This window comes from Albidovulum salinarum (assembly GCF_025673475.1).
GTDB lineage: Bacteria > Pseudomonadota > Alphaproteobacteria > Rhodobacterales > Rhodobacteraceae > Albidovulum > Albidovulum salinarum.
Map to the genome: position 1 here is coordinate 56,358 of NZ_JAOVQO010000016.1, position 56,577 is coordinate 112,934.

At 67.5% G+C, this 56,577-nt stretch carries 50 protein-coding genes and 1 tRNA gene (2 of these 51 running past the window's edge); 36 read left to right on the forward strand and 15 right to left on the reverse strand.

The annotated features are described in order from the left end of the window. The 5 genes from OEZ60_RS16370 to OEZ60_RS16390 form a co-directional block, all read left to right on the forward strand. Positions 1-1,570 carry the 3' portion of a hypothetical protein gene (locus tag OEZ60_RS16370; RefSeq protein ID WP_263338442.1) on the forward strand. The gene continues 110 nt to the left of window position 1, outside the view, so only the last 1,570 of its 1,680 coding nucleotides appear in the window; the start codon falls outside the window, past its left edge; it ends in the stop codon at positions 1,568-1,570. Further along, positions 1,567-2,250 carry a DUF3726 domain-containing protein gene (locus tag OEZ60_RS16375; RefSeq protein ID WP_263338444.1) on the forward strand — a complete coding sequence of 228 codons (684 nt, stop codon included), beginning with the start codon at positions 1,567-1,569 and terminating at the stop codon, positions 2,248-2,250. The genes OEZ60_RS16370 and OEZ60_RS16375 overlap by 4 nt, the downstream gene beginning before the upstream one ends. Positions 2,251-2,324: 74 nt before the next feature. Beyond that, positions 2,325-3,092, forward strand: coding sequence for a 5-oxoprolinase subunit B family protein (locus OEZ60_RS16380; protein WP_263338446.1), 768 nt, complete (start codon positions 2,325-2,327; stop codon positions 3,090-3,092). Next, positions 3,089-4,117 (forward strand): 5-oxoprolinase subunit C family protein, encoded by a 1,029-nt coding sequence (locus OEZ60_RS16385; protein WP_263338448.1) that lies wholly within the window; start codon positions 3,089-3,091, stop codon positions 4,115-4,117. The genes OEZ60_RS16380 and OEZ60_RS16385 overlap by 4 nt, the downstream gene beginning before the upstream one ends. Continuing rightward, positions 4,114-4,872 (forward strand): LamB/YcsF family protein, encoded by a 759-nt coding sequence (locus OEZ60_RS16390; protein ID WP_263338451.1) that lies wholly within the window; start codon positions 4,114-4,116, stop codon positions 4,870-4,872. The genes OEZ60_RS16385 and OEZ60_RS16390 overlap by 4 nt, the downstream gene beginning before the upstream one ends. Before the next feature lie 12 nt (positions 4,873-4,884). Here the strand turns inward: OEZ60_RS16390 and rfbA are convergent, their stop codons facing one another. The 5 genes from rfbA to rfbC are packed head-to-tail and all read right to left on the reverse strand — an operon-like array spanning position 4,885 to position 8,746. Then, on the reverse strand, positions 4,885-5,790 hold the full coding sequence (gene rfbA, locus OEZ60_RS16395) for a glucose-1-phosphate thymidylyltransferase RfbA (RefSeq protein WP_263338454.1): 906 nt from the start codon (positions 5,788-5,790) through the stop codon (positions 4,885-4,887). After that, positions 5,787-6,671: a dTDP-4-dehydrorhamnose reductase gene (rfbD, locus tag OEZ60_RS16400; protein WP_263338456.1), complete on the reverse strand. Its 885-nt coding sequence runs from the start codon at positions 6,669-6,671 to the stop codon at positions 5,787-5,789. The genes rfbA and rfbD overlap by 4 nt, the downstream gene beginning before the upstream one ends. Next, positions 6,668-7,135 carry a metal-dependent hydrolase gene (locus OEZ60_RS16405; RefSeq protein ID WP_263338460.1) on the reverse strand — a complete coding sequence of 156 codons (468 nt, stop codon included), beginning with the start codon at positions 7,133-7,135 and terminating at the stop codon, positions 6,668-6,670. The genes rfbD and OEZ60_RS16405 overlap by 4 nt, the downstream gene beginning before the upstream one ends. A 4-nt stretch (positions 7,136-7,139) precedes the next feature. Next, positions 7,140-8,180, reverse strand: coding sequence for a dTDP-glucose 4,6-dehydratase (gene rfbB, locus OEZ60_RS16410; RefSeq protein ID WP_263338463.1), 1,041 nt, complete (start codon positions 8,178-8,180; stop codon positions 7,140-7,142). A gap of 2 nt (positions 8,181-8,182) precedes the next feature. Next, on the reverse strand, positions 8,183-8,746 hold the full coding sequence (rfbC, locus tag OEZ60_RS16415; protein WP_263338466.1) for a dTDP-4-dehydrorhamnose 3,5-epimerase: 564 nt from the start codon (positions 8,744-8,746) through the stop codon (positions 8,183-8,185). Positions 8,747-9,476: 730 nt separating this feature from the next. On the opposite strand from rfbC, the gene OEZ60_RS16420 reads away from it, so the two are divergent. Genes OEZ60_RS16420 through OEZ60_RS16460 form a run of 9 tightly spaced genes read left to right on the forward strand, consistent with a single transcriptional unit; the run spans position 9,477 to position 19,953 of the window. Then, complete coding sequence (locus tag OEZ60_RS16420) at positions 9,477-10,454, forward strand: UDP-glucuronic acid decarboxylase family protein (RefSeq protein WP_263338468.1); 978 nt, start codon at positions 9,477-9,479, stop codon at positions 10,452-10,454. Further along, positions 10,451-11,983, forward strand: coding sequence for a hypothetical protein (locus OEZ60_RS16425; protein WP_263338470.1), 1,533 nt, complete (start codon positions 10,451-10,453; stop codon positions 11,981-11,983). Before OEZ60_RS16420 ends, OEZ60_RS16425 begins: the two co-directional genes overlap by 4 nt. Then, on the forward strand, positions 11,980-12,999 hold the full coding sequence (locus OEZ60_RS16430; protein ID WP_263338472.1) for a glycosyltransferase family 2 protein: 1,020 nt from the start codon (positions 11,980-11,982) through the stop codon (positions 12,997-12,999). The genes OEZ60_RS16425 and OEZ60_RS16430 overlap by 4 nt, the downstream gene beginning before the upstream one ends. 55 nt (positions 13,000-13,054) lie before the next feature. Beyond that, on the forward strand, positions 13,055-13,966 hold the full coding sequence (locus OEZ60_RS16435) for a glycosyltransferase family 2 protein (protein ID WP_263338474.1): 912 nt from the start codon (positions 13,055-13,057) through the stop codon (positions 13,964-13,966). 1 nt (position 13,967) lies between these two features. After that, positions 13,968-14,936 (forward strand): lysylphosphatidylglycerol synthase transmembrane domain-containing protein, encoded by a 969-nt coding sequence (locus OEZ60_RS16440; RefSeq protein WP_263338476.1) that lies wholly within the window; start codon positions 13,968-13,970, stop codon positions 14,934-14,936. Next, a complete protein-coding gene (locus OEZ60_RS16445; protein WP_263338479.1) occupies positions 14,933-16,381 on the forward strand; it encodes a protoporphyrinogen/coproporphyrinogen oxidase in 1,449 nt (482 codons plus the stop codon). Before OEZ60_RS16440 ends, OEZ60_RS16445 begins: the two co-directional genes overlap by 4 nt. A 2-nt stretch (positions 16,382-16,383) precedes the next feature. Further along, on the forward strand, positions 16,384-17,151 hold the full coding sequence (locus tag OEZ60_RS16450) for a polysaccharide deacetylase family protein (RefSeq protein WP_263338482.1): 768 nt from the start codon (positions 16,384-16,386) through the stop codon (positions 17,149-17,151). A 46-nt stretch (positions 17,152-17,197) separates the two neighbouring features. Then, positions 17,198-18,676 (forward strand): lipopolysaccharide biosynthesis protein, encoded by a 1,479-nt coding sequence (locus OEZ60_RS16455; protein ID WP_263338485.1) that lies wholly within the window; start codon positions 17,198-17,200, stop codon positions 18,674-18,676. After that, positions 18,673-19,953 carry a glycosyltransferase family 4 protein gene (locus OEZ60_RS16460; RefSeq protein WP_263338490.1) on the forward strand — a complete coding sequence of 427 codons (1,281 nt, stop codon included), beginning with the start codon at positions 18,673-18,675 and terminating at the stop codon, positions 19,951-19,953. The genes OEZ60_RS16455 and OEZ60_RS16460 overlap by 4 nt, the downstream gene beginning before the upstream one ends. Here the strand turns inward: OEZ60_RS16460 and OEZ60_RS16465 are convergent. The 4 genes from OEZ60_RS16465 to OEZ60_RS16480 all read right to left on the reverse strand — a co-directional run bounded on the left by OEZ60_RS16465 (position 19,950) and on the right by OEZ60_RS16480 (position 25,040). After that, positions 19,950-21,497 carry a GMC oxidoreductase gene (locus OEZ60_RS16465; protein WP_263338493.1) on the reverse strand — a complete coding sequence of 516 codons (1,548 nt, stop codon included), beginning with the start codon at positions 21,495-21,497 and terminating at the stop codon, positions 19,950-19,952. The two genes, OEZ60_RS16460 and OEZ60_RS16465, sit on opposite strands and share 4 nt — an antisense overlap. A 42-nt stretch (positions 21,498-21,539) precedes the next feature. Further along, on the reverse strand, positions 21,540-22,496 hold the full coding sequence (locus OEZ60_RS16470; protein ID WP_263338495.1) for a hypothetical protein: 957 nt from the start codon (positions 22,494-22,496) through the stop codon (positions 21,540-21,542). A gap of 28 nt (positions 22,497-22,524) precedes the next feature. Then, positions 22,525-23,997: a glycosyltransferase family 39 protein gene (locus tag OEZ60_RS16475; protein WP_263338498.1), complete on the reverse strand. Its 1,473-nt coding sequence runs from the start codon at positions 23,995-23,997 to the stop codon at positions 22,525-22,527. 71 nt (positions 23,998-24,068) lie between these two features. Next, positions 24,069-25,040, reverse strand: a complete 972-nt coding sequence (locus OEZ60_RS16480; protein ID WP_263338502.1) for an NAD-dependent epimerase/dehydratase family protein — start codon at positions 25,038-25,040, stop codon at positions 24,069-24,071. Between the two features lie 383 nt (positions 25,041-25,423). Here OEZ60_RS16480 and OEZ60_RS16485 point away from each other — a divergent pair, with 383 nt between their 5' ends. From OEZ60_RS16485 to OEZ60_RS16510, 6 genes are all read left to right on the forward strand, one after another. Beyond that, the gene (locus tag OEZ60_RS16485; protein WP_263338504.1) at positions 25,424-26,740 is read left to right on the forward strand and encodes a nucleotide sugar dehydrogenase; all 1,317 of its coding nucleotides are present in this window, start codon (positions 25,424-25,426) and stop codon (positions 26,738-26,740) included. 352 nt (positions 26,741-27,092) lie between these two features. Continuing rightward, complete coding sequence (locus tag OEZ60_RS16490) at positions 27,093-28,547, forward strand: NAD(P)/FAD-dependent oxidoreductase (protein WP_411709809.1); 1,455 nt, start codon at positions 27,093-27,095, stop codon at positions 28,545-28,547. A 96-nt stretch (positions 28,548-28,643) separates the two neighbouring features. Continuing rightward, positions 28,644-29,405: a TIGR01458 family HAD-type hydrolase gene (locus OEZ60_RS16495; RefSeq protein WP_263338510.1), complete on the forward strand. Its 762-nt coding sequence runs from the start codon at positions 28,644-28,646 to the stop codon at positions 29,403-29,405. Between the two features lie 92 nt (positions 29,406-29,497). Then, positions 29,498-29,884: an acyl-CoA thioesterase gene (locus OEZ60_RS16500; protein ID WP_263338513.1), complete on the forward strand. Its 387-nt coding sequence runs from the start codon at positions 29,498-29,500 to the stop codon at positions 29,882-29,884. Between the two features lie 181 nt (positions 29,885-30,065). Beyond that, entirely contained in the window at positions 30,066-30,356 is a 291-nt protein-coding gene (locus OEZ60_RS16505; protein WP_263338516.1) for a hypothetical protein, read from the forward strand. A 190-nt stretch (positions 30,357-30,546) separates the two neighbouring features. After that, on the forward strand, positions 30,547-30,960 hold the full coding sequence (locus OEZ60_RS16510; protein WP_263338519.1) for a universal stress protein: 414 nt from the start codon (positions 30,547-30,549) through the stop codon (positions 30,958-30,960). Between the two features lie 274 nt (positions 30,961-31,234). On the opposite strand, the gene OEZ60_RS16515 is transcribed toward OEZ60_RS16510, so the two are convergent. The 4 genes from OEZ60_RS16515 to OEZ60_RS16530 form a co-directional block, all read right to left on the reverse strand. Then, positions 31,235-31,309 (reverse strand) — tRNA-Gly (locus OEZ60_RS16515). Positions 31,310-31,807: 498 nt separating this feature from the next. Further along, the gene (locus tag OEZ60_RS16520; RefSeq protein WP_263338522.1) at positions 31,808-32,224 is read right to left on the reverse strand and encodes a hypothetical protein; all 417 of its coding nucleotides are present in this window, start codon (positions 32,222-32,224) and stop codon (positions 31,808-31,810) included. A gap of 80 nt (positions 32,225-32,304) precedes the next feature. After that, the gene (locus tag OEZ60_RS16525) at positions 32,305-35,748 is read right to left on the reverse strand and encodes a pyruvate carboxylase (protein ID WP_263338524.1); all 3,444 of its coding nucleotides are present in this window, start codon (positions 35,746-35,748) and stop codon (positions 32,305-32,307) included. A 161-nt stretch (positions 35,749-35,909) separates the two neighbouring features. Then, entirely contained in the window at positions 35,910-37,046 is a 1,137-nt protein-coding gene (locus tag OEZ60_RS16530; protein ID WP_263338526.1) for an alpha-hydroxy acid oxidase, read from the reverse strand. Positions 37,047-37,149: 103 nt separating this feature from the next. Here OEZ60_RS16530 and OEZ60_RS16535 point away from each other — a divergent pair, with 103 nt between their 5' ends. After that, a complete protein-coding gene (locus tag OEZ60_RS16535; RefSeq protein WP_263338530.1) occupies positions 37,150-39,654 on the forward strand; it encodes an ATP-dependent helicase in 2,505 nt (834 codons plus the stop codon). A gap of 475 nt (positions 39,655-40,129) precedes the next feature. Here the strand turns inward: OEZ60_RS16535 and OEZ60_RS16540 are convergent, their stop codons facing one another. Beyond that, positions 40,130-40,345 (reverse strand): DUF1127 domain-containing protein, encoded by a 216-nt coding sequence (locus OEZ60_RS16540; RefSeq protein WP_263338532.1) that lies wholly within the window; start codon positions 40,343-40,345, stop codon positions 40,130-40,132. A 243-nt stretch (positions 40,346-40,588) separates the two neighbouring features. On the opposite strand from OEZ60_RS16540, the gene OEZ60_RS16545 reads away from it, so the two are divergent. The 8 genes from OEZ60_RS16545 to mraY all read left to right on the forward strand — a co-directional run bounded on the left by OEZ60_RS16545 (position 40,589) and on the right by mraY (position 49,991). Next, positions 40,589-41,656, forward strand: coding sequence for an Mrp/NBP35 family ATP-binding protein (locus tag OEZ60_RS16545; protein WP_263338535.1), 1,068 nt, complete (start codon positions 40,589-40,591; stop codon positions 41,654-41,656). Between the two features lie 664 nt (positions 41,657-42,320). Beyond that, positions 42,321-42,824, forward strand: coding sequence for a division/cell wall cluster transcriptional repressor MraZ (gene mraZ / locus OEZ60_RS16550; RefSeq protein WP_263338538.1), 504 nt, complete (start codon positions 42,321-42,323; stop codon positions 42,822-42,824). 2 nt (positions 42,825-42,826) lie between these two features. Continuing rightward, entirely contained in the window at positions 42,827-43,822 is a 996-nt protein-coding gene (gene rsmH / locus OEZ60_RS16555; protein ID WP_263338541.1) for a 16S rRNA (cytosine(1402)-N(4))-methyltransferase RsmH, read from the forward strand. After that, a complete protein-coding gene (gene ftsL / locus OEZ60_RS16560; RefSeq protein ID WP_263338543.1) occupies positions 43,822-44,169 on the forward strand; it encodes a cell division protein FtsL in 348 nt (115 codons plus the stop codon). Before rsmH ends, ftsL begins: the two co-directional genes overlap by 1 nt. After that, entirely contained in the window at positions 44,166-45,950 is a 1,785-nt protein-coding gene (locus OEZ60_RS16565) for a peptidoglycan D,D-transpeptidase FtsI family protein (RefSeq protein ID WP_263338546.1), read from the forward strand. Before ftsL ends, OEZ60_RS16565 begins: the two co-directional genes overlap by 4 nt. Positions 45,951-45,978: 28 nt before the next feature. Next, entirely contained in the window at positions 45,979-47,460 is a 1,482-nt protein-coding gene (locus OEZ60_RS16570) for a UDP-N-acetylmuramoyl-L-alanyl-D-glutamate--2,6-diaminopimelate ligase (RefSeq protein ID WP_263338549.1), read from the forward strand. Further along, the gene (locus OEZ60_RS16575) at positions 47,460-48,908 is read left to right on the forward strand and encodes a UDP-N-acetylmuramoyl-tripeptide--D-alanyl-D-alanine ligase (protein ID WP_263338552.1); all 1,449 of its coding nucleotides are present in this window, start codon (positions 47,460-47,462) and stop codon (positions 48,906-48,908) included. Before OEZ60_RS16570 ends, OEZ60_RS16575 begins: the two co-directional genes overlap by 1 nt. Next, complete coding sequence (mraY, locus tag OEZ60_RS16580; RefSeq protein WP_263338555.1) at positions 48,909-49,991, forward strand: phospho-N-acetylmuramoyl-pentapeptide-transferase; 1,083 nt, start codon at positions 48,909-48,911, stop codon at positions 49,989-49,991. It begins immediately after the preceding gene. Positions 49,992-50,001: 10 nt separating this feature from the next. Here the strand turns inward: mraY and OEZ60_RS16585 are convergent, their stop codons facing one another. After that, complete coding sequence (locus OEZ60_RS16585; protein WP_263338558.1) at positions 50,002-50,424, reverse strand: hypothetical protein; 423 nt, start codon at positions 50,422-50,424, stop codon at positions 50,002-50,004. Between the two features lie 148 nt (positions 50,425-50,572). On the opposite strand from OEZ60_RS16585, the gene murD reads away from it, so the two are divergent. The 7 genes from murD to OEZ60_RS16620 form a co-directional block, all read left to right on the forward strand. Next, on the forward strand, positions 50,573-51,976 hold the full coding sequence (gene murD, locus OEZ60_RS16590) for a UDP-N-acetylmuramoyl-L-alanine--D-glutamate ligase (protein ID WP_263338560.1): 1,404 nt from the start codon (positions 50,573-50,575) through the stop codon (positions 51,974-51,976). A 9-nt stretch (positions 51,977-51,985) separates the two neighbouring features. Next, entirely contained in the window at positions 51,986-52,444 is a 459-nt protein-coding gene (locus OEZ60_RS16595) for a GFA family protein (RefSeq protein WP_263338563.1), read from the forward strand. Between the two features lie 129 nt (positions 52,445-52,573). Next, positions 52,574-53,740, forward strand: a complete 1,167-nt coding sequence (locus OEZ60_RS16600; protein WP_263338566.1) for a peptidoglycan glycosyltransferase FtsW — start codon at positions 52,574-52,576, stop codon at positions 53,738-53,740. Further along, the gene (locus OEZ60_RS16605; RefSeq protein WP_263338569.1) at positions 53,740-54,843 is read left to right on the forward strand and encodes a UDP-N-acetylglucosamine--N-acetylmuramyl-(pentapeptide) pyrophosphoryl-undecaprenol N-acetylglucosamine transferase; all 1,104 of its coding nucleotides are present in this window, start codon (positions 53,740-53,742) and stop codon (positions 54,841-54,843) included. Before OEZ60_RS16600 ends, OEZ60_RS16605 begins: the two co-directional genes overlap by 1 nt. After that, entirely contained in the window at positions 54,840-56,261 is a 1,422-nt protein-coding gene (murC, locus tag OEZ60_RS16610) for a UDP-N-acetylmuramate--L-alanine ligase (protein WP_263338571.1), read from the forward strand. Before OEZ60_RS16605 ends, murC begins: the two co-directional genes overlap by 4 nt. A gap of 45 nt (positions 56,262-56,306) precedes the next feature. Then, positions 56,307-56,573 carry a DUF2484 family protein gene (locus OEZ60_RS16615; RefSeq protein ID WP_263338572.1) on the forward strand — a complete coding sequence of 89 codons (267 nt, stop codon included), beginning with the start codon at positions 56,307-56,309 and terminating at the stop codon, positions 56,571-56,573. Beyond that, positions 56,570-56,577: the start of a DUF2484 family protein gene (locus OEZ60_RS16620; protein WP_263338574.1), read on the forward strand. 241 nt of this gene lie beyond the right edge of the window; the window shows 8 of its 249 coding nt (coding positions 1-8); the start codon lies at positions 56,570-56,572; its stop codon lies off the right edge, out of view. The genes OEZ60_RS16615 and OEZ60_RS16620 overlap by 4 nt, the downstream gene beginning before the upstream one ends.

A 56,577-nucleotide genomic window follows, 5' to 3' on the forward strand; every position in this document is an offset into this window, starting at 1 on the left:
GTTCCTGCGGGTTCTCCTCCGGCGCATGCGCGACGAAGGCTGGCGCTTCGACCGCCCGGTCTGGGAGATGGACGCCAAGGGCGTCGGCCGCGCCGTCTACCGCGCCATCGGGCCGGAGCGGACCTACTCGCTCGTCGCCTTCGCCCATGACCTGCCCGCGGACATGCGCTCCGACCGGGTGATCGCCACCGCCTGGGACGCGACCTTCGCGCTGTTCGACGGCACGCCCTCGACGGCCGATCTCGACCGGCTCCAGGCCAATGTGCCCCTGCAGGAAGCCGGGCGCATCGCCGAGAGCGAGCTGTCGCTCAGCCGCGCCAACCGGTCGGTCCGGCTCTTCGATCATATCGTTTCGCGGCTTGCCGAGGGCGAGCAGCCCGACGCGGCCGAGATCGACGCCGTCGGCTACCTGATGCGGACGACGGCGGTCTACGGCTCGGGCAAGTTCGGCGCGGCGGACCGCTCGGTCCTCGCCTGGCGGCCCGAGATGAAGGGACCGTTCCAGGCCGAGATGCTGTCGGTCTGGCTCACCCGCGCCTTCACCGTCGATCTCGTCGAACATCTTGCCGCCCAGAAGGGCGGCACGAAGGCGGTGCGGCTCGCGCCCGACCTGCGCCGCCGGCTCGGGGTCGGCAATTCGACCGGGCTCGGCATGGCGCCGTTCCTGATCCGTCACCCGATGCTTCTGAACAACTGGGTCGCGTCGCGCGAGGAGGCTCTGGCGCGGGTCCGCGCGCAGGAGAGCGCCGGCGCGGCCGAGGTCGCGGGCCTGCGCGCCGCGCTCGATGCGGCGCGTGCCAACCACGCTCATTGGCGCAGCGAACACCCGATCCAGATCGAGAAGCTCGCCGATCTCGGTGGCGACCTTGACCGGATCGGCGAATATCTGGAAACCTGGCCGGGCGCGGGCGCCCGCCCCTGGGACGCGCTCTGGCGCTGGGGTGCGGAGACGCTCACGCTCGAGGGCCAGGAGGCGCTGCTGGCGATGATGCTGGAGCCGCATGGCGCGCTCATCGACGGCCTTGCCGATTGCATGGACGCCGAGGAAGGCGCGATCCACCGCATCGACGGGTCGATGTCCGTCTCAGCGACGCGGGCGGCGCTGGCCGGGCATTACGGCTGGGCAATCGACACCGACTATGCCGACCGGAGCCAGATCGCGCGGTTCTGGTATGTCTCGGAGGAAAAGCTCGAACCCCGTCTCGGCGAGCGGTTCGAGGAGGACGGAGCCGAGCGCGAGCTTCCGCTCTGCATCGGCTGGCTCGCCGCCGACATGGCGCGTGCGCTTGATGGCTGGAAGGGCGAGGACAGTCTGGCGGCCTTCCTCCTTGCCCATCCCGAGCACCGCTTCATGGCGCGGCGGCTGCAGATGGCGATGCGGCACCCCTATGCCGAGGTCCGCGACAACCTGATCGCGTCCGACATGCTGCCGATCGACCTTCTGCGCTGCAAGCTCGCGTATTTTGGGGCCACCCATTTCGACCCGCGCTCGGACCGCTGGGTGCGGATCGCGCTCTGTCAGGGGATGCCTTATCCCGATGAGATGACGAAGGAAGGAGAGCGGGCATGAGCGAGATCGCGAACGATCCCACCCAGGCCGGTGTGGCGGTTCCCGAAAAGGGCGGTGCGCGGCTGACGCTGCCGGAGATCCAGAGCCTCTGCTTCAAGGCGGCGCGCGGCGCCGGCATGGAATGGGGGCTGGCCGAGGAGGCCGCCTTCGCCGCGCGCTGGCTCGCCGCGGCGGGGCTGCCGGGGCCGGAGCGGCTCGGCGCCCGTATACAGGCTGGGGTTGGCGCGGCACCGGAGATCGGCTCGGGCGTCTGGCGTGGCCGCGCCGGTGGCGCGCTTTGCCCGATCGCGGCAGGCGCGGCACTTTCCGACCGGGCCGGCGCCATCCCGCCGGAGCTGCGGCTTGAAGGTCTCGCCTGGCCGGTGCTGATCCTGCCGTTCCTGGCGCTGGTCGCGGAGGGCTGCGGCGCGTCCGTCGCGCTCACCTGGCCGGGCGGCCGGGTGACGGTCGGACCGGAAGGGCCGGGGGCGGGCGCCGATCTGGAGGCGCTGGCCGGGTTCGCCGAAGCGACGGTCGAGATCGCCGGTGCCGCGGGCGCGGCGCCGGTCGCGCGCCAGTCCGGGCGCTGGCTCTCGCATGACGACTGGGCGCTTCTCGACGGTTTCGCGCTCCGCACGACGGTGCCGGCCTCCGAGAAGTCGCGCGCGGGCGCCGGGGCAGGCAATCTCGACAACGACTGAGCGGCCCTTGCCGTCGGCGTCGGGTTGCGGTGAACTGAACCGGAACCAACCGATCCGGGAGCGCCGACTGCGCGATGCCTGACGCCGAAACCGAAATCCGGCCGGAAGACGCGGCCTATCCGCGGCTGGCCACGATGGGGCTGACGGGACTGCTGGTGAGCTTTGCCGGCCGTCTCGACGAGCGCGCGAACCGTGCGGCCGTCGCCTTTCGCTCGGCGGTCGAGGCCGAGGGCTGGGCCGATGTCGAGGAGACGGCGGCCTCGCTCGCCTCGGTCTTCTTGCGGTTCGACCCCTTCGAGACCGACCTTGCCGCGATCGAAACGCGGCTCCGGGCGCTGCTCGACAGCCGCGACTGGTATGCGGTGGGCCTGCCCACGGGACGGCGGCTCTGGCGGATCCCGACCGTCTTCGGTGGCGAGTACGGGCCGCAGCTTGCCGAGGCGGCGGCACTCGCCGGACGCACGTCCGAGGAGGCGGTCGCCGAACTGACCGCAGCGCCCGTCCGGGTGCTGACGATCGGCTTCGCGCCGGGCCTTCCCTACATGGGCACATTGCCCGCGCAGTGGGACATTCCGCGCCAGACCGGGGTCACGCCGCGCATCCCGGCAGGCGCCTTGGTCGTCGCGGTCCGCCAGCTCATCGTCTTTCCGACCGCGACGCCGACCGGCTGGCGGCATGTTGGCCAGACCGGCTTCCGCGGCTTCCGACCCGAGGCGGCGGAGCCGTTCCCGCTCCGCTCCGGCGACGAGGTCCGTTTCGTGCCCATCGCGGCCGAGGAGCTTGCCGACCTGCGGGCGGCGAATCCGGACAATGGCGGCGCGGTGGCGGAGCCGATCCCATGAGCGCGCTCCTTGTCCTTGCCGCCGGACCCGGCGTGACGGTGCAGGACCGGGGTCGGCCGGGCTGGCTCGCCCAAGGGTTGTCGCGCGGCGGCGCGGCCGATGTGCTGGCGCTTGCCGAGGGCGCAGCCTTGCTCGGCCAGACGGAGGATTGCGCCGCGGTCGAGATGGCGATGTCGGGCGGGACGTTCGAGGCGGAAGGCGACCTCATCATCGCGCTGACGGGTGCGTCGATGGCCGCGACGCTAGACGGCGTTCCCCTTGCCTGGAACGCGACGCACAGGCTGGGGCAGGGACAGCGGCTCGTGATCGGTGGCGCGAAGGCCGGGGTCTACGGCTATCTCCATGTCGCGGGCGGCATCGCGACGGCCCCGGTGATGGGCAGCCGCTCGGCGCATCTGACGGCCGGGCTTGGCGCGGCGGTCGGGTCGGGCGACCGGCTGCCGGTTGGCGAGGCGGGACCGACGCGGCCGGGCCTCGGGATCGCGGTCGCGGATCGCTTCAGCGGCGGCGCGGTAGGGGTCGTGCCCTCGGCCCAGACCGGGCTTTTCGCCCCGGCGGAGCGCGACCGCTTCGCAGCGGCGACCTTCACCCGCGATGCGCGCGGAAACCGGCAGGGGGTGCGGCTCGTCCATGACGGCGCCCCCTTCGCGGCGACCGAGGGGCAGTTGTCCATCGCCTCGGAGATCATCGTGCCGGGCGACATCCAGATGACCGGTGACGGCACGCCCTATGTACTCCTGCCCGAATGCCAGACGATGGGGGGCTATCCACGGATCGGCACCGTGGTGCCGCAGGACCTGCCCATCGTGGCGCAGGCGGCGCCGGGAACGCGGCTCCGCTTCCGCTTCGTCACCCGCGAGGAGGCTCTGGCCGACCTCCACCGGCAGGGGCGCGGCGCGGCACGCTTCAGCGGGGCGATCCGGCCGCTTCTGCGCGATCCCGGCGACATCGCCGATCTTTTGGCCTATCAACTGATCGGAGGCGTCACAGCGGGTGCCGATCTGGACGGGGAGGACGGGGCATGACGGCGACGGTCGATCTCAATTCCGACATGGGCGAGGGCTACGGGCGCTGGAGCCTCGGCGACGACGCCGCACTTCTCGACATTGTCACCTCGGCCAATATTGCCTGCGGCTTTCATGCCGGCGACCCGGACGTGATGGCGCAAACCATGCGCCTCGCGGTCGAAAAGGGCGTGGGAATCGGCGCGCATCCGGGCTTTCCCGATCTTCAGGGATTCGGCCGCCGGCGGATGCATCTGCCGGGCGAGAGCCTCGCCAACGCGATCCGCTACCAGGTCGGCGCGGCGAGCGCGATGGCGCGGGCCGCGGGCGGGCGGCTCCGGCATCTGAAGCTTCATGGGGCGCTGTCGAACATGGCCTCGGAAGACGCGGCCCTCGCGCGGCTCTGCTACGCGGCGGCCCTGGAGGTGGAGCCCGATCTCGTGATCATGGTGCTCGCCGCGACGGCGATGGAGGTGGTCGTGCGCGAGATGGGCTGTCCCTACGCGGCCGAGATCTTCGCCGACCGCGCCTACGAGGACGACGCGACCCTCGTCGACCGCGCGAAAGCGGGCGCGGTGATCCACGATCCCGCCCACGCGGCGGCGCGGATGGTCGAGATGGTCCGGGCCGGCGCGATCATCGCCGACAGCGGCAAGCGCATTCCGACCCGGATCGACACGATCTGCCTGCATGGCGATACGCCGGAGGCGGTGGCGATCGCGCGAGAGGTGCGAAGCGCGCTTGAGGGCGCCGGGATCACCGTCACGCGGTTCTGACGGCCGGGAGCGTCACTCGGCGGCGCGGGCGAGGTCCGGGTCGGCGGCGATGCGGGCGAGATACTTGCCGTACTGCGTCTTGAAGTAGGGCTTGGCGAGCGCGGTGAGCGTCTCGGCGTCGATCCAGCCGTTGAGGAAGGCGATCTCTTCCGGGCAGCCCACCTTCAGGTTCTGGCGGTCCTCGATCGTGCGGATGAACTCGGCCGCCTCCAGAAGGCTCTCGTGCGTGCCGGTGTCGAGCCAGGCGAAACCGCGACCCAAGGTCTCGACCTTGAGGCTGCCGTCGCGGTGGTAGCCGTTGAGAAGATCGGTGATCTCCAGCTCGCCGCGGGGCGAAGGCGCGATCGTCCTGGCGCGCGCGGGGGCTTCCGCGTCGAGGAAGTATATCCCGGTCACCGCGTAGGAACTCTTCGGGATCTCGGGCTTCTCGACGATCGAGAGGACGTGGCCATCACGGTCGAACTCGACGACACCGTAGCGTTCGGGATCGGAGACGCGGTAGCCGAAGACGGTGCCGCCGGAGGTCCGCTCGTCAGCGGCGCGGAGCTTGGCCGACAGCCCCTCGCCGAAGAAAACGTTGTCGCCGAGCACCATTGCCGAGGGGCTGCCGGCGAGGAAATCCTCGGCCAGGAGATAGGCCTGGGCGAGCCCGTCGGGCGAAGGCTGGACGATGTATTCGAAGCGCATCCCCCAGGCCGAGCCGTCGCCGAGAAGCGCCTGGAACTGCGGCAGGTCGCGCGGAGTGGAGATGATCGCCACCTCGCGGATATGGGCGAGCATCAGCGCCGACAAGGGATAGTAGATCATCGGCTTGTCGTAGAGGGGCAGCATCTGCTTCGACACCGCATGGGTGATCGGGTAAAGCCGCGTGCCCGATCCGCCGGCCAGAATAATGCCCTTGCGTCCGGTTTCGCTCATGATCCCGCCTCCACTTCCTTTATCACTTGCGACAATGTCTTGCGCCAATCCGGTTGCTCTATGCCATAGGTTTCGCGGATGCGCGAGCAGTCGAGTGCAGAATTCTCGGGGCGCCGTGCCGGGGTCGGATAGGCCGCGCTGGGGATGCGGTTCACGACCGGTTTGCGGGTCAGCGACGAGGCCGCGAAGATCGCCTCGGCGAAGTCGGCCCAGCTGACGGTGGGGGCGCCGGCGAAGTGAAAGATGCCGCTTTGTCCCCTGCCATCTCGGAAGGCGCCGGCAATGGCCCAGAGCGCATCCGCGATATCGGCGGCACCGGTCGGGCCGCCGCGCTGGTCGGCGACGACCGAGAGTGCTTCACGCTCCGCGCCGAGCCGCAGCATGGTCTTGACGAAGTTCTTGCCGTGGGCCGAGAACACCCAGGCGGTGCGCAGGATGACATGCGCCCCGCCAGCCGCCGCGATCCGGCGCTCGCCGTCAAGCTTGGTGGCGCCGTAAACGCCGAGCGGCGCCGTCGCATCATCCTCGCGCCAGGGACGGCTGCCCGATCCGTCGAAGACATAGTCGGTCGAGACATGGAGGAACGGCAGGCCCCGCGTCGCGCAAGCCGCCGCCATCGCGCCCGGTGCCTCCGCATTGACCGCCTCGGCGGTGTCGCGGTCGGTCTCGGCCTGGTCGACGGCGGTGTAGGCGGCGGCGTTGATGACGATGTCGGCATCGGCTGCCGCGATGGCATCGGCGCAGGCGGCGGGGTTGGTGAGGTCGGCGGCGTCGCGGCCGAGGGCGGTCAGGGTCACGCCCCCGGGCGCGCGGCGGGCAAGTTCGATGGCAAGCTGGCCGGTGGTGCCGAAGACGAGAACCTTGAATGCGGGGGCTTTCATGTCCGACGGCCTTTCAGGAAGAGCGCGATGGCCGTGCCCCAGATGCCAAGCTCCAGAAGGAAGGTCCAGTGCAGGACGAAAGACGCGACCCAGTGGCTTCGGGTCGCGGGCACGGTGACGAGTTCGACCATGCGGTCGGAGAAGGGCGCGAGCCAGAGGATGCCGCCGCCGATCGTGTCGAGCGCGAGGTGCAGGAAGATCGCGGCGAGGAAGGCGAGGGCGGCCGGAAGGTAGCGGCTGCGGCGGAGGAGCGGCAGGACGATGGCGGCGACGGCGAGCCAGAAGGCCGGGACATGAACCCAGTAGCGGTGGTGGTGGATGGCGCGGTCGTCGACGAGGTAGAAGAAGACGAGGTCGGTATCCGGCAAGACCGATGCGACGAGCGCCGCCGGCACGATGCCTGGCGCGGCTCGGGGCCAGCGTCGCGCCAGCACATAGCCGGCCGGGAGATGCGCGGTCAGCATCGGCTCAGCCGCCCGTCCCGAGCCTTTTGCCTACGCCGTCGCGGTCCTGGAGCGCGCGCCACCAGGCCTCATTGTCGAGGAACCACTGGACAGTCTTCTCGAGCCCCTCGTCGAGCGTCACCGACGGGCGCCAGCCGAGTTCCTCGCGGATCCGGGCCGGGTCGATCGCGTAACGCTGGTCGTGGCCGGGGCGGTCGGTGACGAAGGTGATCTGGTCTGCGTAGGGCTTGTTGCCGGGGCGCTTGGCGTCGAGGATCGCGCAGATCTTCGTCACCAGTTCGAGGTTCGTCGCCTCGTTCTCGCCGCCGACATTGTAGCTGCGGCCCAGTTCACCCTTCTCGACGACGAGGAGCAGCGCCTCGGCATGGTCCTCGACGTAAAGCCAGTCGCGGATGTTGTCGCCTCGCCCGTAGATCGGGATCGGCGCGCCGGAGAGCGCTTTCAGGATCACCACCGGGATGAGCTTTTCCGGGAAGTGGTAGGGGCCGTAGTTGTTCGAGCAATTGGTCAGCACCACCGGCAGACCGTAAGTCTCGTGCCAGGCGCGGACGAGGTGGTCCGATGACGCCTTCGACGCCGAATAGGGCGAGCGCGGATCGTAGGGCGTATCCTCGGTGAACTTGCCGGTCTTGCCGAGCGAGCCGAAGACCTCGTCGGTCGAGATGTGGTGGAAGCGGAAGCTCTCCGGCTTGCCCTCGGCAATCCAGTAGGCGCGGGCGGCTTCCAGCATCGTGTAGGTGCCGGTGATGTTGGTCTCGATAAAGGCCGCCGGCCCGTCGATCGAGCGGTCAACATGGCTTTCGGCGGCGAGATGCATGATTGCATCGGGCCGGTGGCGCGCGAGGATCGCGTCGACGGCCTTGCGGTCGCAGATATCGGCCTCTTCGAAGGCGTAGGCCGGGCTATCGGCCACCTCGGCCACGTTCGACAGGCTGCCGGCATAGGTCAGCTTGTCGAGATTGACGACGGAATGACCGGCGCGGACCGCATGGCGCACGACCGCGGAGCCGATGAAGCCGGCGCCGCCGGTCACGAGCAATTTCATCGTCAGGCCTCGTAGACGAAGGGAGATTGAAAGTCGCGGAAGCTCTGCGCGGCGGCGTCCTTGTCCGACAAGATCGCCGCCCTCGTGTCGAGCCCCCAATCGATGCCGAGGTCCGGGTCGTCGAAGCGCACGGCGCCGTCGCATTCCGGAGCGTAGAAGTCGGAGCACTTGTAGAGCACTTCGCAGTCCGGCTCCAGCGTCGAGAAGCCATGCAGGAAACCTGCTGGAATCAGGAGTTGACGGCCATTCTCGGCCGAAAGCTCGACCCCCACCCACTTGCCGTAGTTCGGCGATCCGCGCCGGATGTCGACCGCGATATCGAGGATCCGGCCTCGGCCGCAACGCACCAGCTTGGCCTGGGCATGAGGCGGCGACTGGAAATGAAGACCCCGCACCGTGCCTGCGTCGCGCGAAAAGGAGTGATTGTCCTGGACGAAGGGCACGTCGACTCCCCTGTCGGTAAGGACCTTGCGATTCCACACCTCCGAGAACCAGCCGCGCGCATCTCCGAAACGGCGCGGCGTGAGGATCAGCACGCCGGGCAGCGCGGTCTCTTCGATATTCATGGAAATCCAAGCCTTGTTAGTGGTCCGCGGCATCATATCCGGCCCGCTCGACCGACGAAAGGGGGGCCGTCCAGCCGGGAATCAGTCGGAGCTTCGGCACCATTTTGGCATTGAGCGGGCGTATGTGCAGGATTGTTTCCGGAAGATGGATAATACGCGAGCCTTGGAGGCGCGACGAGCAGCGCAAAAACCCAGTCGCTCGCGGCCGCGCGGTTTTCGTGCTATGGATCGGAGATAGAGGATGGCGGCGGCCCGTAACGGGTGCGCGAGGCTTTACGCCCGGGGCCGATTGTTTGCGCGATGCGTTTTTCAGCGGCCGGAGGGGCCGCTAACAAGGATAACGGTGGTCAGGCCGAAATCGGTTTCGGTCAGGTATGGTGGGTGAAATTCATTGAGATCCAGGAATCTGCGACGAGTTGCCGGTTGCCGGGGCATGCCGTTTTTTTGGGTGCTCGTTGCGACCCCGCAGAGGCGTTAGCGCGTTGTCGGGCAAGGCTTTGGAGAATGCGCTGGCGGTCTTTTCCGGCGCCGGGGCCGGATCGGGGCCGCATCCCGCCGGTCGATACATCCGGGTCTCCGCCGCGGCCGGCCGTGACCTGCCCATCCGGGAAATTTCTCGCTCCGATGGGCGCCTTGTCCTAGTCTTCGCTGAAGAGGCCGGCGTCTGGCGGGCCGTCGCCGCGCCGTCCTGCCGGTTTACCGCCGCCAGCTGCGGGAAGGAGGGTGAAAGATGAGCGCCGTCTCCAGGCGTGTTCTCGTGACCGGCGGCGCCGGGTTCATCGGCTCGCATCTGTGCGAAAGACTTCTGGACGCAGGCCACGACGTCCTCTGCGTCGACAACTATTTCACCGGGCGGCGCACAAACGTCGAACACCTGCTCGGGAATCCGCGCTTCGAGGTGATGCGTCACGACGTGACCTTCCCGCTTTATGTCGAAGTCGACGAGATCTACAACCTCGCTTGTCCGGCGAGCCCGGTCCACTATCAGCACGATCCGGTTCAGACGACCAAGACCTCCGTCCACGGCGCGATCAACATGCTCGGTCTCGCCAAGCGGCTGCGCGCCCGGATCCTCCAGGCCTCGACCTCTGAGGTCTACGGCGATCCGAGCGTGCATCCACAGCCAGAGGGCTACTGGGGCAATGTGAACCCTATCGGCCTTCGGTCCTGCTACGACGAGGGCAAGCGCTGTGCCGAGACGCTGTTCTTCGACTACCACCGCCAGCATCGGTTGCGCATCAAGGTCGCCCGGATCTTCAACACCTACGGGCCGCGGATGCATCCCAGGGACGGGCGCGTCGTGTCGAACTTCATCATGCAGGCGCTGGCGGGCGAGCCGATCACGATCTACGGCAAGGGCAGCCAGACCCGGTCGTTCTGTTTCGTGTCGGACCTCGTCGAGGCGCTGATCCGGCTGATGGAGACGCCGGACGACGTGACCGGACCGATCAACCTCGGCAATCCGGTCGAGATGTCGATTCGCGAGCTGGCCGAGACCGTGATCGAGCTTACGGGATCTCGGTCCGAGCTTGTCCACAAGCCGCTGCCGCATGACGATCCGGTGCAGCGCCGGCCCGATATCAGCCTGGCGAGGCGCACCATCGACTGGGAGCCGCAGGTTCGGCTCCGCGACGGGCTCGGCGCGACGATCACTTACTTCGCCGAACTCCGCCGGGAACTGGGGCTTGAGAAAGGAGCGGGCCAATGACGACGGTGCAGAGCAACGGGTCGGCGGTACGCCCGACAAGCATCGGTCGCGCCGTTCTTTGGATCGCGGTCGCGCTCCTCGCGTGCCTCAGCGTGCTCATGATCAATGGCAAGCCGCTGTTCTATTTCGACACCATGGGGTATGTCTCGCAGGGCCATTCTGCGCTCTTTCACATCGGCTTTCCGGGTAAGTCGCCGATACACCGCGAAGAGGTGACCGAGGTCGCGACAGGGAAGGGGCCCGACATTACCGCCGAAATAGAAGCCGACCATACTGTCGACGGATCGCGTTCGACCGTCTATTCGCTGTTTGCGGGTACCCTCGCCAGGCTCGGCGCGCTCGAGGGGCTAATCGCGCTCAATGTCGCGGCGATTTTCCTCGCGGTGTGGCTGCCGATGCGGATCGCGGTGCGGCACTGGGGGCTGCATATCCCGCTATCCCAGGCGGTGGCGCTGCCGATCATTGTGGCCTCGTTCGGCTCCCTGCCGTTCTATGCCGCCTATCTCATGCCCGACACGTTCGCGCCCGTGCTGATCCTGGCGGTTGCGACGCTCACCGTGTTCGCCCGCGTGATGCTGGTCTGGGAGATTCTGCTGGTGCTGGCGCTCGGCTCGCTGGCGACGGTGTCGCACCTGTCGCACCTTGGGCTTGCGACGCTGATGGCGCCAGCCGCCGTTCTTGTCTCGCTGATCATGTCGCGGCGCCAGTGGTGGCTCCCGCCTGCGCTGGTGCTGGTCATCGTTGGCATGGGCTATGCCGAGCAGAGCGTGCTGCGGTCGGCCGCGCGGTCGCTGTCGGAGTCCGAAGTTGTCATCAAGCCCTACATCACCGCCCGGATCATCCAGGACGGCCCGGGTATGCGCTACCTCGACGCGAACTGCCCCGACGAAGCGATCCCGACATGCGTCCTGCACGAGGCGCTCATGCACTCGGATGATCCGATGCGGCTCACGGCCTCCCATATCGTCTTTGCGCAAAGTGAAGAGCTTGGCTCTTTGCGGCGGTTGTCGCCCGAGGATCAGGCGCTTGTTTCCGACGACCAGATCGCCTTCTTCTTCCGGGTGTTCAGAAACGATCCCTTCGGGATCATCAAGGCTCTGGCCCACAACGTTTTGGCGCAGACGATTTCGGTCAGCGTCGACATGACGCTTCCGACTAAGAGCATTGTTGAGGTGAACGCGCCGGTGTCGGGGCTCCTGAGCGGGGCGTTCGAGCATGGCCGGATCACCGCGGATCCCGGCTGGCTGCGGATCGTTGCGCCATTGCACGCGGTCTTCTACGCCCTGTCGCTCGCGGTGATCCTGATCCTCATGATCGTGCCGCGCCGGGTGCCGGGAGAGGTCAAGGCGCTCACGGTCATGGTTCTCGTCGGAATCCTTGCCAACGCGATGGTTTGCGGCGGGATATCGCAGCCGGCGACGCGCTACGGGGCGCGGGTGATCTGGCTTCTGCCGCTGATGGCGACGGTCCTGATGATCTTTGCGCGCCGCGCACGGCGGTTCGATCCGGTCGGGGAGGGTCGGCTTTGAGCGGATCGGGCAGGGTGACGATCTCGGTCGTGATGCCGGCCTACAATGCCGCGCCTCTCCTTCCGCGGGTGCTCGCACCTCTCGTCGCCATGCGCGATCGAGGTGAGGTGGCTGAGGTGATCGTCGTCGACGACCGTTCGACCGACGCTACCGCCGCGGTCGCGCGCGGGGTCGGCGTGACGGTGCTGACGACCGAGGTGAACGGCGGCCCCGGCGCGGCGCGCAATCTCGCGGCCGAACACGCGGCGGGTGAAATCCTCTGGTTCGTCGACAGCGACGTCATTGCCTGGGAGGACGGTGCCGCCAAGATCGCGGCCGCCTTCGCCGATCCCGGCGTGGCGGCACTGTTCGGCTCCTACGACGCGGCGCCGGACGGATCGCACTGGTTCTCGCGCTACAAGAACCTCATGCACCGCTTCTATCACCAGAATGCGCGGCGCGAGGCGGCGACGTTCTGGGCGGGCTGCGGCGCGGTGCGCAGGGACGCGTTCCTTGCCGTGGGCGGGTTCGACATCGTGACTTACCGGGTTCCCTCGATCGAGGACATCGAACTCGGCTACCGGATCCGCCGCGCGGGCGGGCGGATCGTGCTCGACCCGACGCTGCTCGGCAAGCATCTGAAGGTGTGGACCCCGCGGAAGGCGATCCATACCGACATCTTCCGCCGTGCGCTGCCCTGGTCGCGGCTGATGATCGCGCGCGAGGGCGTCGCGGACGACCTCAACACGTCGCGCGGCGAGAAGGCGCGGGCGGCGATCGCTGGTCTCCTGCTGTTGTCGATCGTCGCGCTTGTCTTCGCGCCGTGGCTCTGGCCGGTCACGATCGCGCTCATGGTGCTCGCGGTCGCGGCGAACTGGGTCTTCGCGCGCTATCTCTATCGCAACGGCGGGCTCGCCTTCGCGGTGGCCTCGCTCGTCTATCATCAGATCTACTACGTCTATTCGGCCGCGGCCTTCGCCTGGTGCCTGTTCGAGTACCATATCCTGGGCGTGAAGGACCGGCTGCATGTGCCATGACCGCGCAGAGGGGGGGAGCGCCGGTCGAACCCGAGTGTGAAGGGGAAGAACGGAGATGGATGACACGGTGACCGGTATGGTTGGGGCCGAGGCGATCGAAAGCGATTTCGACGGCATGTCGCTGAGCGTCGTGATCCCGGCCTACAACGAGGAGGGGGCGGTGCGCGCGACGGTCGAGGATGTGCGCGACGCGATGGACCCCCTCGGCATTCCTTACGAGATCATCGTCGTCGACGACGGCTCCGAGGATCGCACGCTTGCCGAGGCGCGGGCGGCCGGCGCGATCGTCGAGGCCAACCAGGTCAACACGGGCTACGGCGCGGCCCTGAAGCGCGGCATCCGGCGGGCGCGGCACGACTATGTCGCGATCCTCGATGCCGACGGCACCTATTCCGCGCGCTACCTGCCGCCAATGCTGGCGATGTGTCGCGAACAGGACATGGTGGTGGGCGACCGCGGCGCGGCGATGAAGAACGTGCCCCTTGTGCGGCGGCCGGCGAAATGGATGCTGAACACGCTCGCCTCGTTCCTCGCCGAGCGCCGTCTCAACGACCTGAACTCGGGCCTGAGGGTATTCCGCAAGTCCGAGCTCATTCCTTTCATCCCGCTATTGCCGCAGAAGTTCTCCTTCACCACGACGATCACGCTGTGCATGTCCTGCAACGGCAAGCGGATGATCTACACGCCGATCGAATACGGGCGGCGGGTCGGCAAGTCGAAGATCCGGCCGGTGGATTTCATCAACTTCATCATTCTCGTGCTCAGGGTCATCGTGCTTTTCAACCCGTTGCGGATCTTCATCCCGCTCGGGCTCGCGCTGATGGCGCTCGGGTTCGTGAAGTTCGTCTACGACCTCTTCATTGGCAACCTCTCCGAGACCACGATCTTCGCCTTCCTCGCCGCGATCATGATCTGGTCGCTCGGGCTCATCGCGGACATGATCTCGCGGCTGCACCTGAGGCCGTGAGATGACGCGCGGCACCGGCAGAGCGTTACGGAAATGGGCGATCCGCGCCGGCGGGTCTGCCCTGGCGCTGGCGCTGATCTTCTCGCTCCTGCCGCGCGAGGCGATCTTCGAGGGCTTCGCGCGGCTCACCTGGCCGCTCTTCCTGTCGGTCTTTGCATCCTTTCTGGTCTGCCATGTCGCCGCGGCAGCGAAATGGTGGTGGCTGATGGACCGGGCGATCGGCTTTCCGGCCGCACTCCGGGCGCATTTCGGAGGGCTCGCCGCGAACCTCTGCCTGCCGGGCGCTGCGGGCGGCGATGCGGTGCGCGCGGGCCTTGCCCATGTTGCCCTGCGCGACGGGCCGCGCGTTGCGGCGGCGGCGGTGGGCGACCGGACCGTCGACCTCGTGGCGCTGGTCTGCCTCATGCTCGTCGGGCTCACGCTCATCGGCGGCGCGGGGAGCGGCGGATTTGCGATCGCGGTCGCCGGGGGCATCCTTGCCGCCGCGAGCGCCGGGCTGTTCCTCCTGCCGCCCTTGGTGCGCGCCCTCTGGCGCCGCTGGCCTCGCTTGCCGGCACGCGACCTCGCGCTGCGCACGGCCGAAGCTTTCGCGGCACTGACGCGGCGCCCCGGGGTGCTTCTCGCCGCGCTCGCCCTCTCGGTGTCGATCCAGGCGGCGCTGATCGGTCTTTCGATCCAGCTCGCGTTGGTCGTCGGTGTCAATGTGCCGGTCGCGGCCTGGTTCTTCGCCTGGCCGCTCGCCAAGATCATCGCGACGCTGCCGGTCTCGCTCGGCGGGCTCGGGGTCCGCGAGAGCTCGCTCGCCGCCCTGCTCGCCCCCTTCGGGGCCGCCGCCGCCGAGGTCGTCGCCTCGGGCCTCGCCTGGCAGGGGATTCTCTACCTGGCCGGCGCGCTGGGGGCGCTGGTACTCGCGCTCTCGGGCGGCAGCTTCCGGACGCGGCCGTCCGCGATCAAGGAGATGTCGGAATGAAGGGTGACCTGACCGAGGCAAGCGTGGCCGAGCGGCCGCGGATCACGGTCCTCGGTGCCGGTCCGGCGGGGATTGCGGCGGCCTACGCGCTGAGCCGCGACGGTGCCGAGGTCGAGGTGCTGGAGCGCGCGCCGGTCGCGGGCGGCAATTCGGCCTCGTTCCAGATCGACGGGATCTGGTGCGACTACGGCTCGCATCGGTTCCACCCGGTCGCCGATCCGAAGGTGCTGGCGGATGTGAAGCGCCTTCTCGGCGACGATCTCCTCCTGCAGCCGCGTCATGGCCGGATCCGGCTCGGCGGACGCTGGATCCACTTCCCGCTGAAACCGGCCGACGCGCTCCTGCGCCTGCCGCCGGCCTTCGCGGCCTCGCTTCTCGGCGACATGCTGCTGAAGCCCTTCCGCGGCAAGCGCGGCGGCAAGCGGAGCTTTTCCTCCGTTCTTTATGACGGGCTCGGTCCGACGATCTCGGAAAACTTCTACTTTCCCTATGTCCGCAAGCTCTGGGGGCTCGATCCCGACAAGCTCGCGGTGACGCTCGCCGAGCGGCGGGTGTCGAGCGGCTCGGTCGGCAAGATCCTCGCCAAGATGGCGAAGATGGTGCCGGGGCTCCGGGGCGAGACGACGGGGCGGTTCTACTATCCCCGCGAGGGCTTCGGGCAGATCTCGCGCGCGATGGCGGCTGCCGCCGAGGCCGAGGGCGCGGCCTTCCGCTTCGGCGCCGATATCGTGCGCATTGAGCGGACGACATCCCGCGTGACCGGCGTCGTCACCCGTGCCGAGGACGGAGAGACGCGGCACGAGGCCGACCAGGTCTTCTCGACCATCCCGCTGACCATCGCGGTCCGCCTGATGGACCCGCCCCCGCCGCCCGAGGTGACGATGGCGGCCGAGGCGATCCGCTTCCGCGGCATGATCCTCGTCTACCTCATCCTCGAGACCGACCGCTTCACCGAGTATGACGCGCACTACTTCCCCGAACTCTCGATCCCGATCAGCCGGATGTCGGAGCCGAAGAACTACAGTTCCGCGACCGGGCCGAAGGGCCGCACGATCCTTTGTGCCGAACTGCCTTGCGATCCGGGCGAACGCTGGTGGGACATGTCCGATGATGAGCTCGGGCGGCACTACTGCGACTGGCTGAAGGGCGTCGGCCTGCCGGTGAAGGTGCCGGTGATCCGCTGCGAGACGCGGCGCATCGCCCATGCCTACCCGGTCTACGACCTCGACTACCAGCGCCACTTCGAGACGGTGGACGGATGGCTGTCGTCGCTCGACGGGTTCCTGAGCTTCGGGCGGCAGGGGCTTTTCGCCCATGACAACACGCACCACGCCTTCGCGATGGCCTATGCCGCGGCCGAAAGCCTGACTGCGGCGGGTGGGCTCGACCGGGATCGCTGGGCCGGGCACCGGCACGAGTTCGAGAGCCACCGGGTCGAGGACTGACCATGCCGGAGCCCGTGATCGACATCCTGATGTACCATTCGATCTCGGATCGAAGCGGTCCGACCTGCATTCCACCCGAGGTGTTCGCCGGTCAGATGCGTGCGCTCGCCGAGTCCGGCCTGCCGGTGATCTCGCTCGACGACCTCGTCGCATCGCGGGATGCGTCGGTCAGGCTGGCGCCGCATGCGGTGATCGTGACCTTCGACGACGGTTTTCAGGATTTCGCCGATGCCGCTTGGCCGGTGATGGAGCCGCTGGGCATCCGGCCGATCGTCTACCTGCCCACCGGCCACATCGGCGGTGCCGAGGGCTGGCGCGGGGGCACCGAACCGCCGCGTCCGCTGATGGGCTGGGGCACGATCCGGGCGCTCGCCCGCGAAGGCGTCGCCTTCGGCAGCCACACGGTCACTCACGCCGATCTCGACGCGCTGACCGGTGATATGCTCGAGGCCGAGCTGAGGCGCTCACAGCAGGAAATCGCCGATCAGCTCGACCGGCCGGTTCACCATTTCGCGCCGCCCTACGGGATCGCCGGTGATCCGGTGCGTCGCCGCGTCGCCGCTTATTACCAGACCTCGGTCGGCACAAGGCTGGGCCAGGCGGATGCCGGTTCGGACCTCCACGATCTGCCGCGGCTCGAGATGTTCTACTTCACCGACCTTGGCCATTGGCGCCGCCATCTCGATGGACGGGGGGCGACCTATCTGGCCCGCCGCAAGGCGATGCGCGCGGTGCGCGGCGCGGTCATGAAGCCGTGGCAGGGGGTGTGACCTTGCGGCCGGCACACCAACAGCGGCCGGGAAAGGAGTGGTTTCCGTGACCGTCGGCGCCAAGTTCATCCGCTCCGCCGCCTGGATGACGGCCGGGAACTGGACCGAGCAGGCGATCAACTTCGCCGTCTTCGTCACTATGGCCCGGCTCCTCGGCGCAGAGGCGTTCGGGCTTCTGTCCATGGCCGCGGTGTTCATCGTGGTTTCCGAGGCGTTGGTGCGTGAGTCCGTCGCGGAGTCGCTGATCTCGACGGCCGCGCCGGAGGCGGAGGACTTCAATGCGGTATTCTGGCTGACTGGGGGCGTGGGGGTTGTACTTGCCGGCGTTCTTTACGCAGCAGCGGGGCCAATCGCGACAGTCTATGGCCACCCCGAGGTCAAGGGCTTGATCATGGCGCTCGCGCCGAGCGTCGTGCTAGTCGCCTTCAACGCGGTGCCGGTCGCGATCCTGCGGCGCGAGTTCAACTTCCGCGTCATGTCGATCCGCGCCGTCGCGGGCGTGATCGCTGGGGGCACCACCGGGGTCGCGATGGCCCTGACCGGACACGGGGTCTGGAGCTTCGTCGGCCAGTGGCTTGTGATGATCGCCACCAACGCCGCGATCGCCTGGGCGGTGGTCGATTGGCGGCCGGGCCTGCGCTTCGGCGCCGCGCACCTCCGCCGCGCCTCCGGGTTCGGTTTTCAGGTTCTCGGCCTGCGTTCGGGCGAGCTTGCAATGGTGCAGATGCCGATCCTGATCATCGGGGCGACGCTCGGGCCGCTGGCGACCGGGCTCTATTCGGTGTCATGGCGCCTGGTCGAGATCCTTTCGTTTCTGGCCTCGACGGGGTTTCGCATGGCCTCGCAGCCCGCCTTTGCCGCCGTTTCGCGGGCGCGGGGGAAGACAGGCGAGCTTCTGGTCGAGATCCTGCGGTTGACCGCACTGGTGGCGTTCCCGTTCTTCGCCGGGTTGGCCGCGCTGGCCGAGCCGATGCTGCTTCTGGTCTTCGGGCCGGAATGGCTCGGCGCGGCGCCGGTCCTGAGGGTCATGGCGGCGCTCGGCCTCTATCTCTGCGTCGCCTCGGTGCAGACCTCATTCTGCCTTGCGGCGGGCCGGGCGGGCCGGCTCACCGTCCTGACCTGGCTGGGCGTCGGCCTCAGCACGGCGCTGGTCTTCGCGGCGTCGGGCTGGGGGCTTGTCGCGATCACGGCCGGCTTCGTCCTTGCCCATTACGTCCTCTGGGTGTTCCGCTTCCGGCTCGTGGCGCGGCTTGGAAGCATCGCGGTGGCGCCGCTTCTGGGGACACTCGCCGCGCCATTCCTCGCGTCGGCGGCGATGGTCATTCCGGTCCTGCTCGTCGCCCGCTGGGCGGAGGGAGCGGGGCTCGCCGCGCTCCTTGCCGCGAGCGTCGGGGTCGGGGTGCTGACCTATGCGGTCCTCACCCTCATCTTCATGCGTGATCGGCTCCGGCTGCTGATGTCCTATGTTCGGCCGGCGGTCACGGACCCGGCACCGGACCGGGCGGAGAGGGTGGCCGGTCAATGAAGATTGAACGCCGTGTCCGATCGCTCAAGGTCGTCATGTTCACGACCTTCTACCCGCCATTCTCCTTCGGCGGCGACGCGATCGGCGTGCAGCGCATGGCGCGGGCGCTCGCCGCGCGCGGCCATGACGTGACCGTGGTGCATGACGAGGACAGCTATCGCATCCTCGGCGGCAAGCCGCAGGCCGAGGGCGCGCCGGACGGGGTGCGGCGGATCGGACTGCGCAGCCGCAACGGCTTCCTGTCAAACCTCCTGACCCAGCAGACCGGGCGGCCGCTGGTTCATGCCGCGCGGATCCGTGCGCTTCTGGCCGAGATCCGCCCCGACCTCATCTGGTACAACAACACCTCGCTGGTCGGCGGGCCGGGGATCCTGTCCTATGGCGAGGGCCTGAAGCTCTACGAGGCGCACGAGCACTGGCTGGTCTGCCCGACCCATGTCCTTTGGCGTCATGGCCGGGAGCTTTGCGACCGCCGCGAATGCCTGCGCTGCGTGCTGTCCTACCGCCGCCCGCCGCAGCTCTGGCGCTATACGGGATACCTCGACCGCCAGCTCGGCCAGGTCGACCTGATCGTCGCCAAGAGCGAGTTCAGCCGCGCCAAGCACCGCGAGTTCGGCCTTCGCCACGAGATGGAGGTGCTGCCCTACTTCCTGCCCGACCTGACCAGCCAGGTCGCCGCCCCCGCCGGCCATCCTCGGCCCTATTTCCTGTTCGTCGGGCGGCTCGAGAAGATCAAGGGTCTGCAAGACGTCTTTCCGGCGATGGAACGCTATCCCGACGCCGATTTCCTGATCCTCGGCGACGGCGACTATGCGGTGACGCTGAAACGGCTCGCACAGGGTAATCCGCGCATCCAGTTCCTCGGCCGCAAGAGCCCTGAGGAACTTGACGCCTACTACCGGGGTGCGCTGGGCCTGATCGTTCCCTCGGTCTGCTACGAGACCTTTGGCATCATCTTGATCGAGAGCTTCCGGCTCGGCACGCCGGTGATCGCCCGGCGCCTCGGCCCGTTCCCCGAGATCGTCGAGGCGGCGGGTGGCGGGGCGCTCTTCGGGACCGAGGACGAACTGATCGCGGCGATGCACGCCCTGCAGCACGAACCCGGCCGTCGTGCGGCGCAATCCCAGGCCGCGCGCCACGCGTTCGAGTCAATCTGGCGCGAGGACCGCGTACTGGCGGCCTATGGTGCGGCGCTCGCGCGGGCGGCGCATCGCAGGGGCGACCGCGCGCTCGTGCGGCAGTTCGAGGCGGGGGCGTTCGAGACCGGCGCCGCCTAGGGCGCGAGCGCCGCGATCCGGTGCGCGTTTGCCATCACCGGGAGCGTGATCGTCGTGGCCGGGATCGCGGGCAGGACCGAGGCGTCGATGACGTGCAGCCGTGAAAGGCCGTGGGGCCGGCCGAGCAAATCGGATTGTCCGGGCGCGGGCGTCCGGGCCATCGGCACCGATCCGCCAACATGAAAACTCGATCCCGGCGCGCCGGGCCGACTGGCGAAGGTCAGCGGCAGGAGCCCGGCATGGCCCATCGCGGCGCCGATCCGGCGGGCCGCCGCGCGGACGGTGCGGTCGGTATCGGCATTGGCGATCAGTCGGGCGGTGAGGCGACCGTCGGCGGCGCGGGTGAGGCCGATGCGGTGCGAATGGTCGGAGTGCAGGAAAACCTGCGCCACGATCAGCCGTCGCGCGAGCGCGGCGAAGAACGCTCGCGCGAAAGGCAGACCGTGGCCGTAATTGGCGACGAGGTCGCGGGCATAGTAGTCGTTCCAGCTATAGATCTGGGCATGGACGAGGTAGGCGGAGATCTCGGGCGCCTCGAGTTCGAGGAAGATCTGCGGCAGGGTGTGGAACGCACCTCGATCGGGCCGGGAGCGGTTCGGGAAACGCTGCAGCATGGGCAGGAAGGCATGCTGGCTGTCCTTCAGCACCAGTTCGCCCGGCTCCGGGCGCGAGGCGAGGAGGATGCGCGCGGTTTCGAGCACCCCGGCGCCAAGGAACGCTCGAGTGCCGGTGATCGTCGTGCCGTCCTCAAGGTAGAGAGCGATGCCCGCGTCGCCCTCCTCGAAGCGGGTGACGACGGCGCCAGAGCGGTAGCTGAATCGGGGATCGGCGCCGAGATCGGCGAGCGTGAGGCGGGCCGACCAGATCAGCCCATAGGGGCAGCCGTGCAGACACATCCCGCAGCGCCGGCAGGCCGCATCCACCGCCTGCCGCGCGATGCCCGCCCGCAGACCCTGGGCGGCGAACCGCTTGCGCTCGGCGGACAGGCGGGCGAGCAGCGCCTCCGCCTGCGTTGCTGGGGCGATCGGCCCGTGACCGGCCATCGGCAGGGCGGGCATCAGGGCCTCTATATCGTCCGTGCGCCCGGAAATCGGGACGAAACCGGCGACCGCCCGGTAATGCGGCGCGAGATCGTCAGCGCTGATCGGCCAATCCGCCATGTCGGCCTGCCGGTAGGGCAGCACCGCCGCGCCCCAGACGTTGGAGAACCCGCCCGCCGCCCGCGAGGCGCGAAGCCCCAGCCAGCCCGGCGCATCGGCGAAGGTCGTCGCGGCGGGCTCCATCGCGAAGTCCGAGCCGAACCGGCGCACCTGTCCGGGCGGGGCCCCGTACTGCGGCGCCATCCAGGCGGCGCGGTCCGCGGCACTCCAGCCCTCGGGGCCGGTCGCGGCCAGTGCCACCCGCCGCGCCTCGGCCGCAGGCTCGGGCGCCTTGCCGCCGTCGAGCATCACGACCGTCCGTCCGCGCGCGAGCAATGCCTTCGCTGCGGCGATCCCGGAGGGGCCCGAGCCGATGACGATGCAGCGGTCCCGGTCTTCCGGCATTCCCGATCCGCTGTCGCCGGCGCCGCGCATACCCGGGCCAGCCTATCTCCGCCCGGCCGCCGCGAAGACGGCTGCGGCGGTAAGCGAGGCAACGGCATAGGTGAACATGTGCTCGAAGAAATGCGGGAAGATGAGCACGCGCAAATCGGTGGATTGCGCCTCCTCCATCGCGCCGCCCGTCAGCGCGCCATGCGCGATGTATCCGGCCAGACCGAGCGCGGCGAGCATGATCACGCCGCCAGCGGCGATGCCCGGACCGTTCGGCCGGCCGAAGCTCGGCGTTTCGGCAAGTCGTGCGCAGACGAAAAAGCTTAGCGGGATGGTGACCAGCGCGTTCGTGGCCACTTCGCGCGCCTGATGCCCGAGATAGACCGGATCGAGCACCGATGTCGCGGCGAGCCCGGTCCCGGCGCCGAAGGCCAGGCTGAGACCGGCGAAGACCGCGCCGACGATCAGGATCACGGGCCAGGCGCTGCCTGCGGGACGTGCAGCACTGGCGGCGCGCAGGGTAAGACCGATCGCGAGCACCGACAGGAGCAGCGCGATCTGGCCGAGGAAATGGAAGTACCAGTGACTGCCGATCTCAAGTTCGGCGGTCGGGCGGGTGTGCGACTGCAACAGGTTGTCGAGGAGCGCCACGGGTCCGACCGTGACCAGCGTGCCGGCCAGGATCACGGCCGAGACCGCGACGAGGGCGCGCACCGCCCGCCGTGGCGTGAGACCGCGCCTCGGCGCGAGGCCGAGGGCCGCGGCGCCGCCGATCGCAGCCCCGAGCAGGAGGTCGAGCGGCCATTCACGCGTCGCGTGCTCGAAGTAGAACACGGTTTGCAGGAAGCTCCGCTCGCCGTCCTCGTGCACCGGAATGCCCCAAAGCGGGACTGTTCCCGAAATCGCGCAGAGCATGAGAAACGAGACGATGAGCACTGCCAGCGGGAACGCCCCGGCGAAGCGGACGATCCAGCGCCAGAGCGGAGGCGCGGGCGCGTTCGTGCTTGTCATCTCTGACATTGCATTCGTCTCCCGTCCATCAAGTGCCCGCCCCGCATTCGAGGATCACGATGTCGCCGCCCTCGATCGAGGAGGTGATTCGCGCCTGTTCGCGGCACCTCTGGATCGTCGCCTCCCAGAGGTCGGGGAAGGCGCTCCTGAGATACTGATCGAACGTGTAGGCGACATGGAACCGGCCAAGACGGCGTTCGGCCTCGGTGAAGGCGGTGGCGTCGGGCAGGGTCGGCAGGCCGAGCTTCAGATAGCTGTTCAGCGGCAGTTCGAGCGTGGTTCCGATGGTGAAGACCGCGCCTTTTTCGGACAGGGCGGCGATGGCCGCGGCCGCCGAGGTGTAGTCCTGCTTGGGCAGTTTGTAATTGCGCACCAGCGCCGGGCTCCCCGCGAGGGCGCCGGCCACGCAGATCAGCGAAAACAGCAGGAGATGCGCGCGGCCGAGCCCGAGAAGGCGCATGAGCGCGCCGCTCAGCAGCCACAGGCCCTGGACCGCGGCCAAGAGGAAGAAACCGGCCTGGAAGAAGAAGAACCGCGGGAAGATCGGGCGACCGAGAGCCGAGGACGCAAGCACCATGGCCGGGATCGTCAGCGCGATCGTGGCCGCGAGGAAAGGCTCGTGCCGCAGAAAATGAATCCCGCCCGCGAGGAGCACGAGGCAGGCCAGAGCGAAAGGCAGGGGGCCGCCGAAGGCTTGCGTCAGTTCCCTCACGGCCACCAGCACCGCCCAGCCGGGGGTGGCGACGTCCCCCGCCTTCGTTCCGGTCTGCTGGCGCGCGCCGTCGAGGAAGAAGCCCACCACATCGCCGAGCATGGGCGCGTAGAGAAGCACGGTGAGCGCCGCCGCGCCGGCGAAGGCCGCGGCGGCCGGGCCGAGCCGGCGCCAGACGGTCCCGCGATCCCCGGTCACGGCGAGGTAAACGAGCGCAGAAGCCCCGTGCACGAGGCCGAGGATCACCATCGTCAGGTGCGTGTAGGCCGCGAGCGCCAGGCAGAGCGCGTAGGCCGTATAGCTCGCCCGCACCGCCAGGCCACGCACCAGAGCGTTCCACAGCAGATGCGTACAGACCAGCGCGAAGAACAGCAGCATCGTGTAGCCGCGCGCGTTCTGCGAGAACCAGACCGGATGATAGGAAACCGCAAGAAAAAGCGCCGAAGCGATCGCGACCGGCCAGGGCGCTATCGCGCGCGCGAACAGGTAGAGCGCGGGCACCGAAAGGACGCCGAAGACGACCGCGGGAAGCCGCACCGACCAGTCCGACGTGCCGAAGGCGATCATGCAGAGCTTCGCGAGCAGCGAGTAGAACGGATGGTCGTTGTTGGACGGATAGCTCGTCACCACGTCGATCAGCGGTTGCTGGAGCGAGTATACGACGGTCGCGATCTCGTCGTACCAGAGCGGGGAATTGAGCCCGACGGCCCGCAGTCCCGCCGCGAGAAGGGTGATCAGGGCGATCGGCCAGAGCGGATCGCGCCCGAGGGAGCGGACTTGCGCCGTCATGTCAACGCTCCCCCGGCCGAGGTTGCCGGTCCCGCCGGTCCGCAGCGGTTGCGTGATCCGCGCATCGCCGCTCACGCCGCCATTTCCGAACGCTTCTCGGCCACGATGTCGGCGATGATCTCCGACAGCGGCCGGCGTGGGCGGAAGCCCGTCGCCCGCTCGAGCTTGGATACGTCGGGCAGGCGGCGGGCCATGTCCTCGAACCCGGCCGGGTAGACGGTCTCGTAGGGCACCAGCCGGATCTCGGAGGGCGAGCCGGTGGCCGCCACCACCTGCTCGGCCAGGGCGCGGATCGTCACCTCCTCGTCATTGCCGACGTTGAAGACCTCGCCCCGCGCCGCCGGGGTCGCCATCAGCCGCACCATCGCCTCGACCGCGTCGGCGACATGGCCGAAGCAGCGCGACTGCTCGCCGGTGCCGTGGACCAGGAGCGGCCGACCCTCCAGCGCGGCCTGGACGAAGTTCGGCAGCACCATGCCGTAGCGCCCGGTCTGGCGCGGGCCGGTCGTGTTGAAGAAGCGCAGGACCGTGGCCGGCAGATCCGCCTCGCGCACATAGGCGAGGGCCAGGAACTCGTCGAGCGTCTTGGCGCAGGCATAGGACCAGCGCAGGTTCTTCGTCGCGCCGATGGTCAGGTCGTCGTCCTCGCCGAAGGGGAATTTCGTGGCCTTGCCGTAGACCTCGGAGGTGGAGGCGACGAAGACGGGCTTCAGGTCCTTCAGCGCCGCCTTGAGCACCGTCTCGGTGCCGCCGACGTTGGTCAGGATCGAGCGCGAAGGCTCCTCCATGATCAGCTTCACCCCGACCGCGGCGGCGAGGTGGATGATCATGTCGGCCTCATCCGTCAGCGTCCCGACGAGCGCGGGGTCAAGGATCGTGCCCTCGTGAAAGCGAAAGCGGTTGTGGCCGGAAAGACCCGCGAGGTTCTCGGTCCGACCGGTCGAGAGGTCGTCGAGAACGGTGACGGAATGGCCTTCGGCGATCAGCCGTTCGGACAGATGCGATCCGATGAAGCCGGCGCCACCCGTGATCAAGACCTTCATGTGCCCCCGCCGGACGTCTGTCGAAACCTGACCGGAGCGTAGCATGGCACCCGCATTCGGGCCATGCCGCTGTCCGGGTTGTCATTTTCTCGAAACAGTTGGCGTCTGTCTGGTCCGATTGTGCCGGATCGTGAACGCCGCGAAGGGTAAAGCCGCCGCGGTGGCGCGGAGCAAGAGGGCGAAGGTTGGGTTCGTGATGCGAGCCAAACCGGGTGGAAATGCGGGATTGTCCTCGTATCCTAAACAGACGCGCTGGTCCAGCGACGCGGGATTGCTCTGGCGAACGCCTGTGTGCGACAGTCGACGGGTATTTTTTCGTGCCGGCCACCAGGTGATTGTTGCGGGGGGCTATGATGACAAGCGTGTTTTCGCTTTACGCTTCTTTGAACGAACTGATTGGCCAGCGCGAGGCGCGGGTCGCGATCGTGGGACTCGGCTACGTCGGACTGCCGCTAGCCCTCACCGTGTGCGAGGCGGGCTTCCCGGCCACAGGTTTCGACCTGAACGCAGACCGGGTCGCCATGATCAATGCCGGCGCGCGGACGATCTCCTATTTGCCCGAGGATCGCGTTCAGGACGCGGTGTCGCGCGGCTTCTCCGCCAGTGCCGACATGGCGAGGCTCGCCGAGGCCGACGTGATCGTGATCTGCGTGCCGTCTCCGCTGTCGCCCGCACGCGAGCCCGACCTAGGCTATGTGATCCGTGCCACGGAGACGATCGCGGAGCGGCTGCGGCCGGGGCAGCTCGTGGTGCTCGAAAGCACGGTCTGGCCCGGTGCGACGGCAACGGTGGTCAAACCTATCCTCGAACGCCGCGGTCTGAGGGCCGGCGAGGAGTTCTTCCTCGCCTTCTCGCCCGAGCGCGAGGATCCGGGGAACGCGATCTTCACGACGCGGACAATTCCGAAGATCGTCGGCGCGGATGACCTGCGGTCGCGCGATCTCGCCGACCGGTTCTACGCGCAGATCGTCGCCCGGACCGTCCCGGTAAGCTCGCTCGCCACCGCCGAGGCCGTGAAGCTCATCGAGAACAGTTTCCGAATGGTCAACATCGCCTTCGTGAACGAGATGAAGGCCGCGCTTGAGGCGATGGGCGTCGACATCTGGGAGGTGGTACAGGCGGCCGCGACGAAACCTTTTGGCTACATGCCCTTCTATCCGGGGCCCGGGATCGGCGGCGATTGCATCCCGGTCTCTCCGGCCTATCTGGCCGCGCGGGCACGCGATGTCGGCGCGGAAACGCCGCTGGTCGATCTGGCGCGGGTCAGTACCGCCGAGGCGCCCGACCTGATCGCCGGCCGGGTCGCGGGAGAACTGGCCCGCTACGGCGGCGTCGCGGTGAAGGATGCGCGGGTGCTGATCCTTGGCATCGCCTACAAGAAGGATGTCGAGGACACGCGCGAAAGCCCGGCGCTCGCCATCCTTCTCCGTCTCGAGGAGATGGGGGCCACCTGCGACTATCACGACCCCTATTTCCCGGTCATGCCGCCGACGCGGGACCATCCCTCGCTGGCGGGACGGGCCTCGGTGGCGCTGACCGCCGCGAAGTTGGCCAGCTACGATGCGGTTCTGGTGGCCACCGACCACAGCGCCGTCGACTACGCGCTCCTGGCCGCGGAGGCGCGGCTCATCCTTGACACCCGCAACGCATTCGCCGCGCGCGGCATCGGCGCGGACAAGGCGCGCATCGTCAAGATCTGACCCGGCGCGCGGAAGTGCGCACGGGGCTGGCGGAGCAGATGCTTGACCGCTTCGCGCTTCGCAAACGTGACCGGGCGATTCGGAGATAGATCAACTGAAGAAGGTTCTATTAAAAAGAAAATCAATCAAAAGGAGAGTAAAACATGAGCTCATCAAGGGCGAACAGGGCGGCATTGTTCAAAAAACCGCGACAACGATGGCAATTGAGTGGTGATGCGGGCGGGCCGGTCCCCTTTTCGGTGCGCATCGTTTTGTCGGAGTGGGATTGCAGGGTATATTGAGTTCTGCGTGTATTTGAAACGTGTGTTCTGGGGGCGGTTAATTGAGCATCCAGCAAGGGAAGAGTTGCCCCGTGGTTGTTATTGGCGCGGGGCCCGCGGGATTGACTGCGGCTTACGAATTGCAGAAACGCAGCCTCCTTCACAAGCCCAAGGTCTACGAGGCCTCGGAGATGGTCGGCGGTATTTCCCGTACGGAAACCAATAACGGGTACCGCTTCGACATCGGCGGTCATCGCTTCTTCACCAAGGTGAAGGAGGTGGAAGAGATGTGGCACGAGGTTCTGGGCGACGATTTCATCACCGTCCCGCGGCTCAGCCGGATCTACTACCGCGAGAAATTCTTCGACTATCCGCTGAAGCTGTTCAACGCGCTTCTGAACATCGGCCCCTACGAGTCGATGCGCATTCTCCTGTCCTATTTCAAGTGGCAGGTCCGGCCCTACCGCAAGGAGGAGAGCTTCGAGCAGTGGGTGATCAACCGCTTCGGCGGCCGGCTCTACATGCACTTCTTCCGCAGCTACACGCAGAAGGTCTGGGGCATCAATCCCAGAGACATCCGCGCCGATTGGGCGGCGCAGCGGATCAAGAACCTCTCGCTATTCAAGGCGGTCTGGAATGCGATCTCGGGCGCCAATGACACGACGAGCCTCATAGAGGAGTTCCAGTATCCGCGGCTTGGTCCTGGGATGATGTGGGAAAAGACCGCGAAGCTGGTCGAGGAAAAGGGCGGGGAGGTCCATCTGCGCTCCGAGGTGATCCGGGTGAACCGCACCGGCAGGCGGGTCACCTCGATCGACGTGAAGCATTGGCACGAGGACGGGCGCGAGCCGGTCATCGAACGCGTCGAGAGCGAGCACTTCGTCAACTCGATGGCGCTGCGCGACCTCATCCACGCCTTCGACCCGCCGCCGCCGCCGGAGGTGGTGGAGGCCGCGGACAAGCTCAGGTACCGCGACTTCCTGATCGTGACGCTGGTGCTCGACCATGCCGATCCGTTCCGCGACAACTGGATCTACATCCATTCGCCCAAGGTGAAGGTCGGACGGATCCAGAACTTCCGGGCCTGGTCGAAGGAGATGCTCCCCGACCAGAACACCGCCTCGATCGGCATGGAGTATTTCTGCCAGAAGGGCGACGGGCTCTGGTCGATGTCGGATGAGGACCTGCGCGAGCTCGCCTCGCAGGAACTGGAGCAACTCGGCCTGGCCAAGGCATCCGACGTGATCGGTGCCGCGATCATCCGTCAGCCGAAGGCCTATCCGGTCTATGACGGCGAATATCGCGAGGCGCTGGACGTGCTCGAGGGCTGGATCCTGTCGCTGGAGAATTTCCAGACGGTCGGGCGCAACGGATTGCATCGCTACAACAACCAGGACCATTCGATGCTGTCGGCGATGCTGGCCGCGCGCAACATCCTCGGCGAAGAACACGACGTCTGGACGGTGAACGTGGAGCGGTCCTATCACGAGGAGTTCGAGATCAGGAAACGGGCTGCCGCGACCAAGCCACGTCTTGCCGCCGAGTGAGCGGCGGTACTCGGGCGCAGTTGCTGGCCGCCGGTCCGATACCCGTGCGCGGGGCGCGTTGCCGGGCAGGAAAGAGGCTCGAACCACGGTCCGACCATGCTCAAGGGTGTACTGATCGATCTGTCTGGCGTTCTCTATTCCGGGAGCAGGGCGCTTCCCGGCGCGACCGATGCCGTTCGGCGGTTGCGCTCGGAGGGATTGGCGGTTCGGTTCCTCACCAACTCGACCCGGCGGCCGAAGCGGACGCTCGTTGACCGGCTGCGAGCATTCGGCGTCGATCTCGCGCCTGACGAACTCTTTACGCCGGCGGCGGCCGCCTGCGATTGGCTGGCGCGGCATGGACATGCGCCGCATCTGCTCATCCATCCCGACCTCGGCGAGGATTTCGCCGATACGGACACCACCGGGCCGGAAGCGGTCGTCCTCGGCGATGCCGGGCGGTTCTTCACCTACGAGGCGCTCAACACCGCGTTCCGCAAGATCGAGGCCGGCGCGCCGCTCCTTGCGCTGGCGGCGAACCGGGTGTTCCGGGATGCCGACGGCAAACTCAGCCTCGACGCCGGGGCCTTCGTCGCCGCGCTGGAGCACGCAAGCGGCAAGACGGCGCTTCTTTTCGGCAAGCCAGCGCCGGGATTCTTCGCCGCCGCCGCGGCGAGCATGGGTGCCGGGATGGCCGAGGTCGCGATGATCGGTGACGATGCCGAGGCCGACATTGCCGGTGCGCTCGATGCCGGCGCGGCCTTGGCGGTCCTGGTGCGGACCGGCAAGTATCGCGAGGGTGACGAGACCCGGTTCGCACCGAATCCGTCGATGGTCGCCGACGGGATCGGCGATGCCGTCGACGCGCTTCTCGTGTGAGATCCGGCGCGATTGGTTCGGGGCGTTGCAGGGGCTATCCGCCGCCGGTTCGGGCCTCTAACATCAATGGAGCAAAGCGCAATGGAGGGGCGATGACCGAAACCGGACCGGAGGGCGAGCTCACGCTGCGGACGCTCGCGATGCCACGAGATGTCAACGTCAACGGGGACATCTTCGGAGGCTGGGTGCTGAGTCAGATGGACATTGCGGCGGGAATCGTCGCGGGTGCCCGCGCCCGCGGCCGCGTGGCAACCGTGGCCGTGGACGCGATGAAGTTCATCCGCCCGGTAAGGGTTGGCGACGTGCTCTGCATCTATGTTCGCGTGGCCCGGATCGGCCGCACCTCGATGGGGCTGGAGATCGAGGCATGGGTCCTGCGCGACCGCCACGGCGCGCGAGAGAAGGTGACCGAAGCGCTGTTCACCTTTGTCGCGATCGACGACGACGGCAAGCCGCGGGTGGTTCCCGCGGCCGGGTGACGCGACAGGGTTCCGAATCTGCGCTTTGACCGAATCCGCGCAGGATATCGGGGCGATTCCCTCGGTTGCGGACAATGATTCCGCCGTTCCTTGTTCATTCGCGATTTGGCATCAATCCACGCGATGACGTGTGAATCGTAAATGCAACTGATGGTTGTCGTGAAAAAAACACATAAATGGCATGAAGCTGGCATACATGTGCCCTTTTGTGGACATTTCTGAGAACGACGATGAGATCATCGTAGTGATTGTGGCGGTATCTCCGGTGTTCAACCCTTCCAGCCGAGGACCAACCCAAATGACCGATCTCACCGTGAAAGCCCGTATCGGACGCGCCAACGCCCTGTCCATCCTGGCAACTGCCCGCTGTTCGGGTGCCTCTGAAACGCGGCACAGGACATGGGGGCGCCACATTTCCGTCTCCTTCGTCTCGATCCGGTCGCGGGTGTCGGGTGCCATTATCCTGACATGATTGCCGCGAGAACGGCATCGACCTGCGGAAAAGGGCGCGTGGAGACTCGCGCCCCTTCTGTGTCGCACGCGGTCTTTCCGGCGATGGGACCGGAGTTGCGGTCACGCTGAATCCGCTTGACGCAGATCAAAGACACGACATTATTCGTAGTGAAAAAAGTTTCATAAGCGTGACCTTTGCGGAGATTCCCATGACCAAGAACATCCTGTGTGCGACGGACGGGACCGATCATTCCGAAGCCGCCGTGATCGTTGCCGCCGAACTGGCCCAAAAGTACGGAGCCGAGCTGACCATCTGCACCGTCAACGTCGCGCATGGCGGCTCGCGCGGGCCGCTCATCACCCATTGGACCGAGGCCGAGGTCGCGAAGATCCTCGACGGGGCGGCGGCAGTCGCTGCGGCATACGGTGTCGAGGGGGTGAAGCGGGTCGACCTGATCAGCCGTGAAGCGCCGGCGGGGATCGTCTCCTACGCGGAGCAGAACGGTATCGACCACATCGTGATGGGAACCGGCGACAAGCGGGGGATCTCGCGGCTCGTGCTCGGCTCAGTCGCAGCCGAGGTCTCGGGGCGGGCGCATTGCTCAGTCACCGTGGCCCGATAGACGGGCGTCCCGTTTCGGCGCGGGCAACCGGATTGCCGGCCGGGCCACGCCTTCTATCTCACATGTAAGCGCCCGGCTCTGACGCGCCCTCGGCATCGACCGGATGAGCGGGCGGGCTCTTGCTGCGCCTCTCCATCGGGCGTGACAGCCCCGCCTTCCGCTTTCTTGGCGGCGCGCGAGCCGATACCGCCCGGTCGTCTGCCTGTCTTGTTCCGGAAAAGAAAAAGCGCCCCGAGAGGGCGCCTTGTCTGCGTCTGGACTTCCAGAACCGATTTGGAGCGGGCGATGAGATTCGAACTCACGACCCTAACCTTGGCAAGGTTATGCTCTACCCCTGAGCTACGCCCGCATCCTTTCGGTGGGAGCGATGTATTAATTCTACGGGGCGGCTGCAAGCGAAAATCGTACGCGGCTGGAAGTTTTTTTCGGGTCGCGTAAGGGGGCGTTCCTAAACCCCGGTGGGGATCCCGCGTCGCGCGGCATCGCCGAAAATCGACGGGCCGAGCGGATGGCGGCTGGATCACATGCAATTCCGAAGAATTCTTGTCAACCTTATGAAAATATGTCGGTTTCTGATCCGTGCCACGCATGGATTTACCAGTACAGGCTGGATTCACGGGGCGATTTACCCACGCGAAGCGGCGGCGCCTGCTTGGTGTTCAGACGCCGCAATCCCGGCGGGCGCAGCGGGCTCGCTCCACGCATCACGAACCGTCCACTCCGTGCGCCGGGGGCGGCTCAAAAGCGTGAGGCGCCTGCAATGATCCTGCCGGATGTGGTCGATCTGCTCCCGTGCGGCCTGCGCTGCCGGGTTTCGAGCCAGAGCCGGGCCGTAGGCTCGGCCGGTTCAGGATTGCGACCTTTGGCTGCGAAAGCGCGGCATCGTCAGACATGCCGCGTCGCGGTCGTGCAGCAGCGCGTCGAGGATCGCGGTTTCGAGCGTCACGCCCGGTTCCGGTGCCGCCGCACATCGGGGGAACGGGTCGTCGGTTTCGGGCGGCTGACGCCGAGTTTCCCCGGCATCTCCAGGCCCGCCTGTATACTCCGACGCCATCCGGCCGGATCGGAGCAGCCGGCAGACCGAACGGGCGCGATCCTCGACCAGGGCGAGCTGACGGTCGAGACGGTCGATGCCGATCCCGCGCGGCGACCGGGCGCCGGTCTCGTCTGCCATGAGCCAGGTCAGGGAGCCGCGCAGGTTGCCCAGCGTCAGGATCACATCCTCCACCAGCAAGGTTTCGAGCTGTTCCCGAATGTCGTCCATCAATGCCTCACCCCCGAAGTCGCGGGGATGAGACTAGAGCAGCACGTATTGACGGGTTCCTAACGGGAACCCGAGCGCGATCAGGCCTCGAACTCGACCAGCAGGTCCTTCGCCTCGATCTGGCTGCCCGGATGGACATGGACCGCCTTCACCACCGCGGCGCGGTCGGCGTGGATGCCGGTTTCCATCTTCATCGCCTCGAGCGTGAGAAGGAGGTCGCCGGCATTGACCTTCTGGCCCGCCGATACCGCGACCGAGGCGACCGAACCCGGCATCGGGGCGCCGATATGGTTCGGGTTGCCCTCCGCCGCCTTCGGTTTCGCCGCGGTCTTGGCTTTCACCGCCCGGTTCGGCACGCGGATCACGCGCGGCTGGCCGTTCAGTTCGAAGAAGACCTTGGCCTCGCCTTCCTCGTTGGTCTCGCCCACCGCCTGGAGCCGGATTTCCAGCGTCTTGCCGGGGTCGATCTCGGCCGAGATCTCCTCGCCCGGCTGCATGCCGTAGAAGAAGGTGCGGGTCGGCAGGGTTCGCACCGGCCCATAAAGCCGGTGACGGCCCATATAGTCGAGGAAGACCTTCGGATACATGAGGTAGCCGTTCAGGTCCTCGTCATCGACGGCGAAGCCCAGGAGCTCCTTCGTGACAGACGCGCGGGTCGCCTCTAAGTCGACGGGCTTGAGGTGCTTGCCCGGACGCTCGGTGTTCGGTTTCTCGTCCTTCAGCACCTTGCGGATGATGCTTTCGGGGAAGCCGCCCGGCGGCTGGCCGAGATTGCCGCGCATCATGTCGACGACCGAGTCGGGGAAGGCGACGTCGGTGGTCGCATCTTCCACCTGCTCGCGGGTGAGATTCTGCGCCACCATCATCAGCGCCATGTCGCCCACGACCTTGGAGGACGGCGTTACCTTGACGATGTCGCCGAACATCCGGTTGGCGTCGGCATAGGCCTGCGCCACCTCGTGCCAGCGCTCCTCGAGACCGAGCGAGCGGGCCTGCGCCTTGAGGTTGGTGAACTGGCCGCCCGGCATCTCGTGCAGATAGACTTCGGAGGCCGGCGCCTCGAGCCCCGACTCGAAGGCGGCATACTGGTGGCGCACGCCCTCCCAGTAGTTCGAGATCTGGCGGATCGCGCCGATATCGAGCCCGGTATCGCGCTCGGTATGGGCGAGCGCCTCCACGATCGAGCCGAGGCAGGGCTGCGAGGTGCCGCCCGAGAACGCGTCCATCGCGGCGTCGACCGCCGAGACGCCGGCATCGGCGGCGGCAAGGATCGTCGCCCCGGCGATGCCGCTCGTGTCATGGGTGTGGAAGTGGATCGGCAGGCCGACCTCGTCCTTCAGCGCCGTGAAGAGCACCCGCGCCGAGGCGGGCTTCAGGAGCCCCGCCATGTCCTTGAGGCCAAGGACATGGGCACCGGCGGCCTTCAGCTCCTTGCCCATCGCGACGTAGTACTTCAGGTCGTACTTCGCGCGGTCCGGGTTCAGGATGTCGCCGGTGTAGCAGATCGTGCCCTCGCAGATCTTGTTGTTCTCGACCACTGCGTCCATCGCGACGCGCATGTTCTCGACCCAGTTGAGGCTGTCGAAGACGCGGAAGACGTCGATCCCGGTCTTGGCGGCCTGGCGGACGAATTCCTGCACCACGTTGTCGGGGTAGTTGGTGTAGCCGACTCCGTTCGAGGCGCGCAGCAGCATCTGCGTCATCAGGTTCGGCATCGCCTTCCGGAGGTCACGGAGCCGCTGCCACGGGCATTCCTGCAAGAAGCGGTAGGCCACGTCGAAGGTGGCGCCGCCCCAGCATTCGACAGAGAAGAGCTCGGGCAGGTTCGCGGCATAGGCGGGTGCGACCTTGATCATGTCGATCGAGCGCATCCGGGTCGCCAGAAGCGACTGGTGCCCGTCGCGCATCGTGGTGTCGGTGAGCAGGAGCTTCTTCTGCGCCGCCATCCAGTCGGCCACTGCCTGCGGGCCCTTCTCCTCCAGGAGGTTGCGGGTGCCGGCGGCCGGGGCCGCCCGGAGCGCAGGCGGCTTCGGCGCGCGCACCTCGGCCGCCGGCTTCGGCCGGCCGGCGGTCTCGGGGTGCCCGTTCACGGTGATGTCGGCGATATAGGTCAGGATCTTCGTCGCTCGGTCGCGGCGCTTCTTGAAGTTGAAGAGGCCGGGCGTCGTGTCGATGAACTTCGTCGTATAGGTGTCGTTGAGGAAGGTCGGGTGCTTCAGGAGATTCTCGACGAAGGCGATGTTCGTCGAGACGCCGCGGATCCGGAACTCGCGCAGCGCGCGGTCCATCCGGGCGATCGCCTGCTCGGGTGTCGGCGCCCAGGCGGTGACCTTCACCAGAAGCGAGTCGTAGTAGCGGGTGATGACGCCGCCCGAATAGGCGGTGCCGCCGTCAAGCCGGATGCCCATGCCGGTCGCCGAGCGATAGGCGGTAATGCGGCCGTAGTCGGGGATGAAGTTATTCTGCGGATCCTCGGTCGTGACCCGGCACTGGAGCGCGTGGCCCTTAAGCTGGATGTCCTGCTGCCGCGACACGCCGGTCGCCTCGGCCAAGGTCCTGCCCTCGGCGATCTTGATCTGGGCCTGGACGATGTCGATGCCGGTCACCTCCTCGGTGACGGTGTGCTCGACCTGGACGCGGGGGTTTACCTCGATGAAGTAGAACTGGCCGGTGTCCATATCCATCAGGAACTCGACCGTGCCCGCGCATTCGTAGTTCACATGGGCGCAGATCTTGCGGCCAAGCTCGCAGATCTCGGTGCGCTGCGCCTCGGTGAGATAGGGCGCGGGCGCGCGCTCGACGACCTTCTGGTTGCGGCGCTGGACGGTGCAGTCGCGCTCGTAGAGGTGATAGATCGAGCCGTGCTGGTCGCCGAGGATCTGCACCTCGACGTGGCGCGCACGCAGGATCATCTTTTCAAGGTACCCCTCGCCGTTGCCGAAGGCGGCCTCGGCCTCGCGCCGGCCCTCACGGACCTTCTCGACGAGTTCCTCCGGCTTGGTAATCGGGCGCATGCCGCGTCCGCCGCCGCCCCAGGAGGCCTTGAGCATCAGGGGATAGCCGATCTCGGCCGCTTCCTTCTTGATCGCGTCGAAATCGTCGCCAAGAACCTCGGTCGCCGGGATGACCGGAACCCCGGCCGCGACAGCCACGCGCCGCGCGCTGGCCTTGTCGCCAAGCGCCCGCATCGTCTCGGCCTTCGGGCCGATGAAGGTGATGCCGTTTGCCGCACAGGCCTCGACGAATTCGGGATTCTCCGAGAGAAGCCCGTAGCCCGGATGGATCGCGTCCGCGCCGCATTCCTTGGCGACCCGGATGATCTCCGCGATCGACAGGTAGGCTTGGACCGGCCCCATGCCCTCGCCGATCCGGTAGGCCTCGTCCGCCTTGAAGCGGTGGAGGGAGAGTTTGTCTTCCTCGGCATAGACCGCGACCGTGCGCTTGCCGAGTTCGGTCGCCGCGCGCATGACGCGGATCGCGATTTCTCCACGGTTGGCAATTAGGATCTTGCGGAATTCGGTCATCGGTTCCCCTCCGGTGGCGCGCGCGAACAATAGGGGCGCTGCGGCGCGGCGCAATACCCCTCGCTGCCGGATCGTCAGATTCCGGTAACATTTCGTTCTCTCTATGGCCCGCGCCGAAACTATCTTATGTGATTGCGAAGCAAATAAGCCGAAAACGACTTTCATCGCCCTCGAAGACACCCGGCGAGATCGGCAAGCTGCCTTGCGCCGATCTGGCCCATGTTGGTGGCCATGTCTTGGGCCAGAATCTCCACCAGATGCGCCGGACCTGCCGCGCCGAGCGCGCCGAGCGCGTAATGCCAGGCGCGCCCCAGCATCACGAAATCCGCACCAAGCGCGAGCGCCCTGAGAATGTCGAGCCCGCCCTCGATGCCACTGTCGAAGATCACCGGCAGCGTGGTCGCGGCGCGGACCGCCGGCAGCACCTCGATCGTCGCAGGCGCGGCGTCGAACTGGCGGCCGGCGTGATTCGAGACCCAGATCGCGTCGGCGCCCTCGTCCTGAAGCCGCGCCGCGTCGTCGGCGTTGAGTACCCCCTTGACGATCAGCGGCCCCTCCCAGGCGTCGCGCAGCGCCTTCAGGTAGTCCCAGTCGGGCGAGATGCGCAGGAGATATCCGATATGCGCCGTGGAGGAGCGGACCCCGCGCTCATCGGAATAGTCTTCCATCAACCGCATCCGGGGCATTCCCAGTTGAACCGTGCCGGCTGCCCAGATCGGGCAACGTGCCACCTGCGCCAGCAGCCTCGGGGTGATTTTCGGCGGTTGCGTCAGACCGGATCGAACCTGACGTTCGCGCCGGCTCGTCACAGGCACGTCGACGGTCAGGATCAGCGCCGAATATCCCGCCGCTTTCACTCGTCTCAGGATGTCGGTGCGGGTCGCCGGGTCGCGCGGCGGGTAGAGCTGGAACCATCCGTGTTGACCGAGCGCCGAGGCGACGAATTCTGGCGTCTGGCTGGCGACCGTCGAAAGCGAATAGGGCAGCCCCGCCTTGCCCGCCGCCGCCGCGAGCAGGCGTTCGGCGTCGGGCCAGATCAGCCCGGACATGCCGACCGGGGCGATGCCGAAGGGCAGGGGGAAGTCGTGACCGAAGAGCCGCGCCGTCAGGTCCGGGTTGAACTCGCCATGCAGGATCGAGGGACGAAAGAGCACCGTGTCGAGCTCTGCCCGGTTGCGCCGCAGCGTCGCCTCGGTCCCGGTGCCGCTGTCGAGATATTCCCAGACGAAATGCGGGATCCGCCGCCGCGCGCGGGCCTTGAGGTCGGAAATCGCCGGGTAACGCTGGTGCAGGTCCATGCCGAACTACGCCGCGCCGCCCCTCCGCTTGTCCAGCGAAAGCTCTGGAACAGAGTGTGAACTCGTCTTTTATTCGCACCCCGTTGCCGCTAGATTGCGACCCATGAGCAGTTTCGACGACAGCGACGCCTTCGAGGGCGCTTCCCTCTCCGCCCGCGCCATGGCCGCGCGGCCCGCACCCTATCTCGACGGGCTGAACCCGGCGCAGCGGCAGGCGGTCGAGACGCTGGACGGTCCGGTCCTGATGCTGGCGGGCGCAGGGACGGGCAAGACCCGCGCCCTGACCGCACGGATCGCGCATCTTCTGGCGCGGGGGCAGGCCCGGACGAACGAGGTTCTGGCCGTGACCTTCACCAACAAGGCCGCGCGCGAGATGAAGGAGAGGGTCGGGCGGCTGATGGGCCAGACGGTGGAGGGGATGCCCTGGATGGGTACCTTTCACTCGATCTCGGTGAAGATCCTGCGGCGGCACGCCGAACTGGTAGGCCTCAAGTCCAACTTCACCATTCTCGACACCGATGACCAGATCCGGTTGATGAAGCAGATCATCGCCGCCGCCAATATCGACGAAAAGCGCTGGCCGGCGCGGCAATTGGCGGGGCTGATCGACAACTGGAAGAACCGCGCCTGGGGTCCGGAACAGGTTCCGTCGGCCGAGGCTTCGGCCTTCAACAATGTCGGCACCGAGCTTTACGCCGCCTATCAGGCGCGGCTTCTGACGCTGAATGCCTGCGATTTCGGCGACCTGCTGTTGCATGTCGTCACGATCTTCCAGAATCACCCGGATGTGCTGGAGCAGTATCAGCGCTGGTTCCGCTACATCCTGGTCGACGAATATCAGGACACCAACGTCGCCCAGTACCTCTGGCTGCGCCTGCTGGCCGCCAAGCACAAGAACATCTGCTGCGTCGGCGACGACGACCAGTCGATCTACGGCTGGCGCGGCGCCGAGGTCGGCAACATCCTGCGCTTCGAGAAGGATTTCCCGGGCGCGCAGGTGATCCGGCTGGAACAGAATTACCGCTCGACCGAGCATATCCTTGCCGCCGCCTCGGGGTTGATTTCGGCCAATGCCGGGCGTCTCGGCAAGACGCTCTGGACCGAGGCCGAGGGCGGCGAGAAGGTGCGGCTCATCGGCCATTGGGACGGCGAGGAAGAGGCGCGCTGGATCGGCGAGGAGGCGGAAGCCATCCAGCGCGGCACGCGCGGCATGGAGCCGCACAGCCTGGACGATCAGGCCATCCTCGTCCGCGCCTCCCACCAGATGCGCGCTTTCGAGGACCGGTTCCTGACCATCGGTCTGCCTTACCGCGTGATCGGCGGCCCGCGTTTCTACGAACGGCTCGAAATCCGCGACGCCATGGCCTATTTCCGCCTCGCCGTCTCGCCTGACGATGACCTCGCCTTCGAAAGGGTGGTCAACACGCCTAAACGCGGGCTTGGTGAGAAGGCGCAGCAAACGATCCAGCGCCAGGCGCGCGAGGATGGGGTGAGCCTTCTTGAGGGCGCGCGTTATGCGGTGACTTCAGGTCAAATCGGCGGCAAGGGTGGCGCGCAACTGCGTGCATTTGTCGAGAATATCGACCGCTGGCACCAGGCAATTAGCCAACGTCCAAGACCAGCTTTCAGCAGTGCAACCGATGCGCCCTCCATCATCCCCGGAAGCGACGAAGCTTGGACTGCTCTGGAGCCCGACGATTTTGTGGATTCGGACGACGGAGCAGTCTTGGAGGATGAATCCCTTGTCAATTTGGGCGGTTACAGCCCATTGAACCATGTGCGGCTGGCCGAGACGATCCTCGACGAAGCGGGCTATACGGCTATGTGGCAGAATGACAAGACGCCCGAGGCGCCGGGGCGGCTGGAGAACCTCAAGGAACTCGTGAAGGCGCTGGAAAGCTTCGACAATCTGCAAGGCTTCCTCGAACATGTCTCGCTGATCATGGACAACGACAGCGAGGATGCCGAGGAGAAGATCACGATCATGACCCTCCATGCCGCGAAGGGCCTCGAATTCCCCGTGGTCTTCCTGCCGGGATGGGAGGACGGGCTCTTCCCTTCGCAGCGCTCGATGGACGAGAGCGGGCTCAGGGGCCTCGAGGAGGAACGCCGCCTTGCCTATGTCGGCATCACCCGTGCCGAGGAGCTCTGCACGATCTCGTTCGCCGGCAACCGCCGGGTCTACGGCCAGTGGCAAAGCCAGCTCCCCTCGCGCTTCATCGACGAACTGCCCGCGAAGCATGTCGAGGTCCTGACCCCGCCCGGCCTCTACGGCGGCGGCTATGGCGCCGCCGGAATGACGGCTGGCATCGAGGACCGCGCCGCGCGCGCCGATGTCTACAACTCGCCGGGCTGGAAACGGCTCCAGGAGCGCAGCCAGACCCGCCCCGTCAGCCAGCCGCGCGAGGCGCGCAACGTGGTGATCGACCTCGACGCCGTCTCGGCCTTCACCGAGGGCGACCGCGTCTTCCACCAGAAATTCGGTTACGGCTTCGTCGAGGGCATAGAGGGCGACAAGCTCGAGGTCGCCTTCGACAAGGCCGGCACCAAGCATGTCGTGGCGAGCTTCATCGTCTCCGCGGATGCGGCCGACGACATCCCCTTCTGAACTTCTTCATTGCCGAAATACCCCCGCCGGAGGCGGTCCCGAGCCGGAGCGCGCCAGCGCGCAGGCGAGACGAAGAAAATGGCCCCGGCACGGGGCCGCCTCGGGATCATCTTCCGAAACGAAAAAGGCGGCGCCGGAAGGGCGCCGCCAGTCGCAACCACGGTCCCGAGGGAGAGGGAGGGACCGCTGCATTCCGGTGAAGACCGGCAGCACCCAGGGAGGAGGAGGGGTGCTGCCTATCTTCACGCCAGCGGCCCGAGGGAGGGTGGGCCGCCGATCAGGGTGAAGATGCGGCGGTGGCAGGGAGGAGGAGGCCACCGCCGCATTTCACGGCGCCGGATCCAGGGAGGAGGAGGGATCCGGCGCAACTCTTTGGGCCTGTCAGGCCCGATCGGACGCGGCGACTTCAGGGAGGAGGAAAGTCGCCGCGAAGCTCCGGGGCTCGGGGAGGAGGAGAGAGCCCGGGAAGCGAAACTTACTTGCCGTAGGCCGCCTCGAGCGCGATCGAGTCGATCGCCGAGCGGTGCAGGCCGAGATCGTGCAGCTCGCGGTCGGTGAGCGCGTGGAGCTCGTTCACGGTCTGGCGGTACATCTTGTAGCGCCGGTGGCTGTCGCGCAGGCCGGCGAAGAAGGCGGAGATGCGATCGGCAAGGCCGGTCTCGACGCCACGGATAACGGTTGCATGTGCCATTGTAGTGCCTCTTTCGGATCATTGGCGCCATCTGCGCCGCTGTTGGACCCTAGATGGACCTCATGCTGCGGATGCACAATCCCTGACGAAATCATTGCCGCCATGCAGCAATTGCATGGCACTTCACGGCGATTTTACCTGCCCTAGCGGCAACTTGTCCGAACCGGCCGCGCCGCCGGACTTTGGCACTTGTCCTTGCCGCCCCGGCCGTGAGATTGCTCCACGGATACGAAGGGGAACCCGATGAGCCTCAGCCGCGACACCGTCCTTGCCGCCCTCCGCCGCCTCACGCTGCCCGATGGCGGCGACCTCGTCTCGCGCGATCTGGTGCGTGCGCTCTCGATCGAGGGCGATGCCGTGCGGTTCGTGATCGAGGCTCCCGATCCCGAGATGGCGCGGCGGATGGAACCGCTGCGGCAGGCTGCCGAGGCCGCCGTGAAGGCGCTGCCCGGCGTCGGCGCGGTCTCTGTTGTGATGACGGCACATGGCCCGGCGCCAAAGGCGCCGCCGAGCCTCAAGATCGGCGGCCACCCGACGCCGCAGGCCGGCCCGGCGCGGATCGCCGGCGTCGACCGCATCCTCGCGGTGGGATCCGGCAAGGGCGGCGTCGGCAAGTCGACGGTGTCGTCGAACCTCGCAGTCGCGCTCGCGCGCCAGGGCCGCCGGGTCGGGCTCCTGGACGCCGACATCTACGGACCCTCGCAGCCGCGCATGATGGGGGTCTCGAAGCGCCCCGCCTCGCCCGACGGCAGGACCATCGTTCCGCTCAAGGCCCACGGCGTCACCTTCATGTCGATCGGCCTGATGCTGAAGGAGGACGAGGCCGTGGTCTGGCGCGGCCCGATGCTGATGGGCGCGCTGCAGCAGATGCTCGGCCAAGTCGCCTGGGGCGAGCTCGACGTGCTGATCGTCGACCTGCCGCCTGGCACCGGCGACGTGCAGCTCACGCTCTGCCAGAAGTCCCATGTCACCGGCGCGCTCATCGTCTCCACCCCGCAGGACGTGGCACTTCTCGACGCCCGCCGGGCGATCGACATGTTCGGCAAGCTCAAGACGCCGATCCTCGGCCTGATCGAGAACATGTCGACCTATGTCTGCCCCAATTGCGGGCATGAGGCGCATATCTTCGGCCATGGCGGCGTCGCGGCCGAGGCCGCGAAGCTTGGCGTCCCCTTCCTTGGCGAGATCCCCCTCAGCCTCGACGTGCGGCTCGCGGGCGACGGCGGCACGCCGATCGCTTCGGACGAGGGGCCGATCGCCGAGGCCTATGCCCGGCTCGCCCACCGGCTTGTTGCCGGCGGCATGGCCTGATCCGGGAAATCACGGGACCGGCCGAGTTCTGCCGGGATCTCATGGGAAATCGCGTTTCGGCTGGTGCCGAAAGCGAATCGTTCGCCGTGTAAAGCGACTGAATCCGCGAATTTCGACGGAATCTCGATGAGGCGTGCCGGCCGGGCCTGACCTAACGGAAGTTTCTTCGAAAAAAGCTGGGAATGCATGGGACGAGCTCAGGTTCCGATTCCATGTCGATATTTTGGGCGAATCTTATCTGAGAACCCAAAATATGCCAAAAATCAATCAAGTGATCTAATGATTGGGCCTGTCTTGAGTTGCGCCCGAATGCCAATAGTCACCTTAATGCGCAAGTTTTTTCTTGCTTCCCATGAATTCCCATGCCATCCCTATACATACCGATGAAGACGGGCTGACAGAGGGGCGGCAAGACCCCGAAGGCGAAAGTCAGGTTTCATACAGGCACCCGCTTTCATCGAACAAAGATCCGGCGCGCAAGCGAGCAGACATCCCCCCCAGGTGGCATGCGCAGCCGGACGAGCCCAGCAATGGGACCCGGAAACGGGACGAGGGCGGCGGATTGGGCAGTGGCAGCAGCCCAATCCGCCGTTGTCCGTTCAGGGCCCCGCGGGCGGATTGGCGGTGATTTCGGGGGGAGGGGACTGGTAAGGAGCGCGGGCCGTTGGCACGCAGGTTCAGAGGATCGGATACCTACAAGGTGGACGCGAAGGGCCGCGTCTCCATCCCTGCGCCGTTCCGCCGTGTCATCGAGGCCTCGGATCCCGACTGGAAGGAAGGCCTGCGCCCCAATATCGTGATCGTCTATGGTGACGCGGGTCAGGACTGGCTCGAAGTCTACACCATGAAGGCGATCGAAGAGATCGACGAACAGATCGAGGACATGCAGCGCGGCTCGCCGCAGCGGCTCTGGCTCGAGGAACTGATGCATGGCCAGTCGATCGAGGCGCAGATCGACGACGACGGCCGCCTCACCCTGCCGCAGAAGCTGCGCGAGAAGATCGGGCTCACCTCCGAGGCCTTCTTCATCTCGGCCGGCGACTATTTCAAGATCTGGAAGCCCGAGACCTATCAGGACAAGGCCGGCGCCCGCACCCGCAAGCTCGCCGCGCAGTACGACGATGACTTCGATCCCCGCAGCCTCCTTCCGACGCGGTCGAGGGGGTAGGGATGGCGGCCGCCAAGACACCGACACCCGCTTCCGCCCCCCATATCCCGGTTTTGCTGCGGCCGCTCCTTGAGGCGGTCGCGCCTGTCTCCGGCACCTGGGTCGACGGCACCTTCGGGGCGGGCGGCTACACGCGCGGTCTGCTTGAGGCCGGCGCCGACCTGGTGATCGGCATCGACCGCGACCCGAGCGTCTTTCGCATGGCCGCCGACTGGGCCGGCGCCTATGGCGGCCGTCTGAGGCTCGTCGAGGGTACGTTTTCCGATCTCGACGCGCTGGCGGGCGCGCCCGTGGACGGTGTCGTCCTCGATCTCGGCGTCTCCTCGATGCAGCTCGACCAGGCCGAGCGCGGCTTTTCCTTCCAGAAGGACGGCCCCCTCGACATGCGGATGGGCGACACCGGTCCGACGGCGGCGGACCTCGTGAACGAGGCGAGCGAGGCCGAGATCGCCGATATCCTCTTTCATTACGGCGAGGAGCGCGCCTCGCGCCGCATCGCCCGCGCCATCGTCGCCGCCCGGCCCTTCAGGACCACGCTGGACCTGGTGGCGGTGATCGAACGCTGCCTGCCGCGCGCCAAACCGGGCCAGAGCCATCCCGCCACCCGCAGCTTCCAGGCGATCCGGATCGCCGTGAACGACGAGTTCGGCCAGCTCGCCGAGGGGCTCGAGGCCGCCGAACGGGCGCTGAAGCCGGGTGGCCAGCTTGCCGTCGTGACCTTCCACTCGCTCGAGGACCGGATCGTCAAGCGCTTCTTCCAGCTCCGCTCCGGCGGCGAAGGGCAGGGCAGCCGCTATGCCCCCGCCCGTGAGCAGGTGCCGCCGGCCTTCACGCTCAAGACCCGCCGCGCGGTCGGTCCCGACGACGAGGAACTGGCCGCCAACCCCCGCGCCCGCTCGGCCAAGCTCCGGGTGGGCATCCGCACCGATGCCCCCGCCGGCCGCGCCGACCGCGCGGCGCTGGGCCTGCCGAAACCCGCGCTCGAAGGACGTCACTGATGCGCAGCCTGTTCCTGGTCATGACCGCTCTCGCCGTGATGGGGCTGGCCTTCTGGGCCTATCGCGAGAACTACCGCACCCAGGCGGAGCTTGCCGCCGTGCGCGACCTGCAACGCGAGATCGGCACTTTGAAGGAGTCGCTCGGGGTCCTGAATGCGGAATGGGCCTATCTCAACCGGCCCGACCGGCTGCGCGAACTGGCCGACATCAGCTTCCCGCGGCTCGGGCTCCTGCCGCTGGAGCCGCGCCAGTTCGGCGGGGTCGCGCAGATCGGCTATCCGGACTTCGACCTCAACGCGATCAGCGCCCCGGTCGACACGATCGCGCTCGGGGAGACCACCCCATGACCCGCATACCGCTCCGCCCGCTCGCCCGCATCCTCTCGGCCCGCGAGAAGGGCGAGAACCCCGACGCGATCGAGCGCGAGAACATCCGCCTGCGCCACGAGGCGATGCGCGACCGGGCGCGGCTTCGGGCGGAGGGGCGGCTCCTGATCCTCGGCGCGGCCTTTGTCGCGGCCTTCGTCACAGTGGGCGCCCAGATGGGGCTTCTTGCCGCGACCGAGCCGGTGGAGCCGCAGGCGACAGGGATGGGCGCGGCCATTGTCGCGCAGCGCGCCGACATCACCGACCGACAGGGCCGGATCCTCGCAACGAACCTCGTCACCCATTCGCTCTACGCCCAGCCGCCCCTGATGGTCGACCCGATCCGCGCCGCCGAGGAGCTCGCGCTGATTTTCCCCGATCTCGACGCCGCGCGGCTGAAGAAGGATTTTACCAGCAAGCGCAAGTTCCTCTGGGTAAAGAAGAAGATCTCGCCGGAGCAGATGCAGCTCGTGCACGAGATCGGCGATCCCGGCCTTCTCTTCGGTCCGCGCGAGATGCGGCTCTACCCGAACGGCGCGATCGCGGCCCATATCCTCGGCGGCGCAAGCTTCGGCCGCGAGGGCGTCCGCTCGGCAGAGGTCGTCGGCACCGCCGGCGTCGAGAAGACCTTCGACGGCTGGCTGCGCGACCCGGCCAATGGTGGCGCCCCCCTGCAGCTCTCGCTCGACCTGACGATCCAGTCGACCGTCGAGGACGTGCTTTACGGCGGCATGAAGCTGATGAACGCCAAGGGCGCGACCGCTATCCTGATGGACGTCAAGACCGGCGAGATCGTCGCGATGGCCTCTCTGCCCGATTTCGACCCGAATACCCGGCCGGCGCCCCTGACCAAGGGCGATCCCTCCGACAGCCCGCTTTTCAATCGCGCGGTGCAGGGGGTTTACGAGCTTGGCTCGACCTTCAAGATCTTCGCCGTGGCGCAGGCGCTCGACCTCGGGCTGGTGCGGCCCGAGACGATGGTCGAGACCAAGGGACCGATGTTCTGGGGCAAGTTCAAGATCCGCGATTTCCACAACTACGGGCCGCAACTGTCGGTCACCGACGTGATTGTGAAATCCTCCAACATCGGCACCGCCCATATCGCCCAGCTGATCGGCGGCGTGCGCCAGCAGGAGTTTCTGCAAAAACTCGGCATGTTCGACCCGACAACGGTCGAGCTGGTCGAGGCGCCGGGCGCCAAGCCGCTTCGCCCCGCGAAATGGCCCGAAATCACCACGCTCACCGTGTCCTATGGACACGGCGTCGCGGCGAGCCCCCTGCACCTCGCCGCCGCCTATGCCTCGCTCGCCAACGGCGGTACGCGGATCACGCCGACGCTCCTCAGGCGCGACAACGCCGAAACCGGGCCGCGGCTGATCTCCGAGGCGACCTCGACCCAGATCCGCGACATGTTGCGCCAGGTCGTGGTGCGCGGCACCGCGAGCTTCGGCGAGGTTCCGGGCTATGCCGTCGCCGGCAAGACCGGCACCGCTGACAAGCCCAAGCGGACCGGCGGCGGCTACTACAAGGACAAGGTGATCGCCACCTTCGCTTCCGTCTTCCCCGCGCATGATCCCAAGTATGTTCTCGTCGTCTCGCTCGACGAGCCGGTCGAAACCTCGGGCACCGAGCCGCGCCGCACCGCCGGCTGGACCGCCGTACCGGTCGCCGCCGAGATCATCCGCCGCGCCGCGCCGCTCCTCGGCCTCCGACCGGAGGTTGAACCTCTCGCCGATGCTGCTGTAACACTCGTGCGCAACTGAGGACGCGTATGTGGCGGGGGCTGGGCTCATGGCAGCGGAGACGAAATCGCTTGGCGAGCTGGGCCTGAGGGCACAGGGCGGGCGCGAGGCGCAGGTGACCGGCCTCTCGGTCGACAGCCGCCTCGTCAGGCCCGGCCATCTCTTTGCGGCCTTGCCCGGAACCAAGGTGCATGGCGCTGAATTCATTCAGTATGCGTTGCGGATGGAGGCGGCCGCGATCCTCACCGACCGCGAGGGCGCCGAGATCGCGAAGGCCGAGCTTGCGGCCTCCGATGCGGCTCTGATCATCGCCGAGGATCCGCGCCAGGCGCTGGCCTACACCGCAGCACTCTGGTTCGAACGCCAGCCCGAGGTGGTGGTCGCGGTGACGGGCACCTCCGGCAAGACCTCGGTCGCGACCTTCACCCGGCAGATCTGGCAGGCGCTTGGGCGGACTTCCGCCAATCTCGGCACGATGGGGATCCTTGGCGACTACACCGCGCCCCTGGCCCATACCACGCCCGAACCGATCACGCTGCACCGGGTCCTGCGTGACATGGCCGATGCCGGCGTGACCCATGCGGCGATGGAGGCCTCCTCGCACGGGCTCGACCAGGGGCGGCTTGACGGGGTGCGGCTGAGCGCGGCGGCGTTCACCAACTTCAGCCAGGACCACCTCGATTACCACGCCAATTTCGACGACTACTTCGCCGCCAAGGCCGGGCTCTTCGCGCGCGTCCTGCCGGAAGACGGCACCGCGGTGATCAATATCGACGAGCCGCGCGGGCGCGAGATGCTGGAGATCGCGCGGGGTCGCGGGCAGCGGCTGATCACCGTCGGCCGCAATCCGGCCGCCGACCTCTGCATCACCTCGCAGCGGTTCGACGCGACCGGGCAGGATCTGCGCTTCACCTACGACGCCAAGCCGCACCTCGTGCGGCTGGCGCTCATCGGCGGTTTCCAGGCCGACAACGTACTCGCCGCCGCCGGGCTCGTGATCGCGGCTGGCGAAGCGCCCGAAGCGGTCTTCGGCGCCCTTCACACGCTCGTCACCGTGCGTGGCCGGATGGAACTTGCCGCCAAGCGCGATAACGGCGCCACGGTCTTCGTCGACTATTCCCACAAGCCCGGCGCGCTCGCTTCCGCACTGCAATCCTTGCGCCCGCACGTGATGGGCCGGATCGTCGTCGTTTTCGGTGCTGGTGGCGACCGCGACCGGCTGAAGCGCCCGCTGATGGGCGAGGCCGCGGCCGAGTTCGCCGACGTGGTGATCGTCACCGACGACAACCCGCGCTCCGAGGATCCAGGCTCGATCCGCGCCGAGGTGATGCGGGGCTGCCCCGAGGCGACCGAGGTCGGCGACCGCGCCGAGGCGATCCTGCGCGGCGTCGACGCGCTGCAGCCGGGCGACGCGCTTCTGATCGCCGGCAAGGGGCACGAGACCGGGCAGATCGTCGGCCAGGATGTCTATCCGTTCGACGATGCCGAACAGGCCAGCGTCGCGGTGGCGGCACTCGACGGGAAGATCTGATGGCCGCGCTCTGGACCCACGTAAACGCCGCCACCGCCACTGGCGGCCGCGCCACCCGTCCGTTCGAGGCGACCGGGCTCTCGATCGACACCCGCAGCCTCGTGCCGGGCGACCTCTTCGTCGCGCTGAAGGACCAACGCGACGGTCACGATTTCGTCGCCGACGCGCTTCGGAAGGGCGCCGCTGCGGCGCTCGTCTCGCGCATTCCCGAAGGTTGCTCGGAGACCGACCCGTTGCTGGTGGTGCCCGACGTTTTGGACGCGCTCACGGCCCTTGGTGCGGCAGGACGGGCGCGCGCGAAGGCGAAGGTTATCGCGGTCACCGGCTCCGTCGGCAAGACCTCGACCAAGGAGATGCTGCGCGCGGTCCTCGCCGGGCAGGGCAAGGTCCATGCCGCCGAGGCGAGCTTCAACAACCATTGGGGCGTGCCGATCACGCTCGCCCGCCTGCCCGAGGACGCCGATTTCGCGGTTGTCGAAATCGGCATGAACCACCCCGGCGAGATCGCGCCACTCGCGCGGCTCGCGCGGCCGCATGTGGCGATGATCACCACCGTCGCGCCGGCCCATCTCGAGGCGTTCGAGAACATCGAGGGCATCGCCCGCGAGAAGGCGGCGATCTTTGAAGGCCTGGAGCCGGGCGGGATCGCCGTCATTCCTTCCGGGCTCTCCGTCACGCCGATCCTCGAGGCGGCGGCTGACAAGGCGGCGGCCCGCACGATCCGCTTCGGCGCTGAGGCCGGGGACGAGTACCGTTTGGCCGAGGCGACGCTCGCCGACGACACGACCATCGCCAGAGCGGTGCGCGGCGACGAGCCGTTCCTCTACAAGGTCCGCACCGCGGGCCGCCATTTCGCCGTCAACGCGCTCGGTGTCGTCGCGGTCGCCGAGGCCGTCGGCGCCGATCCGGCCGTGACGGTCTGCGACATCGGCCTCTGGCAGCCGCCCGCCGGGCGCGGTCAGCGAGAGCGCATCCATCTCGACATCGTCGATGCCGAGAAGGCGTTCGACCTGATCGACGATGCCTTCAACGCCAACCCGGCGTCGATGGCGGCCGCGCTCGACGTTCTCGCCGGCACGAACCCGCGCGACGGGGTGGGGCGTATCCATGCGGGCCGCCGCATCGCCATCCTCGGCGACATGCTGGAACTTGGCCCGACCGAGGCCGAACTGCACGCCGCGATCGCCACGCATCCGGCGATGGCGCGGCTCCACCTCGTCCATTGCGTCGGGCCACGGATGCGGGCGCTTTGGGAATGCCTTCCGGCGGCAAAGCGCGGCGAATGGCGCGAGACGGCGCCGGAGCTGGCGGGGCGGAGCCATGTCATTGCCGATGCCGGCGACGTGATCCTCGTCAAGGGATCGAAGGGATCGAAGGTCAGCCTGGTGGTTGACGCACTCAGGAAACTCGGGCAACCGGGCGCGGGCGAAGCGCGAGGGACAGACTAGATGTTTTACTGGCTATCCAGCCTTTCGGAGGGAGGGGACATGTTCAACCTCTTCCGCTACATCACATTCCGGGCGGGTGCCGCGTTCTTCACCGCGCTCGTCTTCGGCTTCCTCTTCGGCCGACCGCTGATCAACCTCCTGCGCCGCAAGCAGAAAAAGGGTCAGCCGATCCGCGACGACGGCCCGCAAAGCCATTTCTCCAAGGCCGGCACACCGACGATGGGCGGGCTCCTGATCCTCTCGGCGATCCTCGTCTCGACGCTGCTATGGGCGCGGCTCGACAATCCCTATATCTGGATCGTGCTGTTCGTGACCTACGGCTTCGGGCTGATCGGTTTCGCCGACGACTATGCAAAGGTCACCAAGCAGAGCGTCAAGGGCGTCTCGTCGCGGTCGCGATTCCTTCTCGGCCTTGCCATCGCCGCGGTCGCGGGTCTTGCGGCCTCGCTCTTCCACCCGCCGGCGCTGACCAATCAGCTCGCCTTTCCGGTCTTCAAGAACGCGCTGCTGTATCTTGGCTATTTCTTCATTCCCTTCGCAATGATCGTCATCGTCGGCGCGGCGAACGCGGTTAACCTGACCGACGGACTCGACGGGCTCGCCGTCATGCCGGTGATGATCGCGGCCGGGACGCTCGGCGTGATCGCCTATATCGTCGGCAACTACAATTTCACCGAATATCTCGGCGTTCATTTCGTTCCCGGCACCGGCGAGATCCTGATCTTCTGCGCTGCGCTGATCGGCGGGGGCCTGGGCTTTCTGTGGTACAACGCGCCGCCGGCGGCGGTCTTCATGGGCGACACCGGATCGCTCGCGCTCGGCGGCGCGCTCGGCGCCATCGCGGTCGCCACCAAGCACGAGATCGTGCTCGCGATCGTCGGCGGCCTCTTCGTGGTCGAGGCGCTGTCGGTGATCATCCAGGTCGCCTACTTCAAGCGCACCGGGCGGCGGGTCTTCCTGATGGCGCCGATCCACCACCATTTCGAGAAGAAGGGCTGGGCCGAACCGCAGATCGTGATCCGGTTCTGGATCATCTCGCTCATTCTCGCGCTGATCGGACTGGCGACGCTGAAGGTGCGCTGAAGCCGGGGCCTCAGGCCACGGCGATCGGTGCCTGCGTGATCCGCTTTCCGCCCAAGAGCTTGCGGACAAGGACCGCACCGCCGATGACGACGGCCGCGCCGAAAAGCGGCGACTGGTGCAACGCGAGGCCGAAATCCGGAGCGCCGAAGGCCGCGACGGCGACGCCGAAGCGCGAGATAGCAACCGCCTCGATCATCGCCCGCAGCGCAGGCAGAAGGACACTGGTGACCGTCGCGGCCGTGCCCACAAAGAGCGCGTAAAGCGCACCGGTGATGATCGGCAGCGGCAGGCCGTGGATTGCGACGTCGTAGCGCAGGAAACTCACCACGCCCGCCGCGAAGGCCATTACCGTTGCAAAGAGGATCAGCCGCCGCGCCTCGCGAAACCGTTGCGCGAGCTTTGCCTTGAGAGAGGACAGATCCGGCTTTCTCATGTGACTCGGATGACATGGAAATGAAGCCGCTTTGCGGCGGGGCGGCGCCCGAATTGTGACGCGGGCGGGGCGTCGTGGCGCGGCCGGGGAGCTTGCGGGCGGCGGGGGCAAAGGGCATTGTCCGGCCCGGACGAGCCAGGGGGGACGCATGATTCCGGTCAGGGGATATGAGGGCAGGAAGGTCGCCGTGCTCGGCCTCGGCCGGTCGGGGCTTACCGCCGCGCGGGCGCTTCTTGCCGGTGGCGCGGCACCCTGCCTCTGGGATGACAGCCCCGAGGCGCGCGCCAATGCCGAGGCGGCAGGCTTCGCGCTCACCGATCTCACCCGCGCCGATGCCTGGGACGATGTGGCGACGCTTGTCGTCTCGCCGGGCATCCCGCATCTTTACCCTGAGCCCAACAAGCTCATCGCCCGCGCGATGGCGGCCGGTGTGCCCGTCGACAACGATATCGGGCTCTTCTTCCGCTCCTGGTCGACGCCCGAGTGGGACGAGATGGAGCAGACGCCGAAGGTGGTCGCGGTGACCGGCTCGAACGGCAAGTCGACGACGACGGCACTCATCCACCACATCCTCAAGGTCGCCGGGCGGCCAACCCAGATGGCCGGCAATATCGGCCGCGGTGTCCTCGATATCGACCCCGCGACGGATGGCGAGGTCGTGGTGCTGGAACTCAGCTCCTACCAGACCGAGTTGGCCCGCGCGCTGACCCCGGATGTCGCGGTCTTCACCAACCTCTCGCCCGACCATCTCGACCGCCACGGCGGCCACGGCGGCTATTTCGCCGCCAAGCGCCGGCTCTTTGCCGAGGGCGGGCCGGACCGGGCGGTGATCGGGGTGGACGAGGTCGAGGGACGTTTCCTCGCCAACCAGCTCGCGCAGGGGCCGGGCGACGACCGGGTGATCCGGATCTCGTCGGGCACCAAGCTCGAGGGGCCGGGCTGGTCGGTCTTCGCCCGCAAGGGCTTCCTCGCCGAATGGCGCAAGGGCCGCCAGGTGGCGGCGATCGACCTGCGCGAGGTCAAGGGCCTGCCGGGCGCCCACAACCACCAGAACGCCTGCGCCGCCTATGCCGCCACCCGCACGCTCGGCCTCGCCCCGAAGTTCATCGAACAGGCGCTCCGTTCCTTCGAGGGGCTGCCGCACCGAAGCCAGCTTGTCGGCGAGCGGGGCGGGGTGCGCTTCGTCAACGACAGCAAGGCGACGAACGTCGACAGCGCCGCGAAGGCGCTGCAGGCCTTCCCGAAGATCCGCTGGATTGCCGGGGGCCTCGGCAAGGACGGCGGCATTTCCGCGCTGAAACCGCATCTGGGCTCGGTCGTGAAGGCCTATCTCATCGGACATTCGGCGCGCGACTTCGCGCTCGAGCTTGGCGAAACGCCGCACGAGATCTGTGAGACGATGGACCGCGCGGTGGCCCGCGCCGCTGAGGAAGCGGAGGTGGGCGAGACCGTGCTTCTCGCGCCTGCTGCCGCCTCCTTCGACCAGTATCCGAACTTCGAGAAGCGCGGCGAGGATTTCGCGGCGCGAGTCAAGGCGCTGATCGGCGCCTGAGGGGGAGCCATGCATGGCCGCTGCACCTGTGGAAAGGTCCGATATCGGCTGACCGACCGGCCGCTCTTCATCCATGCCTGCCACTGCACCTGGTGCCAGCGTGAAACCGGTGGGCCGCATGCCGTCAACGCGATGATCGAGAGCGACCGGGTCGTGCTCCTGGAAGGGGCTCCGGTCGAGGTGATCACGCCGTCGAATTCCGGAAAGGGCCAGACCGTCCTGCGCTGCCCCGACTGCCATGTCGCGCTCTGGTCGCATTACGGAGGCGAGCGCCGGGTTTCCTTCGTGCGGGTCGGGACGCTGGAGGATCCCGCCGCCTGCCCGCCCGACATCCACATCTTCACCTCGACGAAGATGCCCTGGTACGCCCTTCCCGAGGGGGTACCGGCGGTGCCCGAATATTATGACTGGAAAGAGCGCTGGCCAGAAACGGCGCAGGCACGCCGGCGCGCGTTGCTGGCCCGATAGCCGGCAAGGCGGCGGCGCGCACATCGTGCCGAGACAGCCAATCTTTCCTAGCGTCCCCGCGCCATCCGCGCTAGAATCCCCGCCAGACCCGGCGAACGGGCGAGTACGAGGCAGTTAAGGCGGTATCCCATGACTGAGATGGTCTATGGCTCCATGCCCGCGCGGGCTGGGGAGCCGGTTCTTCCGCGCTGGTGGCGCACCATCGACAAATGGTCGCTCTCGGGCGTGATGATCCTGTTCGGGATCGGCCTTCTCCTCGGTCTTGCCGCCTCGGTGCCGCTCGCGGAAAAGAACGGGCTCGACCCGTTCTACTACGTCTCCCGGCAGGCGTTCTTCGGCTTCATGGCGCTCGCCGCGATGATGTTCACCTCGATGCTGTCGCCGGACGTGGTGCGGCGGCTCGGCGTGATCGGCTTCCTCGGCGCCTTGGTGGCGCTCATGCTGCTGCCGGTGTTCGGCACCGACTTCGGCAAGGGCGCGGTGCGCTGGTATTCGCTCGGCTTTGCGAGCTTCCAGCCGTCCGAGTTTCTCAAGCCCGGCTTCGTGATCATGGCCGCCTGGCTGATGGCGGCGGCGCAGGAGATCAACGGCCCGCCGGGGCGGTTCTATTCGTTCGTCCTGACGCTGATCATCGTGACGTTCCTCGCACTGCAGCCGGATTTCGGTCAGGCTTGCCTCGTGCTCTTCGCTTGGGGCGTGATGTATTTCGTCGCCGGCGCGTCCTTCATGCTGCTGACCGTGATCGGTGGGCTCGTCGTCGCGGGCGGCGTCGTCGCCTATGACGCGTCCGAGCATTTCGCCCGCCGCATCGACGGGTTCCTCTCGGCCGAGATCGACCCCCGGACCCAGATCGGCTATGCCACGAACGCGATCCAGGAGGGCGGCTTCTTCGGCGTCGGCGTCGGAGAGGGCACTGTGAAGTGGTCGCTGCCCGACGCCCATACCGATTTCATCATCGCAGTTGCAGCCGAGGAATACGGGCTCGTCCTCGTCCTCGTCGTTATCGCGCTTTACGCCGCGATCACGGCGCGTTCGCTCTTCCGGCTGATGCGGGAACGCGATCCCTTCATCCGGCTTGCCGGGACCGGGCTCGCCTGCGCCTTCGGAGTGCAGGCGCTGATCAACATGGGCGTTGCGGTGCGGCTCCTGCCAGCAAAGGGCATGACGCTGCCGTTCGTGAGCTACGGCGGATCGTCGGTGATCGCGAGCGGGATCGCGCTCGGCATGCTCCTCGCCTTCACCCGGTCGCGGCCGCAGGGCCGGATCGAGGACTACCTGATCAAGCGGGGCCGCTGATGCCGCCGCCCCTTCTCCTGATCGCCGCCGGTGGGACCGGCGGCCACATGTTTCCTGCCCAGGCTCTCGCCGAGGAGATGGTCGCGCGCGGCTGGCGGGTGAAGCTTTCGACCGATGCGCGCGGCGCGCGCTATGCCGGCGGTTTCCCGAAGGCGGTGACGGTCGAGGAGGTCGCCTCGGCCACCTTCGCGCGGGGCGGGGCGCTGGCGAAGCTCGCGGTGCCGTTCCGGATTGGCGCGGGCATCCTCGGGGCCTACCTCGCGCTGCGGCGTGACCGGCCGGCCGTTGTCGTCGGCTTCGGCGGCTATCCGTCGATCCCGGCGCTCGCGGCGGCGGTGCTTCTCCGGCTGCCGCGCATGGTGCACGAGCAGAACGGCGTGCTCGGCCGGGTCAACCGGATCTTCGCGGCGCGCCGCTGGGTGCGGACGGTAGCCTGCGGCACCTGGCCGACCGACGTGCCGGACGGGGTTGCGGCGGTCCACACCGGCAATCCGGCCCGCGCCGCCGTGCTGGAACGCGCCGGGGCGCCCTATATCCCGCCGGGCGACTACCCGATGAGCCTTCTCGTGATCGGCGGCAGTCAGGGCGCGCGGATCCTGTCGGATGTTGTACCGGCCGCGCTGGCGGCACTTCCCGAAGGATTGCGGGCGCACCTCCGGGTGGCGCATCAAGCCCGGCCCGAGGATGTCGAGCGGGTCGAGGCCGCCTATGCCGGGGCCGGGATCGGGGCCGAGGTCGCACCCTTCTTCGCCGACGTGCCGCGCCGGCTGTCCGAGGCGCAACTGGTGATCTCGCGCTCCGGCGCCTCGTCGGTCGCCGATATCGCGGTGATCGGCCGCCCGGCGATCCTCGTGCCCTTCGCGGCGGCGGCGGGCGACCACCAGACCGCGAACGCGCATGGCATGGTCGAGGCCGAGGCGGCGATCCTCATCCCGGAATCACGGCTTGACGCGGCCACGCTGGCAGGGCATGTCGCCGCGATCCTGGAAAACCCCGATGCCGCGAGGCGCATGGCTCACGCCGCGCTCGATTACGGCATCCCCGACGCCACCGGCCGTCTCGTCGAGATGGTCGAGGCCCTGACAGCGAAAGAGACGACATGAACGCCGCCACCAAACTGCCCGGCGAACTCGGGCCCATCCACTTCGTCGGCATCGGCGGCATCGGCATGTCGGGGATCGCCGAGGTGCTGATCACCTTGGGCTATCCGGTGCAGGGTTCCGACGCGAAGGCCTCGAAGATCACCGAGCGGCTGGAGCGGCTGGGGGCCACCTTCTTCGAGGGCCAGCGGGCCGAGAACATTGGCGAGGCGGCGGTCGTGGTGATCTCCTCGGCGATCAAGAAGGGCAACCCCGAGCTTGAGGAGGCGCGCAAGCGGGGCCTGCCGGTCGTGCGGCGGGCCGAGATGCTGGCGGAGCTGATGCGGCTCCGCTCCAACGTCGCGATCGCTGGGACACATGGCAAGACCACGACGACGACGATGGTGGCGACGCTGCTCGACAAGGGCGGCTTCGACCCCACGGTGATCAACGGTGGCATCATCCACGCCTATGGCTCGAACGCCCGCGCCGGAGCCGGCGAGTGGATGGTGGTTGAGGCCGACGAGAGCGACGGCTCCTTCAACCGCCTGCCGGCGACGATCGCCATCGTCACCAACATCGACCCCGAGCATATGGAGCACTGGGGCGACTTCGACCGGCTGCGCCAGGGCTTTTACGATTTCGTCTCGAACATCCCGTTCTACGGCGTCGCGGTCTGCTGCACCGACCATCCCGAAGTGCAGGCGCTGGTGGGCCGGGTAACCGATCGGCGCATCGTCACCTTCGGCTTCAACGCCCAGGCCGATGTGCGGGCAGTCAACCTGACCTACGAGGCAGGCGTCGCGCATTTCGACGTCGCACTTCAGGGCGAGGGTTCCGACGAGGACGGCAACCCCTCGGTCATCGAGGGCTGCACGCTGCCGATGCCGGGCGACCACAACGTCTCGAACGCGCTGGCCGCGGTCGCGGTGGCGCGCCATCTCGGCATGAAGAAGGACGAGATCCGCGACGCGCTCGCGGCCTTCGGCGGCGTCAACCGCCGCTTCACCAAGGTCGGCGAGGTGCTGGGCGGGGTGACGATCATCGACGATTACGGCCACCACCCGGTGGAGATCGCCGCGGTTCTCAAGGCCGCGCGGCAGGCCACGAAGGGCCGCGTCATCGCCGTCCATCAGCCGCACCGCTACTCGCGCCTGTCCTCGCTCTTCGACGATTTCTGCACCTGTTTCAACGAGGCTGACGTCGTCGCCATCGCCGAGGTCTATGCCGCCGGCGAGGATCCGATCCCCGGCGCGAGCCGCGACGACCTCGTGGCCGGGCTCATCGCCCACGGCCACCGCCATGCCCGCGCGATCCTCAGCGAAGAAGACCTGGAGCGGCTGGTGCGCGAACAGGCACGCCCCGGCGACATGGTGGTCTGCCTTGGCGCGGGAACGATCTCGGCCTGGGCGAACGCGCTTCCGGCGCGGCTCAAGGGCTAAGGCGGTGTGCGTGCGCCGGAACGTTTCCCGGTCCGAGGAGAGGCCATGAGCCTCGCGGTTCCACTCGCCTGCCTGTGGGTTCTGGTCGCGACCGGCGTGGCCTTCCTGCCGATGCGGTACCAGATCCTTCCGGGGCTCCTGCTGCTCGTCGCGGCGGCGACTCTGGTCGTCTGGCTGGCGGCCGACACTTCTCCCTGGATCGCGGTCGCGGCACTGGTCGCAGTCGTCTCTATGTTCCGCAAACCCTTGCGTTATCTTCTCAAAAGGATCATGGAGAGGGTGGCACCTGACGGGGAAGGGAGGGAGCCGTGAATAC

What these genes read in the sequence shown, in the direction of transcription:
- rfbA (WP_263338454.1), bottom strand. Translation starts at nt 5,790, where the DNA reads ATGAGCGAAACCGGACGCAAGGGCATTATTCTGGCCGGCGGATCGGGC.
- OEZ60_RS16505 (WP_263338516.1), top strand. Translation starts at nt 30,066, where the DNA reads ATGAAGCTGGCATACATGTGCCCTTTTGTGGACATTTCTGAGAACGAC.
- OEZ60_RS16475 (WP_263338498.1), bottom strand. Translation starts at nt 23,997, where the DNA reads ATGACGGCGCAAGTCCGCTCCCTCGGGCGCGATCCGCTCTGGCCGATC.
- OEZ60_RS16405 (WP_263338460.1), bottom strand. Translation starts at nt 7,135, where the DNA reads ATGCTGACCGCGCATCTCCCGGCCGGCTATGTGCTGGCGCGACGCTGG.
- OEZ60_RS16390 (WP_263338451.1), top strand. Translation starts at nt 4,114, where the DNA reads ATGACGGCGACGGTCGATCTCAATTCCGACATGGGCGAGGGCTACGGG.
- OEZ60_RS16375 (WP_263338444.1), top strand. Translation starts at nt 1,567, where the DNA reads ATGAGCGAGATCGCGAACGATCCCACCCAGGCCGGTGTGGCGGTTCCC.
- rfbB (WP_263338463.1), bottom strand. Translation starts at nt 8,180, where the DNA reads ATGAAATTGCTCGTGACCGGCGGCGCCGGCTTCATCGGCTCCGCGGTC.
- OEZ60_RS16420 (WP_263338468.1), top strand. Translation starts at nt 9,477, where the DNA reads ATGAGCGCCGTCTCCAGGCGTGTTCTCGTGACCGGCGGCGCCGGGTTC.
- OEZ60_RS16480 (WP_263338502.1), bottom strand. Translation starts at nt 25,040, where the DNA reads ATGAAGGTCTTGATCACGGGTGGCGCCGGCTTCATCGGATCGCATCTG.
- ftsL (WP_263338543.1), top strand. Translation starts at nt 43,822, where the DNA reads ATGCGCAGCCTGTTCCTGGTCATGACCGCTCTCGCCGTGATGGGGCTG.
- murD (WP_263338560.1), top strand. Translation starts at nt 50,573, where the DNA reads ATGATTCCGGTCAGGGGATATGAGGGCAGGAAGGTCGCCGTGCTCGGC.
- OEZ60_RS16600 (WP_263338566.1), top strand. Translation starts at nt 52,574, where the DNA reads ATGACTGAGATGGTCTATGGCTCCATGCCCGCGCGGGCTGGGGAGCCG.
- OEZ60_RS16575 (WP_263338552.1), top strand. Translation starts at nt 47,460, where the DNA reads ATGGCCGCGCTCTGGACCCACGTAAACGCCGCCACCGCCACTGGCGGC.
- OEZ60_RS16595 (WP_263338563.1), top strand. Translation starts at nt 51,986, where the DNA reads ATGCATGGCCGCTGCACCTGTGGAAAGGTCCGATATCGGCTGACCGAC.
- OEZ60_RS16440 (WP_263338476.1), top strand. Translation starts at nt 13,968, where the DNA reads ATGACGCGCGGCACCGGCAGAGCGTTACGGAAATGGGCGATCCGCGCC.
- OEZ60_RS16535 (WP_263338530.1), top strand. Translation starts at nt 37,150, where the DNA reads ATGAGCAGTTTCGACGACAGCGACGCCTTCGAGGGCGCTTCCCTCTCC.
- OEZ60_RS16540 (WP_263338532.1), bottom strand. Translation starts at nt 40,345, where the DNA reads ATGGCACATGCAACCGTTATCCGTGGCGTCGAGACCGGCCTTGCCGAT.
- OEZ60_RS16545 (WP_263338535.1), top strand. Translation starts at nt 40,589, where the DNA reads ATGAGCCTCAGCCGCGACACCGTCCTTGCCGCCCTCCGCCGCCTCACG.
- OEZ60_RS16380 (WP_263338446.1), top strand. Translation starts at nt 2,325, where the DNA reads ATGCCTGACGCCGAAACCGAAATCCGGCCGGAAGACGCGGCCTATCCG.
- OEZ60_RS16460 (WP_263338490.1), top strand. Translation starts at nt 18,673, where the DNA reads ATGAAGATTGAACGCCGTGTCCGATCGCTCAAGGTCGTCATGTTCACG.
- rfbD (WP_263338456.1), bottom strand. Translation starts at nt 6,671, where the DNA reads ATGAAAGCCCCCGCATTCAAGGTTCTCGTCTTCGGCACCACCGGCCAG.
- OEZ60_RS16570 (WP_263338549.1), top strand. Translation starts at nt 45,979, where the DNA reads ATGGCAGCGGAGACGAAATCGCTTGGCGAGCTGGGCCTGAGGGCACAG.
- OEZ60_RS16500 (WP_263338513.1), top strand. Translation starts at nt 29,498, where the DNA reads ATGACCGAAACCGGACCGGAGGGCGAGCTCACGCTGCGGACGCTCGCG.
- OEZ60_RS16425 (WP_263338470.1), top strand. Translation starts at nt 10,451, where the DNA reads ATGACGACGGTGCAGAGCAACGGGTCGGCGGTACGCCCGACAAGCATC.
- OEZ60_RS16465 (WP_263338493.1), bottom strand. Translation starts at nt 21,497, where the DNA reads ATGCCGGAAGACCGGGACCGCTGCATCGTCATCGGCTCGGGCCCCTCC.
- rsmH (WP_263338541.1), top strand. Translation starts at nt 42,827, where the DNA reads ATGGCGGCCGCCAAGACACCGACACCCGCTTCCGCCCCCCATATCCCG.
- OEZ60_RS16530 (WP_263338526.1), bottom strand. Translation starts at nt 37,046, where the DNA reads ATGGACCTGCACCAGCGTTACCCGGCGATTTCCGACCTCAAGGCCCGC.
- OEZ60_RS16615 (WP_263338572.1), top strand. Translation starts at nt 56,307, where the DNA reads ATGAGCCTCGCGGTTCCACTCGCCTGCCTGTGGGTTCTGGTCGCGACC.
- OEZ60_RS16585 (WP_263338558.1), bottom strand. Translation starts at nt 50,424, where the DNA reads ATGAGAAAGCCGGATCTGTCCTCTCTCAAGGCAAAGCTCGCGCAACGG.
- OEZ60_RS16435 (WP_263338474.1), top strand. Translation starts at nt 13,055, where the DNA reads ATGGATGACACGGTGACCGGTATGGTTGGGGCCGAGGCGATCGAAAGC.
- OEZ60_RS16520 (WP_263338522.1), bottom strand. Translation starts at nt 32,224, where the DNA reads ATGGACGACATTCGGGAACAGCTCGAAACCTTGCTGGTGGAGGATGTG.
- OEZ60_RS16450 (WP_263338482.1), top strand. Translation starts at nt 16,384, where the DNA reads ATGCCGGAGCCCGTGATCGACATCCTGATGTACCATTCGATCTCGGAT.
- OEZ60_RS16495 (WP_263338510.1), top strand. Translation starts at nt 28,644, where the DNA reads ATGCTCAAGGGTGTACTGATCGATCTGTCTGGCGTTCTCTATTCCGGG.
- OEZ60_RS16470 (WP_263338495.1), bottom strand. Translation starts at nt 22,496, where the DNA reads ATGACAAGCACGAACGCGCCCGCGCCTCCGCTCTGGCGCTGGATCGTC.
- murC (WP_263338571.1), top strand. Translation starts at nt 54,840, where the DNA reads ATGAACGCCGCCACCAAACTGCCCGGCGAACTCGGGCCCATCCACTTC.
- rfbC (WP_263338466.1), bottom strand. Translation starts at nt 8,746, where the DNA reads ATGAATATCGAAGAGACCGCGCTGCCCGGCGTGCTGATCCTCACGCCG.
- OEZ60_RS16525 (WP_263338524.1), bottom strand. Translation starts at nt 35,748, where the DNA reads ATGACCGAATTCCGCAAGATCCTAATTGCCAACCGTGGAGAAATCGCG.
- mraY (WP_263338555.1), top strand. Translation starts at nt 48,909, where the DNA reads ATGTTTTACTGGCTATCCAGCCTTTCGGAGGGAGGGGACATGTTCAAC.
- OEZ60_RS16565 (WP_263338546.1), top strand. Translation starts at nt 44,166, where the DNA reads ATGACCCGCATACCGCTCCGCCCGCTCGCCCGCATCCTCTCGGCCCGC.
- OEZ60_RS16605 (WP_263338569.1), top strand. Translation starts at nt 53,740, where the DNA reads ATGCCGCCGCCCCTTCTCCTGATCGCCGCCGGTGGGACCGGCGGCCAC.
- OEZ60_RS16445 (WP_263338479.1), top strand. Translation starts at nt 14,933, where the DNA reads ATGAAGGGTGACCTGACCGAGGCAAGCGTGGCCGAGCGGCCGCGGATC.
- OEZ60_RS16510 (WP_263338519.1), top strand. Translation starts at nt 30,547, where the DNA reads ATGACCAAGAACATCCTGTGTGCGACGGACGGGACCGATCATTCCGAA.
- OEZ60_RS16385 (WP_263338448.1), top strand. Translation starts at nt 3,089, where the DNA reads ATGAGCGCGCTCCTTGTCCTTGCCGCCGGACCCGGCGTGACGGTGCAG.